Origin of the sequence: Pedobacter polaris (assembly GCF_005116505.1) — a bacterium.
GTDB lineage: Bacteria > Bacteroidota > Bacteroidia > Sphingobacteriales > Sphingobacteriaceae > Pedobacter > Pedobacter polaris.
Genome location: NZ_SWBR01000001.1, coordinates 57,672 through 115,342, shown reverse-complemented (window position 1 = coordinate 115,342; position 57,671 = coordinate 57,672). Strand labels below are relative to the sequence as shown.

Genomic DNA, 57,671 nt, shown 5'->3' with positions numbered 1-57,671 from the left:
TGCCATTTATGAAAACTTGTACAGGAGTTCTACCACCTTGATTATAATCTCTAGAAACGTAGAAATTTTCAACATCAAAGGTCATTCCCGTTGCCATTGTTTTTAAACAATCCAACAGAGAATTACAACCTGCACTAAACCTTTCTGCACTTAATAAATGATCTGGTGTTGCATTTAAACCCGATAATGCACTATGGTCTGAATGACTAGGTTTTTTAATTGCTGCACCTTTAATTTCTACCGTTTTTAACGTACGTAAATAACGATATTGTTTTTGGCTATTGTTTAAGTAAGCAGAAAGTACAGTATCTATATTAGCAACTTCTTCTGCTATATTGATGTTCTTTGCACCAAGAGGGGCAGGAGTTCCATCTAACATGATCATTAAATTGGCTGCATTCGCATTGTATTTTGCACTAACTACCACCTGAGATGAATCTGGGAAATTTAAATTCTGGAAATTAAATAAGCCCATATTACTGGTAATTGTTTCTGCAGAAATTGGCCTACCAGTAACCATCAATCGCATTGAACCTTTTTTAATTGGCATTCCAGTTCTATCTCTTAAAGTTCCGGTTATATTTATGCCCTGCTCTGGTAAATAAGTTACCACTGGATATTTCCCTTCTAAAATTTCTTTGTAAGAGAACCTGCGGTATCCTTGCGTAAGCATTAGTTTATCTAAATCAGCTAATTTTTTATCATCAGTTTTAGTAAAATAGTAATTAGGCTTTTCTATGTATCCCTTTAAATCAGATGAAAGTAATAGTGAACTTAATATGGTAGTCTCGGTGTTTTCTTCAACAGGTACTTTTTGTTCATCAATTACTGAAACAGAAAAATCTCCCGCAACAGGCAATCCAGCACTTTTAGCATCAATTGTCATCTTCACCTTTTGGCGAGGTTTATAGGTCGGTAGATCAGTCTTTATAGCCAAATTCATCGCGTCTGGATGTAGCACAAAAGCTAATCTCTCACTTAAAGGTTCGTTATTGGTATTAAATAAGGTAATTTGAACTATTCCAGATGGGAAATTCTTTTTAGGGATTTTGGTAATGATAATTTGATTTTTTAAACTAGCCTTAGCAGCATAGTAAACAACATTTGTTGTTTGGGCAACTATAAAAAAGGTCTTGTTTTTGTTAGCTTCAAAAAAAGTGTTATTTGCTAAAACCTTAAGATTAATGAACTCTGCATTAGCGTTAGTAATCTGCAAACTTATTCCGGCTGCTGTTGCTTTTGGGAAATCGAAAGATTTAACATTGCCATCTTTAAAAGTAACTTTTGCTTTGTAATTTTTTCCAAGTTCGGGCGTAATAAAAAACGAACCCATACCAGCATGAGAAGAGGTAAATGAAGTAAGTTCATTGTTTTGCTCATCGGTAATTACTCCTTTGGCATCAGCACCCAAGCCCGAAACTTTAATTGCTTTAAACCCAACTTGGTTGGGTATGCCACTTATCAATGTTCCCCCTTCAGGAAAGAATTGAAGATCAATGTCATTTGAGGTTTGCTTTAAATCAAATGTAGCACTTGCACTTTCTTTTTCAGCAATGCTGATGTCTGTTATAATTGCTCCTTTTGTTATGGGTTCGCCATTTTTACTAGTAACAACAACATTTAAAATCCCATTCTGATCTGTTGTTCCCTTCCCTTTGGCATAAACATCATAATTAGAAAGCACTCTCCAATTCACAGTTTTATTTGCATAAGCTTTTTTGGTCAAATCCTTAAATTGAATTTTAGCAGTAGTTTTAATTCCTTTATCACTTTGCTCATTGTTAAATGAGATGTTGGTAATTAATTGTTTGTCAATTGCTTCTCCTAAAAGGATAGGTTTTGTAAAGAAATAAGCATCACTAAAGTTTAACATCCACAATGTGTAAGCTCTTACATAATAATTGCCTTGTTTGTAGTTTTGCATGTTTAACGGAATATTTCCGTAAGCAATACTGTTTTTAAGTGGGAGTTTTACAGTCTGGACCAAAGAATCTTGTGCATTCCAAACTTCTACATAAACTATTTTACTTAATGGAGAAGGCAAATTCTGCTCTATGGTAACATACGCTTTAAACCACATGGTATCGGCAACAGCATAGTAAGGTTTATCAAAATGAAGATATACTTTTTCTACAGGTTGCTCATCAGATAATCTTTTGGTTTTAGTGATGATATTGTTTAGCGCAACGCTGTCTGACTGTTGTGCAGCAGCAGTTAAACTAAGTATAAATATAAAAGTGATTAGTGTTAAAAGAATTCTCGTCAATTTCATCAAGTTGGATTAAGCTTATGGAATGTTTGCTAATATATTGATTATTGCTTTATGCATAGGCATTGTAACTAATCTTTAACATTTTTTTACAATTCAAAAAATGGGCATAAAAAAACGGATGCCTTATAAATAAAGCACCCGTTTTAAGCTTAAATATCAATTATTTATACTCGATAATAAAATCTGAAGCTGGTGTGCGAACTTTTTTAAGACCCGCTAACCAATCGCCACTTTCATCGCGAAAGCCTAAAGGTAAAATGGCTACACTTTTCAGTCCTTTTTCAGTAAGATTTAAAATCTCATCGTATTTTGCATTGTCGAAACCTTCCATAGGTGTAGCATCTACTTTTAAAACAGCAGCCTGTGCAATTGCCATTCCTAAACCAATGTAAGCCTGGCGAGCTGCATGGTTAAAGTTTACGTCTTCCGGTCTTGGCACATAATTGCCAACTAACATTTTTTGATAGTCTGCAGTTGAAGCTTCTGGAGTACCACGTTCTTTATGCGTGTGACTAAAAACAGCATTAATGCGGTCTTCGGTATAGTTATCCCATGCTGCAAAAACCAAAAGATGAGATGAATCTATAATTTGTGCTTGATTATAAGAGTGGGGTAATAGCGTTTGTTTTAGCTCTGGGTTAGTAACCACAATTACTCTAAACGGTTGTAAACCAGAAGAAGTTGGTGCTAAACGAGCAGCTTCTAAAATTTGATCTACTTTATCTTGCGGAACGGCTTGGCCATTCATTTTTTTGGTGGCATATCGCCAGTTAAGTGCTTCTATTAAACTCATGGTATTTTTTATATGATTATTTTAAAATTAGTTATTGATGTTTTTGATAAAACCTTGTACCGCATCTTGTAAAACTCTTTGTTGCATTTCATTTGGTGTGGCCGTCATGTTAACCATGTTTATAGAACTTAAGCCATGTAGGATAGACCAAAATGTGTGAAACTTTAATATGATTTGCTCGTCAATATCAGGCGTTCCACTTAATTTATGAATAGAATCAACCACTATTTTACTAAAGTTTCCTATCTCAGCAATCTGATTTACCCTTTCGCAACTAGGCATTCCCAAACCAAACATCATTTGATAATATTCTCTTTGTTCAAATGCAAATTGAAAATAGGCACTGGCCATTGCGGTTAATTGCGCTGCAGGATTTAATGATTTACTTTTTGTACTATCCATCACTTTACTTAGCATGGCAAAACCTTGTTTAACAAACTCTTCTAAAATAGCATCCTTACTTTCGAAATGATTGTAAACAACAGGTAAGCTGTAACTAATGGCATCGGCAATTTTACGAATAGAAACAGACTGCCAGCCTTCTTTTAGAATGATGGTTTTAGCAGCCTCGAGAATTGAATCTCGTACTTGCTCTTTCTGTTTTAATCTTTTTTCGGTAACAGCCATTTAAATAAGTTAACACTGTTAGCAAAAGTATGTACGATAAAATTAAATTAACTAATCTTTAATTGTTTATGACTAAAGGATGATAAGTAGGGGCACATTCTTAAAACATTTAAAAATTATTAACGTTAATAATACTATGCTAGCATAACATATATGTTAGCTTTATCACTAAAACTTATATTATGAAAAAGCTTATTTTATCTGCATTACTTTTAGCAGGAGCGTCTCTCAGTACATTTGCCCAAGAAGGAAGAGGTTTTTATTTAAAACCTACAGGAAGTTACTTTTTAAAGGTTACACCGGTCGAGTTTCCGAATGTTGGTTCCATACAACCCCGAGATTATGTTTTCTCTATTAATCCAAATACGGGAGCCCAAACCAGAATTTCTGAAGAAACAATTACAGGGTCATTTGGACAAGGGTGGCGAGCAGGTTTAACAGGAGGCTTTAGGTTTAATGATGTAGTAGCGTTAGAAATGGGTGTATACTATTTTAAAAGTGAGGAGCAAACCATGGCAAAACAAACCGGTTATATTGGCAATACACAAGTGCTAAGCCTAAAAGCTGTTGGTCAGGTTACAGCACTAGATTTAACGCCAGCTATAGTTTTTAATTTACCTACCCAGGCGAAATTTAAACCCTATTTAAAAATTGGTGCAGTTGTACCTGTATATGGTTATTTAGCTATTAATACTGCTGTTAATGACCAAACTGGTGCTATTGCTAGGTCCGTTAATCCAAATTTTGTAGCGATAGAACTAACAAGAACAGAAGAAGTTAAGCCCAAACCAACAGTAGGGTTTTTAGGCGCTGCAGGATTTAGTTATCCAATTGGTAAAAACATCAGTTTCTTTAGTGAAATTGAATATAGAAATGTGTCTGTAAATAGCGATAGTAAGAAAGTGACAGCATTTGCCGGTACTGGTACTTTAGCCAATGGCGCTAAAGTAAATGTTGGTTTAAACGATTTGCCAACTGGAGTAAGAGAAACCAATTACCATAAAACTTTAACACCGAGCTCTAATGTTTCTGGTACAACTGGATATGATCAGAATAAACCTAGTGATGATTTAAAATCATACATCAATATTGGTGGATTAGGTTTAAACGTTGGCCTTAAAATAGGAATATAAATTACAAATTAGCTAATTAGCACATTTACTAATTAGCTAATTATTATTATTAATTCTTCAGTTTTGCTTTAAATAACTTCTCCAGTTTTTCCATTTTAGGCAAAATTACCAGCCTACAATAAGGTAGCTCACCGTTTTTCACAAAATAATCCTGATGGTAATTTTCTGCAACGTAAAAAGGTTCTGCTTTTACTATGCTGGTAACTACTGGTTTGTCAAATGCCTTTGTTTTATTTAGTTCAGCCTTATACTTTTCGGCTATTGCTTTCTGTTCCGCTGTATGATAAAAAATAACAGAGCGGTACTGTGTGCCAACATCGGCACCCTGTCTGTTTAAAGTTGTAGGATCATGACTTTTCCAAAAAACCTCTAAAAGCTCATCATAAGTAATCTTGGCAGGATCATAGGTAATTTCAATTACCTCAGCATGGTTTGTTGTGCCGGTACAAACTTCTTCATAAGTAGGGTTAGGAATGTCTCCTCCTTCATAACCAGATTTTACAGTAGCCACACCATTTAAGCGCTGAAATAAAGCTTCCGTACACCAAAAGCAACCCATTCCAAATGTAGCTTTCTGTAATTTAGGCTTTTGGGCGGCTGCATCTTGCACAGCTAGCAGCATTAAAACCATTATTGTAATATATTTCATTTTGTGTGTTTCTATTTGGTAATTATACGTAAAACAAGATACTAAAGTTTGGTAAGTATAAAAAGAGACCTACGCTTGACAATAGGTAGAATTATGATAAATAATTCATTTTGTGAATAACTTAACAAATTGTTTTGTAAATTGTTAGCTAACTAAAAATAGTAGTTATAAGATTTATTAACATATCTTTTCTAAATTTAACTATTCATTAAAATAAAATAATATGTCTACACCTTATATTCCATGCCTTGATTTAGGCAGCTACATTAATGGCAATGAAGAACAGCGTAAAAAGTTTTCTGATGATTTAGGAAGAGCTTTTAACGAATCGGGTTTTGTAACAATTACCAACCATGGCATAAGCCAAGATTTAATAGATAATTTATATAAAAACATCAAAGCAGCCTTTGCTTTACCTGTAGAAACCAAACGTAAATATGAAAAGGTAGAACTAGCTGGTCAGCGTGGTTATACGAGTGCAGGTAAAGAGACTGCAAAAGGTGCTAAAACTGCCGATTTAAAAGAGTTCTGGCAAATAGGTAATGAAGTAAGTGATGGCGATCCCATTAAAAGCGAGTATCCTGACAATGAAGTGCTAGAAGAAATCCCTGAATTTAATCCAGTTACCAGAGAGATCTATCAGAAACTAGAAGAAAATGGAAAGCACTTGTTAAGAGCAATTGCTACTTATTTAGAGTTGCCAATTAATTATTTTGATGAACATGTTCACAATGGAAATTCAATTTTACGTGGTATTCATTACTTCCCAATTGAAGATCCAGATTCTTTACCTGCAGATGCAGTAAGAGCAGGCGCACACGAAGACATTAACTTAATTACTTTGTTAATTGGTGCTAGTGCCGATGGTTTAGAAGTATTAACAGCCAGTAAAGAATGGTTAGCCATTAAAGCAGAACATACTGATATTGTGGTAAACGTAGGCGATATGTTGCAACGTTTAACCAATAATAAATTAAAATCTACAACGCATAGAGTGGTCAACCCACCTCGCGAATTGATGAAAACTTCTCGTTTCTCAGTACCCTTCTTTTTGCATCCACGTAGTGATATGGATTTAACAAGTTTGCCATCTACTATAGATGCTCAACACCCAAAAGTGTATAGCGATATGACGGCTGGAGAGTATTTAGATGAGCGTTTAAGAGAAATCGGGTTAAAAAAATAAGCCCACTAAATCCTCCTCAAAGGGGAGAACTTAGCACATTTAGATGAAAACTGTTAACTTAAAACTGAATTGGGCGTGCCCCAAGCTTCGCAAGGGTCGGGCTATACACTGCAAGTCCTCGCCCATAAAAATGGGCTGTGGGCTTTTCGTTACTATCCCTCACGCAGCCTTAAAGTTTAAAAAAAATAAAGCGCTAAATTTTATAGCGCTTTATTTATATTGTACCAATGGATAGACAACTCTCTATTTTTGCTACTATAAAAGGAATAGGCTCTGCCTCTGGCTTATGGCTTAAACAGAATTTGTTGTACCTTATTGGCGATAATAGTGCTTATTTATATGAATATAATACTGTAAATAAGTCGCTAACTAAAATTCAGATTTTAAAAGATGCAAAGGCTTTAGTAAACATTGCAAAAGCAGATAAGCCAGATTTCGAGGTGCTTTGCCATTACCAAAACACACTTTATATATTGGGTTCTGGTTCTACTGCAAACAGAAATCTAATGATAGCGTATAATTTAGAAACCAAGAAAATTACACCACATCAACTCTCCTCCGTATACGCCGCTATAAAAAAGACCTGTGCCATAGATGATGATAATTTAAATATTGAAGGTGCTGTTTTTGATGGAAACAATTGGTTCTTGTTTAATAGAGGCAATGGAAATGCAACTAAAAATGGAGTAATTAAAATCTATGGTGATAATTTAGCAGCGATAGAAAAAATAGAATTCACTTCCATTGTATTACTCAAAACCAATCAGAAGTTGGCTTCATTTACTGATGCAGTTTTACATCAAAACCAGCTCTATTTTATTGCCGCTGCAGAAGATACTACATCAACCTATCATGATGGGGAGATTTTAGGTAGCTATATTGGTAGTTTAAATGCTGATACCTTAAGCTTAAACTTTACCAAACAAATATCAACTCACCAAAAGTTTGAAGGGATCACTTTCCTTAAACAAAATACCAATGCAATCGAATTCTTACTTTGCGAAGATAGGGATACAGCTATACTAGAAACTGTGATTTATAAATTGGTATTGGCGCAATAGTTTGTTAACCTGCTTATCCTTCGACAGGCTCAGGATGACAGGGATCTAATTGTTGGATTGCTTTATTGTTAAAAGGAATTGTTGTTTCTAAGATAAGGCTGTAAGTTTCAAACTAGTTTGTTTAAGATAAATCTAAGCACCTAGTACCCCATCTGAAGGGTGTTAGAGGAAGGATTAAATATTTACAATATCTAATGCTATTCATCCTTCTATCTACACCCTGCATGTCCCCCTCTGGAGGGGGTAGGGGGAGGAATTAAATGTTTTACAAACACCATGTTATCCGTCTTTCTATCTGCACCTGCATGTCCCCCTCTGGAAAGTTTATCCCGATTCATCGGGAGAGCTGGGGGAGGAATTTGTAATTTAAAGCTTTTAAGAATTCCACCCCCTTTGATTCCCCCGCCAGCGGGGGACACTGATGTATAGCTGAAGGGCTAGGTGACGTTTTAAACTATTGTTCTTCGGCAGGCTACCGATGTAAAATTGGCACACGTCAGGATGACAACATTTTCTACAATAAAAAAGCCCCCAAAGCTTTAACTTTTTGGGGGCATGTAATTTTTGATCTTTATTATGCTTTCTTTAAAAACTCAGTTTTTAAAACCACTCTCATTTTATCTGCTTTGCAATCTACTTCCCCGTCATCATCAGTTAGTTTGATGTTTTTAATCACCATGCCTTTTTTTAAGGTTACTGAAGTTCCTTTTACAGGTAAGCTCTTAATTAAGATTACAGAATCACCATCTTTTAATCTATTTCCGTTGCTGTCTTTTACAATTAACTCGTCTTCCATTTTGTTCGTTTTTACAAAATTAGCTTAATTTTGCTTATTCCCCTTGTCAATAGCTCTGTTAATTGCATCTTGTATCCTGGGGCGGATGTTAAGTCGGCCTAGTTGCTCGCTCACCGTTGGATTTACCCTGTTTGATAAGAAAATGTAAACTAATCCCCTAGAAGGATCTACCCATACACCAATACCTGTATAACCCGTATGCCCAAAAGTTTGTGAAGAAGCCAATTCTGAAGGGTATTTTTTAGTCAAATCTGGATCCCAACGATCAAAGCCTAAACCTCTTCTGCTTATGTTACTTTGTTTGGAGGTAAACATAGCTACAGTTTCTGGTTTAAAATATTGTTCGCCACCATAAGTTCCTTTGTTTAGCATTAACTGATAGTAAATAGCTAAATCATTCGCATTGCCAAATAAACCCGCATGACCAGCAACACCACCTTTTAAAGCAGCACCTTGATCATGAACATAGCCTTCTAATAAAGTTTTTCTAAAAACTTTATCATCTTCTGTTGGTACAATTTGTTCTTTTGTAAAACGATTTCTAGGTAAATACCCAGCAGTATGCATCCCCAATGGCGTATAAAAATTAGTTAAAACATACTGTTCTTCTGGCTTTTCGGTAATGTGCTCTACAATGTCTTGCATTACGTACATGCTAATGTCGCTATATACATAAGTGCCACGCGTTTTAATTGGAGAGTTTAACATTTTAGGCCACATGAAATCACTAAAAAAGCCTTTTTTAATGTAGTAATTATCAGCCACTTTAGTAGGGAAGGCCGCTGATGAATCTCTTGCATAATCGCCTTCTTTAATGTAATTATGAAAAGGAATGTAAGGGATAAAGCCCGCTTGGTGCAACATCACTTCACGCACATTAATGTTGTTCATGGGTGTATTTCTTGCCTTCGGAATGTAATACCCAATATTGGTGTCCAACTTTAATTTTCCTTGCTCAACTAAGTGCATTACAGTTGGTGTTGTAGCTGTAATTTTTGTAACTGATGCCAAATCAAAAATGTCTGTTACTTTATCTGGCAATACATTATCATAAGTATGGTAGCCGAATGCTTTATTGTAAATTACTTTTCCATCTTTTGCAACCAGTACTACAATTCCTGGAGCTGCTTTACCCGCAATCGCCTCTGCAGCAATTTTATCAACCTCTATTAAATTTTCTGTATTTACACCAGCATCTTCAGGAACAGTATATTTTAATCGAGTTACAGTAGTTTTATAACCAGAACCAGCAGTATATTTTGCAGAATATTCTTTGCTTAATACTTGTTGCGCAGCAATACCACCAAAAATAATTTGTGGAACTACCATTGCTGCTTCTTGAGAATTTTGAGGGCTCCACACAATCGGTATATCCAGATTGTTAAATGCGCTTAAGCTTTTGCCTTCGCCAAAAATAGCAAGTATAACATTTTTGTGCTTGGCAACATCACCAATAAAATTTAAGAAACGGCCATTTTTAGCCATGTCATCAGTTAGGCTAATGATAATGGTGTTGTAATATTTCAAATCGTCTGCTAAGTCATTTAAGGTAGCAGAGTCACGGTATTTTTCTGCGCTAAGCGATTTAAAATCTGCGTATTTGTTTAATAAGCTGTCAAATGCAACCTGGTAAGCAAAACCCAGCTGAATAGAAGCAAACTTTTTTTCTGCCAGTTTGGTAACAGGAATAAAGCCATTCTGGTTATTTAATAAAACTGAGCTATTGGAAATGGCTTGGATATTCTTAAGTCTATTTTCATTTTGTTTGTGGTCTTGTGCGCATGCGCTTAGTGTAAAAATAGCGACTAAACAAGTTGTAATTATGCCGGTTAGGCTATTTATTTTCATTGGTTTTATGGTTGTTTTCGGGTGTGATAAAGCGATTATACTTGTGTGGTTACTTTTTTTCATTTGGCTTGGCCATGCTGGTCTCATATACTTTCTCTCCATTAACGTAGGTTTTTATCACTTTGTTTTGCAAAATCTGCTGATCTGTTGCTTTCATAATATCGTGGTCTAAAATCACAAAATCTGCAAATTTCCCAACTTCTAAACTTCCTTTTTCTTTCTCTTCAAAATTGGCTTTCGCCGCCCAAATGGTCATCCCTCTTAAGGCTTGTTCTTTGGTTAAGGCATTTTCCATTTGGTAGCCACCTTGCGGATAATTTTTACTGTCTTTTCTAATTGTTGCAGCAAAAAAGGTAAGCATTGGGTTAATTTGCTCTACCGGGAAATCTGTTCCTAAAGGTATCCAACCGTTTTGTTGCATCAATTGTTTGTAGGCATAGGCACCTTTAACTCTTTCGTTACCTAAACGGTCTGCTGCCCAATACATATCAGAGGTAGCATGAGTGGGTTGCACAGAAGGAATAACACTAGCACTACCAAATAAATTAAAGTCACTTTGTGCTACAACTTGAGCGTGCTCAATTCTCCAACGTTTATCATTTTTACCACCTAAAACTTGGTTGTATATTTTTAAAATACTACGGTTTGCAGAATCGCCAATGGCATGTGTACACATCTGGAAATTGTGTTCATTGATTTTCTTGGCCACTTCTTCAAAATGCTTAAGGTCACTTAACAAGAAGCCAGATTTAGTTGGCATATCACTATAAGGATGCATTAAACACGCTCCTCTAGAGCCCAAAGCACCATCTGCATAAACTTTAAAAGCACGAACATTTAATCTATCTGTTTTGATAGCGCCACGTTTGAACAAATAATCGAAGTTTTTTTCATTGTCTGATAGCATTACGTACAAACGCATTTTTAAACTTTTATCAGCTTGTAGTTTTTCTATAAATTGAACGGCCTCATAATCTAAACCACAATCATCAATAGTAGTTAAGCCAACTGCAAAGCAATTTTTCTGGGCATCTAATAATATTTTTTTTGCTTTTGTTTCATTTACTGGCGGAACTTTATTTGAAACTAATTCTACCGCATTATCAATTAAAAGCCCAGTTAGCTTGCCATCTTTTTCTACAATGTCTCCACCGGTTAAAGTAAAAGATTTTGTAATACCTGCTGCGGTTAAGGCACTTTGATTTGCGATAGAGGCGTGTCCGTCAATTCTTTCTAACAATACTGGTCTGTTCGGAAAAAGTGAATCTAATTTTTCTTTGGTAGGAAACTGTTTATTTGGCCAATCATTTTGGTCCCAGCCCCTGCCAGTTAACCAACCATCTGGGTGAGTTTTTGCGAATGCTGTAACTCTATCAATTACTTCTTCCCAACTTTTGGTTTCTCTTAAATCTGCACTTTGCAAGCTCTCTCCATAGCCAAAAAAGTGGGCATGGGCGTCTATAAAACCTGGATATACAGCTTTGCCATTCGCATCAACCTCTTCGGTGCCGCTAAATTGTTTACGGATATCGGCACTGCTACCAACAGCTAAAATTTTGCCGTCTTTAACGGCCATGGCTTCAGCAATATCAAATTTATTGTTAACCGTGTAAATTTTAGCGTTATAAATAACTAAATCTGCTTTTGGTTTGTTACAGCTGCATAAAATAAACAGCAAAGCAATTAAAGAGAGTAATCGTTTCATATTTTAAAGATATAAAATCAGTTCACAGTTTTCAATTTAGAGATAACAATGTTGCATTTATAGCTATAAATTGATTGTTAGCCTATTAAGCAATTTGACAATTAAACAATCAATATTTATCTCTTAAATAGCTGTATTTTCGCTAAATTAGCAACCTACAAAAAAGAATAATGTCTGATATTATACAACTTTTACCCGATAGTGTTGCCAATCAAATTGCAGCAGGAGAGGTGGTGCAAAGACCTGCATCAGCGGTAAAAGAATTACTAGAAAACGCCATAGATGCAGGGGCTGATAAAATACAATTGATAGTTAAAGACGCCGGAAAAGCGCTTATCCAAGTAATAGACAATGGGTGTGGCATGAGCATAACCGATGCAAGGATGTGCTTTGAACGACATGCAACTTCTAAAGTTCGCAAAGCGGAAGATTTATTTGCCATTAGAACAATGGGCTTTAGGGGAGAGGCAATGGCATCTATTGCGGCAATATCTCAAGTAGAAATGAAAACCAAACGGCATGAAGATGAGGTTGGAACATTGATTGCAATTGATGGCTCAACTTTCATTAAACAAGAGCCAGTTGGTACAGCAAACGGAACGAGTATTTGTATTAAAAATCTTTTTTATAATACACCTGCTCGTCGTAATTTTTTAAAAAGCAATCCTGCAGAAATGCGTCATATTATCGATGAATTTCAAAGAGTAGCAATGGCAAAACCACATATTGCTTTTACTTTACACCACGATGGGGTTGAGGTTTATCGATTACCTGCATCTGCCATGAAACAACGTGTGGTGCATTTGTTTGGCAATAATTACAATGAGCGTTTAATTCCGGTAGAAGAAGAAACTACAATTATTAATTTAAAGGGGTATATCGGCAAGCCCGAGTTTGCAAAGAAAACCAGGGGTGAACAGTTCTTCTTTGTAAATGATAGGTTTATTAAGGATGCCTATTTAAATCACGCAGTAAATAAAGCTTATCAAGAATTATTGCCTGATGATAATTTCCCTTTATATGTGTTGTTTATAGAGATCGATCCTGCAAAGATTGATGTAAATGTGCATCCAACTAAAACAGAAATCAAGTATTTAGATGAAAGATCTATTTATGCAATTATACATTCGGCTGTTAAAAGATCATTAGGTAAGTTTAACATTAGTCCTACCATAGATTTTAACCAAGAAACAGGTTTTAGCAACATGATTAGTCCGTTAGCGCATGAAGATATTGTGCCGCCAACCATTGCTTTTAATCCAGATTTTAACCCTTTTGCACCAACAACACCTGCTTATAGTGGTGGTAGTGTAGCTAGAAGTCAAAATCAAAATATGGCCCCAAGTAAAAATTGGGGTTCGTTATATGAGATTACAAATCATGAATTACCCGAGCAGACCCAAATAGATTTAGGGGAAGCGCAGAAAGATGATCATTTTGAGCCACTGCAAAAGCAATTTATGCAGATACATCATCGTTATATTGTTTCTCAGATTAAATCTGGAGTAATGATTATTGACCAGCAAGCTGCACACGAAAGAATTTTGTACGAAAGATTTTTACTCCATTTAGAAGATAGAAAAGGAGCATCACAACAAAGTTTATTTCCACAAACCGTTACGCTAAGCCCTAACGATTATGAACTGGCCAAAAGTTTGTTAGAAGACATTAAAAGTTTGGGTTTTGAGGTGCGTGAGTTTGGTAAAAACACTTTAGTAATAGAAGGAATTCCTGTAGATTTAGGAAGTACAAATATTAATGAAACACAATTATTTGAACATTTAATTGAGGGCTTTAAAAATTCGCAACAAGAATTAAAATTGGATAAACGCGATGCTTTAGCAAGAAGCATGGCTAAAAATAGTGCAATTAAAGGCGGCACAGCATTAGGTCAGCAAGAAATGAATACACTAATTGAAGAACTTTTTGCTTGTAAAACCCCTAATTTTAGCATTAGTGGAAAACCAGTAATACAAACAATTCCGTTAAGCGAGATTGCTCAAAAATTTGATAGATAAAATTATATGAATAATATAACACCAGTAGTAAAAAATCTACTAATCATAAATGTGATATTTTATTTTGCAACCTGGCTATTGGGGCAACAAGGAATTCCACTTACAAAATACTTAGCCGTCTATTACTTTGATTCTCCTGCTTTTAGTATATGGCAACCAATTACTTATATGTTTATGCATTCAAGCCAAGATATAATGCATATCATTTTCAATATGTTTGCCTTATACTCTTTTGGAAGTATTCTAGAAGCGCATTGGGGAGGTAAGAGATTTATTAATTTCTATTTAATAACAGGCTTAGGGGCTTTAGCTTTGCAATGGGGCGTTCAGGCATTTGAGGTTTATCAAATGACCGGATCTGCAATAAATGATCTTTCAAATATATCTACCACGCTTAGCCCTGAACAAATAGAGACAATGGGTGGTATTTACTTTGGACCAATGGTAGGTGCTTCTGGGGCAATTTTTGGGTTACTAGTGGCATTTGCAATGTTATACCCAAATTTGGAGCTTTATATTATGTTTATTCCTGTTCCGGTAAAAGCAAAATATATTATTCCAGTTTATATTGTACTTGAGTTTTTCTTAGGCGTGGCAAAGTTTCAAGGAGATTCTGTTGCCCACTTTGCCCATTTAGGAGGGGCATTAATTGGCTATATTTTAGTTAAAATCTGGCGTAATAAAAATACATACTTCGATTATTATGACTAACAACTTGTGGAACGATTTAAAGCTTAAATTTTTTAAGTCTGGCAATCCTGTTTTTCTTTATATCGGTATTAACGCTGCAGCTTTTGTGGTTGTTTCTTTATTATCTGTTGTATTTTACTATTCAGGGAGGGATGGATTTATAGATGGATTAGTGAAGGAATATTTAGCTTTTCCATCTGCTCCAGGTTTATGGCTAACTCGTTTTTATACAGTTTTAACTTATCAATTCTTCCACAAAGATTTTTTTCATATCCTTTTCAACATGTTGTGGTTGTATTGGATGGGACAAATATTTTTAGATTTTGTTAAACCTCGCCAGTTCCATTTTGTGTATTTAGCTGGTGGCATCTTAGGAGCGGTTTTTTACGCCCTAATATTTAACCTTGTTCCTGTGTTTATTACTTCAGTAAATGTTCCATTAATTGGTTCTTCAGCAGCGGTAATGGCAGTTTTTGCTGCAGCTGCAACGCTTGTGCCAAATTACAGCCTACGTTTAATGTTTTTGGGAGATGTAAAGATAAAATACCTGTTATTGGTTTACATCCTTTTAGATTTAATTGGTACAACGAAAATGAACGCAGGGGGTAGCTTATCACATTTAGGAGGTGTATTGTTTGGATTTATCTACATAAAATTACTGCAAAGCGGAACAGATTTAAGTAGCTTATTCGAGAGAAAACCTAAACTAAAAGTGGTTAGAAATAATGGAGTTAAAAAACAAACCTCTACAATAAATCAAAAAGAAGTTGATGCAATTTTAGATAAAATATCAAAGTCTGGATATGATCAATTAAGTAAAGAAGAAAAAGATACTTTGTTTAAGGCAAGCAAAAATTAATGGAAAAGAAAAAGCTTACTTTTTTCGATAAATTAATGGTTTTTACAGCCATCTGTGTAGCTATTGGCTTAATATGTGGTATTCTTGCTGGTAAGAATGATCCTAGAGAACATATCATTTTGGCGTTTTTTGGCTTAGCCTATCCATTTTTTCTGTTGGCAAATGTAATTATGCTACTTTGGTGGTTATTGAGGAAGAAATGGGTTTTTTCTTTGGTCACAATCCTTATTGTTTGTAGTGGATGGCATACTTTAATTGCAACTTTTGGGTTTTTTGGCAAGGCTGGTGAAAAGGAGAAAACCGAACAGGGACTGGTAAGAGTAATGACCTACAATGTTCATAATTTTAGGCCTTATGGAGATGCGATTAATCCTGAGGTTAAAGAGAAAATGCTCAAGGTGGTAAGAGACCAAAATCCAGATGTGATCTGCTTTCAAGAGTTTTTTACTAAACCCAAAGGACCATTTGATACTATTGATAGCTTAAAGAAGCTGTTAAATACGAAATATTATTATTTTGTGCCAACTATGAAAAGTGCTTCTGAAGCATTCGGTTTGGCAATTTTTTCTAAATATCCCATCAATAACAAAGACAATATTTTGTTTGAGGTAGATGCTGGAAATGAATGTATATATGTTGATTTAACTATTAAGGAACAGGTTTTAAGAGTTTATAATGTTCACCTTCAATCTATTTCTTTTGAAAAAGAAGACTATAACTATTTAGAAAAAGTAACAAAAGATATGGATGTAGAAAAAGGCTCTTCTAAGCGTATTGTTAGAATGTTAAAAACTGCTTTTTTAAAACGTAGTGCGCAAGTAGATTTAATGAAAGCCCACATGAAAACCTGTACTACTCCTTATGTTGTTGTTGGTGATTTTAACGATACCCCTGCATCTTATGCCGTTACTAAAATGACCGATTCTTTAAATAACGCATTCATTAAAAAAGGTGCTGGATTAGGAAGAACTTATAATGGAAAATTCCCTAATTTTCAGATAGACTATATCGCAACTTCAAAAGATATCGAGGTTACAAATTACCACATCGTGGAAGCTAAATTATCAGATCATTTTCCGGTTAGAAGTGATCTTCGCTTAAAAACTCTTAAACCCTAAGATTAACCCATTTTAGTTACATTTGCTCTATGAAACAAGAAATACAATTATACAATACCATTTCACGAAAAAAGGAACTTTTTAAACCGCTAAATGCACCTAATGTAGGGATGTATGTGTGTGGTCCAACTGTTTATAGTGATGTGCATTTGGGTAATTGCCGTACCTTTCTTTCGTTCGATTTAATCTTTAGGTATTTAAAATATAGTGGATATAAAGTTCGCTATGTAAGAAATATTACAGACGCTGGACACTTAGAAGGTGATAGAGATGAGGGGGATGATAAATTTGCAAAAAGAGCAAAATTGGAGCAACTAGAGCCTATGGAAATTGTTCAGAAGTATACCTTAGGTTTCCATGATGTAATGAGAATGTTTAACGCTTTGCCTCCTAGCATTGAGCCAACAGCAACCGGACACATCATTGAGCAAATTGAAATGATTAAAACCATTATTAACAATGGTTATGCTTATGAGGTAAATGGAACAATTTATTTTGATGTAGAAAAATACAGTAAACAATATAACTATACCATATTAACCAATAGAAATTTGGAAGATATGTTAGCTAATACAAGAGAGCTTGGTGGGCAGGATGATAAACGCGGAAGGTTAGATTTTGCGCTTTGGATTAAAGCTAAACCAGAAACTTTAATGCAATGGGTATCTCCTTGGGGCATGGGCTTTCCGGGCTGGCATATTGAGTGTTCTGCAATGAGTGCCAAATACTTGGGTCAAGAATTTGATATCCATGGTGGCGGAATGGATTTGGCAGCAACACATCATACCAATGAAATTGCACAGTCTGAAGCTTGTAGTCATCAACAGCCTGCTAAATATTGGATGCATACCAATATGTTAACGGTTAATGGCACCCGTATGTCTAAATCTTTGGGCAACGGATTTTTACCTGGAGAACTGTTTACAGGAAATCATCCTTTGTTAAGAAAGGGATATAGCCCGATGACAGTTAAGTTTTTCATGTTACAAGCACACTACCGCAGTACGTTAGATTTTTCTAATGATGCATTGGAGGCCTCTGAAAAAGGATTTAGAAGGTTGATGAATGCAGTTAGCTTATTGCCAAAATTAGTGGCTAGTGAACAAGGAAATATTGAAGTTGATCCCATCCGTACAAGGTGTATCAATGCAATGAATGATGATTTTAATAGCCCGGTTGTAATTGCAGAATTGTTTGAAGCCACAAGGATTATAAATACTGTTTATGATGGTACAGCTAAAATATCAGAAGCAGAGCTTGAAAAATTAAAAACTTTGATGAACGATTTTATATTCACAGTTTTTGGCTTAAAAGATGAAGATACCAGCAATACAGAGCTAAATGAAGTTTTAGATATGGTAATTTCTCTAAGAAAAGACGCTAAAGAGAACAAAGATTACGCTACCTCAGACCAAATTCGTATTGGCTTGCAAAACATAGGTATCCAACTCAAAGACGGCAAAGAAGGAACTACTTGGAGTAAAAATTAAAACAATCATATCATCCCTTTATAAAGTTTAACAATTAACCAAAGCAATAATGGGTAAAGAAGAAGCAATAAAACTTTTTGAGCAAAAACAAGTTCGCTCAATTTGGGATGATGGTGAAGAGAAATGGTACTTTTCTATAGTTGATGTAATTGAAATTTTAACAGGAACTGATAGGTCTAGAAAGTACTGGAATGATTTAAAAACTAAGCTTAAAAAAGAAGGAAGTGAGTTGTCCGAAAATATCGGACAACTGAAAATTAAATCTGCAGATGGTAAATATTATAAAACAGATGTTGCAGATACAGAACAACTCTTTCGTTTAATTCAATCTGTTCCATCTCCAAAAGCTGAGCCATTTAAATTATGGATAGCGAAAGTTGCTAGAGAGAGAATTGATGAAATTGAAGATCCAGAAATAGGAATAGATCGTTTAATGGAAACTTATCTTAAAAAAGGATATAGTAAAGAATGGGTAAACCAAAGGTTAAAAAGTATTGAGGTTCGCAATGACTTAACTAATGAATGGGAAGCTAGAGGTGTAAAAAAGGGACTAGAATATGCAATTCTAACTGATGAAATTACAAAAGCTTGGAGTGGGTTTACTGTAAAAGAATACAAAAAACACAAAGACTTAAAAAAAGAAAATTTAAGAGACAATATGACCAATTTAGAGTTGGTTTTGAATATGTTAGCAGAAGCTACAACTACAGAAATAAGTAAAGAAAAAGCGCCTCAAAATTTTAAAGAAAGCAAAATTATAGCTCAACAAGGTGGAACAATAGCTGGAAATACTAGAAAAGAAATAGAAGATAAAACAGGAAAAAAGATAGTGAGTACTATCTCTGCCAAAAAACTATTAATTGAAAAAAATGAATATCCAAAAATTAAATCAGACAACTAAAAAACTGCTTATAATTTTTTTAGCTGCATTAGGATTATTACACGCATGCAAATCTGATAAGAAGCAAACTGAAGAGGAAACAGTGCAGGTAGTAAAACTAGTTTCTCCAGAATTTAATGCCGATAGTGCTTATGCTTATACAAAAGCACAAGTAGATTTTGGCCCACGTATTCCATCAACAGAGGCACATGCTAAATGCGCTGTTTATTTAGTAAATAAGTTTAAATCATTTGGTGCGGAAGTTTTTGTGCAAGAGGCTCCAGCTAAAACCTATGATGGGAAATCACATCGTTTAAAAAATATTATTGCTGCATTCTATCCTGAGAAAAAAGAAAGAGTTTTAATTACTGCCCATTGGGACGCTCGCCCATTTTCTGATCAAGATCCTGACCCTAAAATGCATAATCAACCTTTCGATGCTGCTAATGATGGGGCGAGTGGAGTTGCGGTGATCTTAGAAATGGCCCGACAAATTCAATTGAAGCAGCCAAATGTTGGGGTAGATTTTATTTTATGGGATATTGAAGACTATGGTAAATCACAAGATGAATCTGAAAATGAAACAACTTGGTGTATTGGATCACAATATTGGTCAAAAAATCCGCCAGTAAAAGGGTACAAACCTTTATATGCCATAAATTTAGACATGGTTGGTGGCAGTAATGCCCAGTTTACTCAAGATGAAATTTCAAGAAAATATGCACCACAGATTGTTAAAAAAGTATGGGATGTTGGAAATGAAATTGGCTATTCGGCATACTTTATCAATGTGCCATCAGGTAATTTAATTGATGATCATTTTTGGGTTAACCAAGCAGGAATTCCTTGCATAGACATTATTCATTTTGCAGATACCTCTGGTTTTTACATGAACTGGCATACGCAGTTAGATAATCTTAATAATATTGATAAAAACACCTTGCTAGCCGTTGGTCAAACAGTGCTAGAAACCATATACAGAGAAAAACCTGTTGCTTAATGTTTAATTGTTAATTACTTTTTGGCAAGCATTATTGTTCAAGTCTTATATTCGTAACACTATTTTAATTTAGATAATGAAGAAATTTATTTATACCCTTTTATTTACCTCTTTAAGTGTTGGGGTTTCCGCACAAAAAGCTGATGGTACCACAAAATCTTTAGTAGCAGCAGAAAGAGCTTTTGCAGCAGATGCAGTGAAAGATGGAGCAAATGCTGCTTTTACCAAATATGCAGCAGATGACGCTTTGGTTTTTAGACCAAACCCAATAAACGCTAAGAAATTTTATGCCACTGCACCAGATATGAAAGATTTAGACTGGACACCTGTTCAGGCAAGAGTTTCTAGAAGTGGAGATTGGGGCTTTACCTCTGGAAGTTATGTAGTTGGTACAGATAAAAAATCTTACGGTCATTACCTTTCAGTTTGGCGGGTAAATGATGGTAAATGGGAATTTATTTTAGATTTAGGAGCAGAAACAAATAAAGCTTTAAGTAAACCAACAACAAATTTTGTTGAACCAAAAGACCATTATATCCCTAAATATGCTAATGGCAAAGATTTGAAAGTAAGTAGAGAAGTAATTAACACTACCGAGAAGACATTAAATACTACTTTAAAATCTTTCGGAGCAAGTGCTTTTGCAGGCTTTTTAAATAATGATGCACGCTTGTTATTTCCTGGTACTGAACCATTAATTGGTAAAGAAAATATTCAGGCTTTTTGCAATAGAATGATTGACAAAATTAACTTGAAAACAACTGCTTTTGATAAAGCTTTAGGTGGAGATTTTGCCTATACTTATGGCGTTGCTACTATTGATTATAAAACAGATTTACGTGAGAGTTTTAACTATATTTTTATCTGGGAACGCCAATCAGATGGAAATTGGAATATCATGACCCAAATATTTACTTTGGCTGAACGTTAACCATCCCGATAACTATCGGAACAACCAAATATAAACCTAAGGGATTTCGGCATAGCTGAAGTCCTTTTTTTGTGCCATTATTTATCATTCAGAATGAAGTGATGGATCTTTTAAAGATTTATCCTGAATTTAAATTCCCGTATCTCGGAATGACAAAAATTGGCGTTATTATTGAAGATCAGCTAATGAATAAAATCATTTCACCCAATCATTACTGGGAACAAATTTATACTATGAAAAAACAGTTATTTTTAATCGCTCTTCTTACTATATCAATTGCTGCTGTTGCACAAAAGAAATTTGATGTGCAGGGGCATAGGGGTGCTAGAGGCATTATGCCAGAAAATACAATTCCTGGAATGCTTAAAGCAATAGATCTTGGTGTTACCACCTTAGAGATGGATATTGTAATTTCTAAAGATAGAAAAGCTGTAGTTTCTCAAGAACCCTATTTTAACCACGAGTTTAGTTTAACTCCGGCAGGTAAACCTATAGCCTTAAAAGATGAAAAGAAATTCAACATTTTTAAAATGGATTATGAGGAGATTAAAAAATTTGATGTTGGAAGTAAAGTGCACTCACGGTTTCCTGGCCAACAAAAAGTTAAAGCATACAAGCCTTTGCTTGGAGAATTAATAGATTCTGTTGAAGCTTATGTAAAATTATATAAACTGGCAAAGCCTGATTATAATATTGAAACTAAGCTTATCCGTAAAGGTGATGGAGAGTTTCAGCCAAGCCCAGAAGAGTATGTAGAAATTATAATGGATATTGTTAAACAAAAGAAATTGGAGAAACGTGTAATTATTCAATCTTTTGATATGAGGACACTCCAATACTTACATCAAAAGTATCCTAAAATTAGAACTTCATTAGGGATTGATGAAAAGGAAGACTTTGAAAATAACATTAAAGATTTAGGATTTAAACCAACAATTTATAGCCCATATGCTGTTTTAGTAGGGAAGAACTTAGTTGATAAATGTCATGCAATGGGCGTAAAAATTATTCCATGGACAGTTAATTCTGTAAAAGATATTGAGTATTTAATGGGCCTCGGAGTTGATGGAATTATAACTGATTACCCAAACCTAATGGGGCAAATAAATAAGGGTAATTGACATTGTCAATTACCCTTGATAGGCGTAAACCATATTTTGATTAGCCTTTTGTTTATCTCCAATCCTTTTTAAGTGATCTTGAAATAAGGTGTGTTCATTTTGAGAAGATGTAGTCAAGCTTGCTTTTTTAAAATGATTTGTAGCTTCTTCCAACTTCTGTTGTTCTTCTGCATACAAACCTAAGCTCTCATAAATTTGAGCTTGATAAACTCCGGCAGTTGCAAGTGCTTTTTCGGCAATTATACTAACCAGTTTATGCATTTTAAGCGTAATTAAAAGCTTTAAATAATGCTCATAAACATCAGGAAATTCTGCTTCGAGCTCGATACATCTTTTGTAATAATATCCAGCCGATTGATAGTTCTTAAACTGATAATGATAAAAGCAGCCTAATTGGTAATATGCTCTAGCATAATCGGGTTCTGCATTTATAATCTCATGAAATAAGTGCAATGCCTTTGGGAGTTCACCATAGTTAAGCTCTTCAATTGCTTGTAAATACTTTTCTTCTACGGTATATAATATGTCCATAAAAATATATGTTGTTATTGTAAAAGCACATCATGTCTTTACAATAGTTATTAAATAATTATAATGTGATAATTTGGCCTTAACCTATTTGGTAAAGGCGTTAATGCTCGGAAAGGAAACTAAAGCCCATACCCAAGCCCATTAGCCAACAAGACTGGCTGATGTGATTTTTTAGGATATGTTGATTTAATAGCATTATTGTTTTTTTTACAAATGTAGCTAAAAATTTAAAAACAGGAATTTTATTTTTTGATGTAAGATTTCGGATCAATCTTAATCTATTAGTGTGATACTGCTTTCAATCCTATAATTGAACCAATAAGGGTAATAATAAAAAACATACGCCAAAAATTGGCTGGATCTTTAAATACAAAAATCCCTATTAAAACAGTGCCAACTGCTCCAATTCCTGTCCATACAGCATATGCAGTGCCAATTGGTAGCGTTTGTGTAGCCTTAATTAATAAAATCATGCTAATGGTTAGAGAAAGTAAAAATCCACCATACCACCAATACGCATCATTTCCTGTTGCTTCTTTAGCCTTTCCCAAGCAAGCAGCAAATGCCACTTCGAATAACCCTGCTATAATTAAAATAATCCAATTCATATCTTATTTTTTGTTTAATTTCTTTGCTATCTTATGTAAGTTGAACCATAAAACAGATGATAGTTAGTTTTAAGAGGAGCCCCATAGTAGGCCCATAGAGTCATCAAATAAGGCTTTAGGGCTTTGATTTAAGTCAATAAATTGCCATTGTTTTAACTTTACTTCAATTCCTGTGTCTTTTGAAATTTCAAGTAACATCAAAGCCTCATTAGAATTAATTTTATAGTATCGATTTTGTACTGTAATGTAATTATTGCGTGGTCTTATCTTAGTAAAAATTCCATTTTGATAATCGCTTTTTTCTATATTTAATATTAGTTGTTGAACTTGGAGTTCAGATATTATTACAGACTTATTAATCATCAAAACGACTACAGTGCTTATTATTCCAATTATAAAGACGGGAACACTAAAAAGTAGCAAATAAAAGGTCAATAATTCAGTTATTGGAGAGTTCAATAACTGAAGGGCAAATACCAGAGACCATATTATTGTTACTAACAAAATGCAAAAATTTATTGTTCTATAAAGCTGTCTAGCCGTATTTGTAATCAGTGTTATGTTCATTAATAATTTAACTAAATCTTTTATTTACCAAAGTCATTCACTTTTAAACGAATATAAATGTTTATTATCCAATATTAAACTTTCTGTTCTTTACAATTTTTCTTATCTAAATCTAATAGCAATAAAGTTCGATTTGTGTTTTACACAACCGACATATAATGTATAACGAGACTAACATTAAAATGAACCCTTCGACAAGGCTGCCGATATAAAATCGGTACACGTCAGGATGACAAGACTAATGGGTGAAGAATTAGTTTAAAACAAATCTTTGATGATTTTTTCTATTGATAAACCCTCAGCTTCTGCTCTATAATTACGCACAATTCTGTGGCGTAAAATAGGTTCGGCAACGGCTTGCACATCTTCAATATCTGGAGCATATTTACCAGAAATAGCAGCATGACATTTTGCTCCTAAAACCAGGAATTGAGAAGCTCTTGGCCCTGCACCCCAGGATACATAATTATTGATCGCCTCTGAAGCATGTTCTGTATGAGGACGAGTTTTAGAAGCCAATTTAACTGCATATTCCAATACATTATCAGTTACTGGAATATTTCTAATCAGTTTCTGAAAGTATTGAATTTCTGATGCGTTGATGATTTTTTCTAATTTAACTTCCCTATTACTTGTTGTATTTTTTACAATTGTTAATTCATCTGCAAATGCTGGATAATTTAATTGAATGTTAAACATAAAACGGTCTAACTGAGCTTCTGGTAAAGGATAAGTTCCTTCTTGCTCAATAGGGTTTTGAGTAGCTAATACAAAAAAGGGTTGGGGCAAACCATGTGTATAACCAGCAGCAGTTACCGCCTTTTCTTGCATGGCCTCTAATAAGGCAGCTTGCGTTTTTGGTGGGGTACGATTGATCTCATCGGCCAAAATGATATTAGAAAATATTGGCCCTTTGATAAATTTAAAATGACGGTCTTCACCTAAAATTTCAGCACCAATAATGTCACTAGGCATTAAATCTGGTGTAAACTGAATGCGACTAAAATTAAGGTCTAAAACACTAGCTACAGTTTGTACCAGAAGTGTTTTAGCTAAACCAGGTACGCCCACTAATAAACAATGTCCGTTGCTAAAAATAGCAATTAAAACAGATTTTATAATTTCATCCTGACCAATTACAACTTTGCCAATTTCGGCTTTAATAGTGTTGAAAGATTGATGCAGGGTGTCTACAGCTTCTACCTCGTTTTTAAATTGCATTTATTATTTCTTGTCTTTAGCCCAAAGTTTTAATTCGTCACAAGTAGTAAACTCATCATCAACCCTAATATAGGTAGTTTCTTTGCGTTTTTCAAACCACTCGCTAATTACGCGTGCTTCTTTTTCTTTTTGTGCTCTGTCTTTAAATTTGGGATAATCTTGGTCTAAGTTGCCTTTGTGAGGAGGGATTTTAGATTTTAACAAGAAAATTTTATAGCCTTCTTTGCCATCTTGTTGGCTACTAAATGCTATTGGCTTAGAAACATTACCAACTTTCATGGTGTCTATTACTAAAAACACAGCTGGATCTACTTTTTCTACTGGAATGAATGTCGTTCTTGCCGTTTGATTGTCTGCATATAACATCATACCACCATTGTACTGTGTTTCTTTATTGTCTGAGTAAGTTGCTGCTGCAGTAAAGAATGGTAGTTTCTTACTTATAATATCATTGTAGATACTATCCGCTTTGAGTTTAACTCTTTCTAAACTTGCAGCTGTAGTTACAGGTCTAATTAATATATGTCTGGCATGTACTTGTTCACCACGACGTTCAATTACTTGTAAAACGTGGTAACCATTTTCAGTTTCAAAAACTGGAGACATTTCACCAGCTTTTAATTTAAATGCCCAAGCAGTAAATTCTTTAACCATTTGGCCTCTATCAAAAAAGCCTAAATCACCACCTTCTGATGCAGAACCTGGATCTTCAGAATATGTTTTGGCTAAGAAAGCAAAATCTTCACCACTTTTAACACGCAACCTAATGGCATCAAGCTTATCATAAAATCTTTGTTTTTCTGCTTTAGTTAGCTTAGGATACAATGCAATTTCACCCACTTCTACTTCGGTACCGATATCTGGTAAACTATCTTTATTATAGGTTTCGAAATATTTTTTAACTTCTTGAGGAGTAACACTAGTGTTTTCGTTAATTTTCTGTTGCATTTTTTGAGCAATTAAACCCTCTTTAATATCAGGTCTCATTTCATCTTTATATTGCAATACAGATTTTTGTAAAAACTGTTCCAAGCGCTCTTGTCCACCCATACGTTGAATTTGGTAACGCATTTTCTTGTCTAACTCATCATCAACTTGATTTTCTTCAACTACAATAGAATCAATTTCTGCTTGTTGTTTCAATAATTTTTGAATTAACATTTGTTGCAAAAAATAACATTTTGCCTTATCATCTTGCGGGTTACCTTGGTTAAGGTAAATAGCATATTGCTGATTTAAATCTGATAATAGAATAATATTGCTTCCTACTACAGCAACCACTTTATCCAAATTTGCTTTTTGTGCTTTTACATTTATAAACAAGCACATCAAACCGCCCGCTATTAATAAAAATTTCTTCATTCTATTTTTGTTCAATTGTATTTCTTTGCAAAGTTAATATTATTCATTTAACAAAGCTGCTACAGCTTTGCCAGCTTCTTTAATTCATCGTCATTTACCTTTACGGTATATTTTGCCCTAAGTGTTTTAATCCACTCGTTTTCTAAATATTGTTGGTAGTCGCCAATAACTCTTCCTCTAGCATCAGAAAAGTCATTTCCATTATACTGATTAATGTTTTTGTTGTAAAATTCAAGCAATTTTTCTTCGTTATCGTGTACTTTACTCCAAATCTTTTTTTCAGATACATTAAACATTAAAACACCTTCTCTGTACTCATTCATAATAAAATTGTACTCAATATTCTTGGGGGAAGTCTTTTTTTGTGCTTTTAATGCGCTTTCATAGCCACTAATTTCTTTTTTATAAGCAGTATCGGCATCTAAATTGTTAGCCCTCGCATCTATAACTTTTAATTTAAAATTAATATAGAGCTCTAAATAATCAGCTAACTCTTGTTGAGAAGCACTGGTTACACCTGCATGATTTTTTTTATAAACCCACATAAATTCTTTACTGCTAATGGATTTACCATTGACAGAGGCTACATTTTGTGCAAATGTAGTGTAGGTTGAAAAACAAAAAATAAAAATGCAACAGACTTTTCTCACAAAAGACAACAGCTATATAATTTATAGGATAAAAGTAACAATTTTAAGGTGCTATAATAAGATATTTAACTAATTTTAACAGAAAATAATTTCATTAAAATAATATGAACAACCAACTTACAAGTAACGCTGAAGCTTTGCGTTTATTTTTTACTGAAGATATTTATTTGGTAAAAAGTAACGAACAAATGCCTTTGGTAGAACCTGTTACATTAAAGGTTGAGCAAGCCACTAATGAAGTAATTTCTTTGCCAAAAGAAATACTGTTGACTGATGTAGCGGATGAAGTGGTAAATCTTATTGTTGAAGAGCCAAAACCAGAGATAAAAAAGGTATTTGATTTTAAATATTTAGGCAAAAACCAAAAGAATATTTTGATTTTGGTTAACGATAAAGAAAATGAAGTGAGTACGGAACAGGGAAGGGAATTGTTAAGGAAATTGGTGAATGCAATTGGATTGACAGCAAAAGATTTTGCGCTGTTAAATTATGCAAATTATACTAATGCCTTGTATGATGATTTGTTTAGTTTCTTTACAAGTGAACTCATTTTAGCTTTTGGTGTTGATGCAAAGCAATTAGGTATTGCAGAAAGCCCTTTACATCAATTAGCGCAACATGGTAAAAGCCGAATAGTTTTCACAACAAACCTGCATGACCTAGATGCAGACCAAGCTAGTAAAAAAGTTTTATGGACTAGCTTACAACAAATTAAATAATGAATAATCAACTGGTTTTTGCTACCAACAATATTTATAAGACTCAAGAAGTTAGCGCAATCTTATCTCCAACATACTCCGTTTTAAACCTTACTGATATTGGTTGTGATGTCGACATACCAGAAACAGGAGATACATTTGCAGCAAATGCAACTTTAAAAAGCAGTTATGTTGTCCAAAACTATCATATTGATTGTTTTGCAGATGATAGTGGTTTAGAGGTGGAGGCATTGAATAATGAACCTGGAATTTATTCTGCAAGATATAGCGGTAAACGAGGAGATTTAGAAAATATGCAATACCTGCTTCAAAAAATGGAAGGTGTAAGCAATAGAAACGCAAGATTTAAAACTGTAATATCACTAATCCAAAACGAAACAAATTATCTTTTTGAAGGGGTAATTTATGGCAAATTGAGAACTGAGCCAATAGGCAATGAAGGTTTTGGCTATGATCCCATATTTGAGCCCATAGGTTATGATATTACTTTTGCCCAAATGGATTTAACAGAAAAGAACCGCATTAGCCATAGAGCCTTGGCTATGCAAAAACTAATCGCATTTTTAAAACAATAATTATTTCTAATTAATTACTTCCAGTTTTTTCTTGGTCGTATCGGGTTTTACAAGAACAGGTGTAACAGGTATTGCTACTGGAGCTATTTTGTTATCAGTTGTTTTCTTTGGTAAAATAGGTTTTATTCCTGTAGGGTCTGTTCCTATAGATTTTGGGTTTGTTTTTGGCGGTGTAACTTTACTTTTAGGCGTAGTTTTCGCTTTTGGTTTGCCTTTGATAATATCAGCTTTACTCGTAGGTCTTAACTCTGGTTTCCATATAAAACCAGTTAAAAGCGTCTCTTTCGGAAGTTTATCTATCGGATCTGTTTTTCCTTCAATCTCTCTAAATAAGGTAACTTTAGCTAATTCTTTATCTTTAAATGTAAACTTAATCCTACTGCTTACAGTCTGATTCATGTTCTTGAAGACATTCTTGTCATCCTTGTCAAAATAAATACTTTCTGCATTACCATCTATGTACATATTTTGCAGTTCTCCATCTTTAAAGAAACCAGTAGTAATTCTTCCTTTTGCCTGGTTAAATTTAGTTGTATCTGTTTCCATATTTGCTGCAAATGAGTTTTGCAAAACTTGGAAGCTGTGCATTTTATCGCCCTTAAAAAATACATGGATGGTATCTCCAGTCTGTTGTGAGCCTTGAGACCATAAAATGGGATTTTTATACCATCGCAATGCAGAATCTGCAGCGGTATAAAACAAGGAATCGGAAATTGCCTGCAAATTAGATTTAAAAACCCTCACATTATGATAAGCTTTAATTACCCTGGCTTTAACGGTGTCTGCTGGATTAAAGGCTACAACACTATCCTTAACTTTACTGTTTGCAACTTTTGGTTTATTTACCGCTCCAGCTTTAATTGCAGCGCTAGGTTTAGCTTTGTTATATAGCTTAACTGAATCCTTCTTTTCTGCGATAATCTTATTTTTTAAGTTTACAGCAGTTAATTTTTTCAAGCTATCGGTCCGCAAACTATCTGTATTTATCTTTAAGCTATCGCTTGCTATTTTTGGTGGAGGATTATTTTTAAGTTCTTTCGCTTTTTCTTCTGCAGCTTTTCTTTCTTTTTTGCTTAACTTTTTTTCTGGTGGTTTATTCGCTAAAAGTTTTTTCTCAGCTTTAGCTGCTTCATCTGCTTCTTTCCTTGCTTCTGCTTTCTCTTTTTCTTTGGCCTCTTTCTCTTTTTCGTCTTCAGCACCAATTTCATTATCTTTAAGTACTACGGGCTTTTTAAGCAATGCCAAACCTTTTTGCAATGCCATTTGTGCTTCTAAAGTATCAGCACTTAACCATAAAGAATCTAACTTCTTTTTGCCATTAACAGTTACCGTATCTTTTGTGCCCATTCCGAAATAAGCATTTTTAGTAACTACCACGCGTTCGTCTATTTTATAATATTCTCCCAATTGCCCATATAAAACGGTTTTATCTAAGGTGTCTTTAAAAACAATATTCTTAACAGCCTTTCCATAGCCTCTTTTACCGTAGTAATATAAACTATCGCCTTTTAGTGATTTTGTGCCTTGGGTATATAGATTCTTTTTTCCGAAATAGGCATTTTCGTTTTTGGTATTGTAGGCGCCATCTTCGGTATATAGGTTGTCATCTTTACCCTTAATATTTGTAGGGCCATAAAAGTATGTCCAATTGGTTAAAGTATTGTAGCGTAAGGTATCTGATTTAATAGTGCTTTGTGGGGTAACTGCTACTACATTATATTTAAAAAAAGCATCTTTTGTATTGGCAAAGTAGTATCCCCTTTTACTTGTTAAGGTTACGTCTTTATTTACAATTTTACCACCATTAAGATAGGTCCCGTATTTAAGTCCCATATCATAATCGAGAATATTTGTAGTTAAAATCGATGTCCGGTCTTCCATTCTCACGTTGCTGCTTAAATGGGCTAACTTTTTATTTCCATCGTAGTTTAAAAAATCACTGTAAATGTTTACAGTATCCCCTTGGTTGATGTGCACATTTTTATAGGCCTCAAAATAATTTCGTTCTTTATAAAAAACTGCACTATCACATGTTAAAGTAGCATTATCTTGCCTAAAAACAGGATTTTTAACATAGTTGATATTTGTTTTAGTATCAACAGTTAAACTAGTAGACCGTTCTAGAATAATTTTTGTTCGCTGTTGTTGGGCAAACAAAATACTCGGAAACAGTAATAAAAGAAAGAAAAAGCGTAATTTCTGCACTTTACAAAGTTAGGTTTTTGCTTAAGAATTTAAATTAAATATTTTTGAACCATGTTACCGCTTCAGCAGTTTAAAGATTATATCAAAAAAAATGCCCTTTTCACTCCGCAACAGAAAATATTGTTGGCCGTAAGTGGTGGAAAGGATTCAGTATTAATGGTTCAGCTATTTAAACTCTGTAACTATAACTTTAGTATTGCGCATTGTAATTTTAATTTACGTGCCGATGAAGCCCAAAGGGATGAAAGCTTTGTAAGGTTATTGGCAAATTCTTTGAATATCCCTTTCCATGTGATTCATTTCGACACCAAAGCCTATGCAAATGCGCATCAAATCTCTACGCAAATGGCCGCTAGAGATTTACGCTATCAATGGTTTGAAAAGATTAGAGTGGAAGAAAATTATGATTATGTGGCAGTGGCGCATCATCAAAATGATTCTATAGAAACCTTATTGTTAAACTTAACTAGAGGCACAGGCATTAGCGGGATGCATGGCATTTTACCTAAAAGAGAAAAACTCATTAGGCCGCTGTTATTTTTATCAAGACTACAAATTGACAATTTAATCGAATCAAATCATATCGACTATGTGGAAGATAGCTCAAATGAGAGTACTAAATATGCTCGTAATAAAATTAGATTGAATGTTATTCCGCAACTACGAGAGATCAATCTAAACCTAGAAGAAACTTTTGCGCAAAATATAATCCGCTTTGCAGAAACTGAAGAACTTTTAGAACAGGCAATTGCAACGAAAAGGGAAGAAATCTCCAGAGAATTAAATGGTGATGTTTATTTTGATATTGATAAAATTAAATTACTAAAGCCTCAAAAATTAATATTATTTGAACTTTTAAAAAGATATCATTTTACAAATTTTGTAGTAGATGAAATTTTAGGAGCTTTAAACAAGCAGAGTGGAACTTCTTTTTACAGTAATACACATAGAGCAACGATTAACAGAGAAGAGTTAATGATATCAGCTTTGCTAAAAGAGCAAACTCACGAACATCATTTTATGCACCCTACAGATGAAAGTGTAGTTATTGAAGGGGAGAAAATTTCACTTTTTTATACCAACTCTAATTATGTTGAAAATAATGCAAATAAAGCTTTTGTAGATCTAGAAAAGCTGATTTTCCCTTTAATTGTACGCTTTAGGCAAGATGGTGATAAGTTTATGCCATTGGGAATGAGGAATTTCAAAAAGCTGAGCGATTTTTTAATTGATAAGAAAGTTCCCCTTCCTCAAAAAGATAAAATTCCTTTACTGATAAATGGCAATGGAGAAATAATTTGGGTGGCGGGCTTAAGACAAGACAATAGATATAAAGTAAAGGCAACAACAAAAAAAGTTGCTATATTCGAACTGTTAAAATAAACGAGCTTGCGAGCTCATTGATGTCACTAAAAAAATATACAAACATCAATTAATGGATCAGAAACATACTTATATCGAAAAACAGTACATCGGACGCGATTACATCCGCATTGCGATAAGGCTAATTATGGCTGCATTCTGTTTTGCTGCATATGTTTATGAGCGTGACCGCGATAATACGGTAGATTTATTTTTAGTAGTGGGCTTTGGGATAATAGCAGTGTCGATCATTCTTTTATTTCTCATTCAATATAAAACCATTATCGAAAACAAAAGTGTAATTATTGATGGTTTATGGACTGCCAAAAGAGTTAAAATAGACTTGAATAGCATTATTAAAGTTCGTAAAGCAACTTATAGTAATTATTTATTCAATAATCCTGTTTACAATCTACATAAAAAGGGGAGTATCCGTTTTTATTCATCTGGTAAAGACGCTGTAGTTTTAACAGATAGGGATGGGCTTGAATATTTTATTGGCACCCAACGTCCCAATGAGATGTACTTGGTTATCCAATCAGAAATGAAGAGCTAATCTACCTAATAATTCTATGTACCATTTTTGTTTTAGCAAGCATCAATTTTATTACTATCAGATAACACAAAATACATAAGATATAGGTTAATTTGTTATTCTAAATTATAGCATTTTAATGAAAATAGGAATTGTTTGTTATCCTACCTTTGGCGGTAGTGGAGTTGTAGCTACTGAATTGGGTAAAGCACTCGCTAACGAAGGTCATCAAGTTCACTTTATTACTTATAGCCAACCGGCACGCTTAGATTTTTTCTCAGCAAATTTATTTTACCATGAAGTTTCCGTAAGAGATTATCCTTTATTTGATTATGCACCTTATGAATCTGCCTTGGCTAGTAAATTGGTAGACGTGGTTAGGTTTGAGAAACTGGATATTTTACATGTGCATTATGCAATTCCACATGCTTCTGCAGCGTTTATGGCCAAGCAAATTTTAGCAACTTATGGTATAAATATCCCTTTTGTAACTACTTTGCATGGTACTGATATTACTTTAGTTGGTAAGGATGCTACTTATAAGCCTGTAGTTACCTTTTCTATTAATCAAAGCGATGGTGTAACTACAGTTTCCCAAGATTTAAAAGAAGATACCTATAAACACTTCGAGATTGAGAAAGATATTAAGGTAATTCCAAATTTTATAGATTTTAATCGTTTTAGGTTACAACCTAAAGGGCATTTCAAAAAAGCAATTGCTCCAAATAATGAACGTATTTTAATTCATACTTCTAATTTCAGAAAAGTAAAACGTACAGAAGATGTAATTAAGATGTTTCAAAAAGTTCAGGAGAAAATCCCTTCTAAATTGCTGATGGTTGGCGATGGACCTGAGCGTACTGCAAATGAGCAACTTTGTAGAGAGTTAAATATTTGCGAAAATGTGAGATTTTTAGGTAAGCAAGATGCTGTGGAAGAGATTTTATCAGTTTCTGATTTGTTTATTATGCCATCTGAATCAGAAAGCTTTGGTTTGGCTGCTTTAGAGGCCATGGCTTGTAAAGTTCCTGTTATTACCTCTAACGCTGGTGGTTTGCCAGAACTTAATATTGATGATTTTTGTGGTTACATGTGTGAAGTTGGAGATATAGATGATATGGCAAATAAGGCAATCACCATTTTAAGCAATGAAGATACATTAAACTATTTTAAAGAGAATGCGCTACTAAGGGCCCAAGATTTCGATTTGAAAAAAATCTTACCGATGTATATTGATTATTATAAAGAAGTGATAGAAAAGTCTTTAAACACCACTGAAATTGATAGCTAGCCCCAGTTAGATTAATTGGATAGTATCTTTTATTTAAACACTAAACAAACTGGCACGCCAACATTAATTCTTTTGCTGCTATCTTTTAACTTTCCTGTTGTTGGATTGCGATTAAAAATTACTACGTCATTGGTGTATTGATGGGCAACTAATAGATGGTTCCCGCTTGGGTCAATTGCAAAATTTCTTGGCCCTTTGCCTAAAGTATTTACAGTTTCAATAAAGGTTAGTATACCATCTTTAGCAATTGCAAATAATGAGATTTCATTGGCATCACCTCGGTTAGTTTCGTATAAAAATTTGCCATCGGGCGAGAGATGTATATCTGCCCCATCTATTTTTCCTTTAAAGTCTTTGAGGGTTGTGCCAATATCTTGAAGCTTATGTAAATTGCCCTTTGTATAGCTGAAAGCAGTAATGCTTCCAGTAAATTCATGTGCTAAATAAGCAAATTTTCCATTTGGAGTAAAAGCTAAATGCCTAGGTCCTGAACCAGGATTGGTTTTAATTACATTTTTTACTGTTAATACCTTAGTTGCGCTTGTAGGATTGTAGGTATAAATATAAATCTGATCTTCACCTAAATCATTAGCAATTAAGAATTTTTTATCTGGACTAAACTGAACCATGTGCACATGAGCACTAGTCTGTCTTTTTGGATCTATACTTTTACCCGTATGTTTAATGATTTGTTTTGCATCCGTTAAAGTGCCATCTGCATTACGGCCAAAAACTGAAATAGTACCTCCACTATAATTAGCTAGGATTACATTTTTATCATCAATAGAGATATAACAAGGGTCAGCTCCCTCAGAAGATTTTTTATTTAAGAAAGTTAGTGCTCCACTTTTTGAGTTAAAACTAAATGCACTTACTGCACTGGTTTTGCCATCCTCATTTACAGTATAAACAAATTTATTGTCTTTGCTTATAGCTAAATAACTTGGATTAACTGCCTTAGTGCTACTTTTCAATTTTGTTTCTGCAGTTTTAGCATTGAAATCATAAACATAAATTCCTTCGCTATTGCCTTTATTGGTATAAGTGCCAACTAATAGGTTGTAGTTTTGGGCATTAATCTTAAAAGCTAAGGAAAGAGCGAATAATAGAAATAATGTTTTTTTCATTTTGCAAGATATTTAACCGCAAAGTACGTAAAGAAAGAAATAATTCAAGAATTCTTTAAAATACAAAAGTCGCTAGTAATGTAATTTACTTAGCGACTTTTGTGAAATCTTGTCTTCTTTTGTGGATGATTATTTTATCAAATGTTTGATTTGAATTAATTCATGCTCTTCTAAAAATCTCCATCTACCTCTTGGCAAATCTTTTTTGGTTAAATTACCATATACTACACGGTCTAGCTTAACCACATCATATCCTAAATGTTCAAATATTCTACGAACAATTCTATTTTTTCCACTATGGATTTGAATTCCAATTTCTTTCTTACTGGCACCTGCAACATAAGAAACGTTATCTGGTTTGATCAACCCATCTTCTAACTCTAAACCGAATTGAATTTTATTAAAATCTCCTTGACTTAAGTTTTTATTTAACTCAACATGGTAAATTTTAGTAATTCCGTTTTTAGGGTGTGATAATTTGTCTGCAAGCTCACCATCATTGGTCATTAAAATTAAGCCTGTAGTATTCCTGTCTAAACGGCCTACTGGATAAATACGTTCGCGACTAGCTTTTTCTACCAATTGCATTACCGTTTTGCGTTCTTGAGGGTCGTCGGTAGTAGTGATATAATCTTTAGGTTTGTTTAATAAAACGTAAACTTTCTTTTCGCGTTTTAATAACTCGCCATTGTAGCGAACCTCGTCTTTGTAAGGATCAACTTTGTGTCCTAATTCGGTAACTGGGATATTATTTACTGAAACAACACCAGCTTCAATTAATTCATCTGCTTTACGGCGAGAACAAATCCCTGAATTAGCGATATAACGGTTTAAACGAATTAAGCCATCATCTTTAGGTTCAGCAGCTTTTCTTGCTCTAGTTGCAGGAGCAACTCTTTCACCACGATCGTCTTTACGCTTGAAATCACCTTCTTCGCGTTTTCTATACGGACGGCTATCTGTACTTCTAGATGCACCACCTTTTTTATCAGCAAACTTAGATTTATCTCCGTCTGTAATGTAATTATCTTTTTTAATGTAGCTGCGTTTGCCTTCTGCATCATCTCTTGAGCTACCTTCTTTGAATGCTCTTGGTTTGTAGTCAGCATTTCCGCTATCTTTCTTTTCCCAAGGTTTAAACCCGCCTTTACTCTCAGTTCTTGGTTTAAAGTCGCCTTCTTTAGCTGTTCTTGGTTTGTAATCTCTAGATTCTCCATCTCTATCAGCGCGAGGTTTGAAATCCTTTCCTGCTGAAGTTCTTGGAGAATAAGGTTTAGAGTCCCCGTCTCTTGTTGTTCTTGGTTTGTAATCTCTAGATTCTCCATCTCTATCAGCACGAGGTTTGAAATCCTTTCCTGCTGAAGTTCTTGGAGTATATGGCTTAGAATCTCCGTCTCTTGTTGTTCTTGGTTTGTAATCTCTTGATGAGTTATCTCTATCAGTTCTTGGTTTAAAATCCTTTCCTGCAGAAGTTCTTGGGGTATATGGCTTAGAATCGCCATCGCGAGCTGCTCTTGGTTTATAAGCAGGTTTATCACCTGTTGCAAAACCAGGTTTGCGTTTGTCTTTATCGTCTTTGTCGGAATAATCTTTTCCGTCCTTGTCACTATATCTTCCTTTGGGTTTATCGGTTGCAGCAGGTCTTCTGCTTTTACTTCCTTCGCCCGCTTTGGACTTGTCATCGCGACTGTTCCTGTTATTGTTTTTTATCATGATACGCTTTTACTCGCATAAAATATGCGGGTGCAAAAATAATAAAAATCTATCAATCTATTTCGTAAATTTTAACCTAAAATCACTAAAATAAAATCTAGGTTTAAATGCATTTAAACCTAGATTTTAGCAGAAAAATTCGTAACTATTTGATAATTAGATAAATGAATTGTATCTTTGCCGAACCAATTATATTTGTTCACAAAAAAAAGGAGGAAGATGCTAAAGAAACACATCATTCCATACACAGTAATTTTATCATTATTGGTTATGGCAAAAGTGTTTGCTTACACACTACCAGAAGAAAAAACAAGTCAAAAAAACAACAATCTCACCCCTATAGTTACAACAGTCGAAGAGCCGGCATTTACAATAGCTCAGTTAGACTTTGCAGAAGAAACATTGCCTTTGGGCGATAAAAGGATTACCGGTAAAATGAAGAAGACTTTAGCTTCATATGGTTATCAAAAGCTGCAAACGAATCGTTTACACCGCAAAGCGGCAGAATGGTTTCCTATTATAGAACCTATTTTGGCTGCTTATGGAATTCCAAACGATTTTAAGTACATGCCTTTAGTAGAATCTGGCTTACAAAGCGGTACATCTCCAAAAGGAGCAGCTGGTTTTTGGCAATTTATGCCTGGAACTGCTAGAATGTATGGTTTAAAAGTAAACAGCAAAATGGATGAACGTAAAAATTTACGTAAGTCTACCATTGCAGCATGTAAGTACATTAAAGAACTGTACGGCATTTTTGATAGCTGGACCTTGGTTGCAGCTGCTTATAATGTTGGCGATGTACACATGAAAAGACAGATCAACAAGCAAAATCAAGACAATTATTTTAAAATGAAATTGAACCGTGAAACAGGGGGGTATGTTTACAAATTGATTTCAATGAAAGAAATTCTTGAAAATCCAACACGTAATGGCTACAAAAATCAGAAAGCTTTGATAGCATATGCTGGAGCCAATACTGTTACCGCTGAATAATTTTTTGACTTAAATTAGCAAAAGCCATTTTAACGAAAGTTGAAATGGCTTTTTTTATGCTGTAATAGTCGTCCTGCAGAATTTATTTCAATTTTTTCCTACAAAGACTCTGAAACAAGTTTACAGTGACGGGATTATTTTATTATTTTAGTCGGCATATGTCCCTGCAAAAACTCCGTGTAATTGCTGTAACCAAACAGCCAGCAGAAGTTATAAAAATTGACTTTGAAACCCTAAATGGAAAAAAATTGAATTATCAGGCAGGGCAATTTTTGTCTTTTGTTTTTCAGGGAAACGGAAAAGAACTCAGGCGTTCCTATTCTTTTTGCAGCTCACCTGATGTAAATGAACCAATTTCAATTGCTGTTAAATTGGTAGAAAATGGTGAGATTTCTAGATTTCTCCATCATCAACTAGCAGTAGGCGATGAGGTAAGTATTGCTGAACCAAATGGCCAGTTCACCTATCAGCCAAATGAGAAAAACAAAACGATTTTCTTATTTGCAGCTGGAGTTGGTATTACACCAATATTATCTATTCTTAAAACAGCCTTAGTTACAGAGATAAGCTCTAAGCTTGTATTAATTTATAGCAGTAGATCTGCTGATGATACTTTGTTCTTAGAAGAAATAGCTAAATGGCAGGTGAAATATCCAGAAAGATTAAAAGTCATTCATCTATTTAGTAATTCTAAAAACTTGATGAGGGCAAGACTTAATGGTTTTCTCATTAACCAATTAGTTAGGGAGAATTTAGCGTTTAATAAGGAAGACGTGCTTTGCTATACTTGCGGTCCGGTAGACTATATGGATGTTTGTAGAATTACGCTATTAGGAGCTGGATTTAAACCGCATCAAGTTAAAAGAGAAACTTTTGTATTGCCAGAAGATGAGGTAGATGAAGATGATGCAACAGAAAAAGTAGTTGATAAAAATACGTATTCAATTATTTTACATTTTAAGGGAAATATTCATCATCTATCTGTTCCCTGGCCCAAAAGAATTTTAGAAGTAGCACTAGAAAATAAAATTGATTTGCCTTACAGTTGCAGCGGTGGTGTTTGTAGCACTTGTACAGCAACTTGCATTACAGGTGGCGTAAGAATGGATTATAATGAAGTTTTAACTGATGATGAAGTTGCAAATGGAAGGGTTTTGGTTTGCACCGGGCATCCAACTGAGAATGAGACTACAATAACTTGGGGATAAAGGATAACCACATAGACAGATAGAAAACATAGGTTTGATGAAATTCTATTGCTTTATATTAAAACTATGTTTAGTAATATCAAAAGCAATTCCGATAGTATCCTTTTTATTTTTGTAAGAAATTAATTTCCCAAGATAAATTCCATTGTTAGCTTTGAAAAGCTTGATAACAGCGAATTCATCATATCTTTTTTCGCTTTCTCGAAAAGTAACATCTTTAAAAAATAATGTGTCTCCTTTTTTATAGTAACTACCTTTTATTTCATCTACACCAAAACAAATACTCTTATCAACAAACTTATTATTTTCCTTAAATTTCAGAACTGAATGACAGTTTGCCGCTCCTTCATGGTCAGCAACCAGTATATCTTTTCCAGAGAGTTTGTCATAATCTATTATGCCTTGTGGCTTAAAATAAGTCAATGTTAAAACTATTAGCGAAGCAATTATAATGATTAATCTTTCTTTGTATATAAATTTCTCTTTTATTGCAAAGATGATTTGCCTAATTATAAGAATAATTAGAATAAGATAATATAAAACCAATATCAAAAATAACGGGAATGCCCATATTCCTAATATTCCTTCCCAATACTTTATCGTATTTATTAAAATGAAAAATATAATAACAGTAATAATTAAACCTTTATGCTTCATGAGTTTTTTGAAGTACAATATTTTCTATGTGCCTATGTGATAAAGTTATAACCGTTGCTCAGGCAATGGTACAAACTCAGTTTCTCCAGGTACAGGTTCAAACTCTTGAATTAGCCATTTCGTTTTCGCAGCTTCAATTAGTTCTTTACTTGTTGCCACAAAATTCCAATAGATAAAACGCTCTTCAGGAAAAGGCTCGCCACCAAAAATGTAGAGGGTTGTATTTTCTAACATTGTAAACTCACATAGTGAATTCTCTTTTGCCACTAATAATTGTTTTGGTCCAAATGTATTTTCTTCACTTTCTATGCCGCCATCTAAAATGTAGATCGCACTCTCTCCGAATAATCGGTCGCCGATTTTTATGTTCGTTTTAGCTGTGCTTTTTAGTTCCAATAAATACAGGGGACTATAAACAGGAATAGGGGACTTATGACCTAAAACTTCTCCGGCAATTAATTTATATTGAATGCCGTTTTCTTCCCAAGATGGGATCTCATCCGCATCTGCATGAAAAAACTCAGGCTCCATTTGTTCTAAATCTTTAGGTAATGCAACCCAAATTTGTAAACCATGTAGCATTTTATTGGTATGACGCAGATATTCTGGAGTTCTTTCTGAATGTGCAATACCTTTTCCAGATGTCATCCAGTTCACTTGTCCAGGCCTAACCTCTACCTGGGTGCCTAAACTATCTTTATGCATAATGCAGCCTTCAAAAAGATAAGTTAGGGTAGATAAACCAATGTGCGGGTGCGGCGGGATGTCTAAATTTTCATAATCACTCATTAGGGTAGGGCCCATGTGGTCAATAAAAGAAAATGGACCTACCATCCTTTTTTCGCGGAAAGGCAATAACCTTCCTACCATAAAATTGCCAATGTTACTTGGCCTTTCTTCTATAATGAGCTTAATATTCGACATCTTCTTTTTTTATTTAAAGATAATAATTTGGTTTGTAAATATCTTTATCGTAATATTGCAATATTAAAATATAAAATAATGGGTGCATCAAAAACAGAACACTTTACTCCTAAACAAAATGAGATTGCATCCATCATGAAAGCACTAGGTCATCCTGCTAGGATAGCTATTATTGATTATCTATTAAAAGTTGATACATGCATTTGTGGGGATATTGTAAATGAATTGCCTTTGGCACAACCAACTGTTTCTCAGCATTTAAAAGAATTAAAAAATGCTGGCTTAATTAAAGGAAACACAGAGGGTAATGCCATCTGTTACTGTATTGATGAAGAAACGTTCTTCAAATTCCAAAACTTCTTGTCTGAAGTATTTGGAAAGATTAAAGCTCAAAAAAATAACTGTTGTTAAACCTAATCTAAAAACAATGAAATTATCAGAGGTTAAAAATATCTTAAATACAGTTGAGGCTGTGAATTTTAAATTAGAAGATGGGAGCATGGTGCCAGAACATTTTCATGTAACCGAAGTTGGGGTGGTAAGTAAACATTTTATTGATTGTGGAGGCGTTGTTCGCAAAGAGCATAAGGCTAATTTTCAATTGTGGGATGCCAATGATTTCGAACACCGCTTAAAACCAGGTAAATTAGCTAATATCATAGGTTTATCTGAGAAGGTTTTAGGAATGGAAGATTTAGAGATCGAAGTGGAGTACCAAAGCAATACCATTGGTAAATACAGCTTAGCATTTGATGGAAAAGATTTCGTGCTAGTGAATATGCAAACCGCTTGTTTGGCTAAAGATGCTTGTGGAATTCCTGGTGAAAAACAAAAAATAAATCTAGTTCAATTGCCAACAGCGAACTCTTGTACGCCGGGCGGAGGTTGTTGTTAAGTGAAGAAAAAAATAATTAAATATAAAAAGCCAATTGTAATTACTGTCTCGGTAATTGTATTGCAGTTAATTTTTGGTTGGGATGCAAAATTTTGTATCATTAACCTCATTTGGCTTTTTGTTTAAAATTTTAATAATAATGAAGAAAATATTAGTTTTATGTACGGGCAATAGTTGTCGTAGTCAAATTGCAGAAGGATATTTAAGGTATTTTGCAAATGGTAATGCAGAAATTTTTAGTGCAGGCATTGAAACTCATGGTGTAAATCCAAGAGCTATTGCTACAATGAAGGCAGATGGAATTGATATCTCAAAGCACACCTCAAACAACATCGATGAATACTTTGCTATAGATTTCGACTATGTGATTACGGTTTGCGATAATGCTAAAGAAAATTGCCCATTTTTTCCGAGCAAAGCAAAAAAGTTTCATTACAATTTTCCAGATCCAGCAAAAGCAAATGGAACTGAAGAAGAAATTGTGAAAGAATTTAATAAAGTAAGAGACCTTATAAAATCTTATTGTAAGGAGTTTATAAAAGAAAACCTCATTCAAAATTAATTGAATGAGGTTTTAAATATTATTTAATTATCGATTATCCTTCTTTTGGCTCAACCAGTCCTGGTACATCAACCATTTCATTTGCATCTGCTTGATAATCTACACCACTCACGTCAAATCCAAAAAGGTTTAAGAAATCAGTTTTGTAACCAGCTAAATCACCAATAGATGGTAAGCTTTCTGTTGTAGCCTCTTTCCATAAAGTTGCTACACGTTCCTGTACATCTGCTCTCATCTCCCAATCATCAATTCTAATTCTGCCTTTTTCATCTACAGGAACAACATCTCCTACATACAATCTTTGCTGAAATAAACGTTGAATTTGTTCTATACAGCCTTCATGAATGCCTTCTTCTTTCATTATCTTATATAATAAAGAAATATACAAAGGAATAACCGGAATTGCAGAACTAGCCTGTGTAACTAAAGCTTTATTTACAGAAACATAACCTTTTCCGTTAAGATCAGCTAGTTTATCAGTAATTGTAAAAGCAGTAGCTTCTAAATGATCTTTAGCTCTACCAATTGTTCCTTTACGGTAAACCGCTTCTGTAACAGCAGGGCCTATGTAAGAATAAGCAACCGTTGTAAAACCATCCGCCAATAAATTTTCAGCTTTTAAAGCATCAATCCACATAGCCCAGTCTTCGCCACCCATTACGGCAACCGTATTTTCAATTTCTTCTTCGTTTGCAGGTTCGATAGATACTTCAGAAACTATTCCAGTATGAAAATCTACTGTTTTATCGCTAAAAGATCCACCAATAGGTTTTAGAACAGAACGATGTGTAATCCCAGTATTTGGATTAGTTCTTACAGGTGATGCCAAACTATAAATGATTAAATCTATTTGACCTAGATCTGCTTTTATCAAATCTTTGGTTTGTTGCTTCACTACAGTAGAGAAAGCATCGCCATTAATACTTTTTGCATATAAACCAGCTTTATTTGCTTCAGTTTCAAAAGCTGCAGTATTGTACCAGCCTGGTGATGCAGTTTTGCCTTCTTTTGGTGGTTTCTCGAAATAAATGCCAATTGTTGAAGCATCAGAGCCAAAGGCACTTGTAATTCTTGATGCTAAACCAAAGCCTGTTGATGCACCAATTACCAATACTTTTTTCGGACCATCAATCGGTCCTTTAGATTTGATATAGTTAATTTGATTAATTACGTTTTGCTCACAGCCTTTTGGGTGTGCAGTTAAACATATAAATCCTCGCATTCTAGGTTCAATAATCATAATTTTCTTGCTAGTTCTTAAATATACGTGGTTTTATGAGCCACGTTTTCTACTTTCAAAACTATCCTTAATTTCTTTCCATTCCAAATATATAGTTCATTTGTTTGTTCAATAGTATCATTGGTTCATTAGTTCAGTGGTGAATTGTTCATAGGATAAATCAGTCCCGCCGTTTGAAGGTTACATGATTTACAGAATGAAGCTCATTTATTGCCGTTGATTTCAGTCAATGTTCAAATAATTGTTCTCTGATTTTTATATATAATGAAAGCTTGATAAATCAATTTTTGGGTCAGTTAAGAATGACAAGAAAACAACATTTTAACTATTGAACATCAGTAGTTTTTATCCTTTAAAATCATTATTTTTGCAGGCTGTTTTAATACCGAGAACTAAGAAATTTATGAGCGAAAAGAACATTGACCTAGGCGAACAAAAAGATGTAGAGGTGTACGGTGCCAGGGTGCATAATCTTAAGAATATTGATGTTAGTTTCCCTCGAAACCAACTTGTTGTAATTACAGGTTTAAGTGGTAGCGGTAAATCATCTCTGGCTTTTGATACCATTTACGCTGAAGGACAAAGACGTTATATGGAAACATTTAGCGCTTATTCTCGTCAGTTTATGGGTGGAATGGAGCGTCCTGATGTTGATAAGGTTTCTGGGCTTAGTCCGGTGATCGCTATCGAGCAAAAAACAACGAGTAAAAATCCTCGATCTACAGTTGGTACCATTACAGAAATTTATGATTTCATGCGTTTGCTTTACGCCCGTGTTGCTGATGCTTTCTCTTACAATACCGGAGAGAAAATGGAACGGATGAGCGAAGATCAGATCCTTAAAAATATCTATAATAAATTTGACACAATGCCAGTGAATATCCTGGCACCTGTGGTAAAAGGTCGTAAGGGCCATTACCGTGAATTATTTGAGCAAATTCGTAAACAAGGCTATGTTAAGGTTCGGGTAGATGGAGAGATTAAAGACCTTACTGCAAAAATGCAGGTAGACCGTTATAAAATCCATGATATCGAAATTGTTGTTGACCGTTTAATTATAGATCAAAAAGACAATAAGCGTTTACTAGATAGTATTCAAACTGCTATGCGTTTAGGTAAAGGCATTATTAAAATTAGCGATAAGGATAATAATGTATCGCATTTTAGTAAATTTTTAATGTGTCCAACAACAGGTATTTCTTATGATGAACCTCAGCCAAATAGTTTTTCTTTCAATTCACCTTATGGCGCATGTGAACGTTGTGATGGTTTAGGCTATATCTTTGTTGTTGATAAAGAATCGGTAATGCCAAACATGAAGTTGAGCATTATTAATGGTGGTTTAGCTCCATTGGGCGAGTACCGAGATGTTTGGATGTTCCAGGTGTTGAAGGCTTTAGCTAAAAAGTATAATTTTTCTCTTTCCACTCCACTAGAAAAATTAGGAGATGAAAATATAGACATCATTTTAAATGGTACACATGAATTGTTGAGTGTTGCTGTTGAATATAATAAATGGAATGTTCAGAACTACCAAATTACTTTTGATGGGATTATCAAATTGTTAGAAGAACAACAAGATAAAAGAAGTGATACGGCTAATGCTGATGATATGGATACTTTCCGTAAATTAAAAACCTGCCCTGAATGTAATGGTGCTCGTTTAAAAAAGGAAAGTTTGCATTTTAAAGTAGATGGTAAAAATATCTTCGAACTTTCTGAAATGGATATTCTTTCGTTAAAAACTTGGTTTACCAATGTAGAGGAGCGACTGAACGAACGACAGAATACCATTGCCAAAGAGATTTTAAAAGAGATTAGAGCTCGTATTGGTTTCTTAACCGATGTTGGATTGACTTATTTAGCTTTAGATCGTACTGCGAGGACACTCTCTGGAGGTGAGGCTCAACGGATTAGGTTAGCAACCCAAATTGGTTCTCAACTAATGAATGTAATGTACATTTTAGATGAGCCAAGTATCGGTTTGCACCAAAGAGATAATGAACGATTAATAGGTGCGTTAAAAAATCTGCGTGATTTAGGTAATACCGTTTTGGTGGTTGAACATGATAAAGACATGATTTTAGAAGCTGACCATGTAATTGATATTGGTCCAGCAGCAGGTGTACATGGTGGAGAAGTTGTAGCGCAGGGAACACCAGCGCAAATATTAAAATCAGGTACTTTAACAGCGGCTTATCTTAACGGTGAAAAGGGAATTATCGTTCCGAAAAAACGTAGAAAAGGAAATGGTCATAAATTGTCTATTATTAAGGCAAGTGGACATAACCTGAAAGAGGTTTCAGTTGAATTTCCTTTAGGTAAATTTATAGCAGTAACAGGTGTTTCAGGTAGTGGCAAGTCTAGTTTAATTACAGAGACTTTATACCCAATCTTAAACCATCATTTCTTTAGGGCTAAAAAACATCCACTTCCTTATGAGAAAATTAATGGCTTAAAAGAAATTGATAAGGTAATAGAAATAGATCAAGCACCAATTGGTCGTACTCCAAGGTCAAATCCTTCAACTTATACAGGCGTTTTCTCAGACATTAGAAACCTTTATGTAATGTTGCCAGAGGCAAAAATTAGAGGTTATAAACCTGGTCGTTTTTCTTTTAATGTAAAAGGAGGTCGTTGTGAAACTTGTCAAGGTGCTGGAATGAAGGTTATAGAAATGAATTTTTTGCCAGATGTTGCTGTTCCTTGTGAAGAATGTGGTGGAAGAAGATATAATCGTGAGACTTTAGAAGTTCGTTACCGTGGGAAGTCTATTAGCGATGTATTAGACATGAGTATTGAAGAAGCTTGCGATTTCTTTGAAAATATGCCTGCTATTTATCGTAAAATTAAAACTCTAAATGATGTTGGTTTAGGTTATATCCGTTTAGGTCAATCTTCTACAACACTATCTGGTGGCGAAGCACAACGTGTAAAATTGGCTACTGAGCTTTCTAAAAAAGATACAGGAAAAACCTTCTACATTTTAGACGAGCCAACAACAGGTTTGCATTTTGAAGACATTAACGTTTTATTGGGTGTATTAAATGAATTGGTAGAAAAAGGAAATACTGTTTTGGTAATTGAGCACAATTTAGATGTTGTAAAGGTTGCAGATTGGGTAATTGATTTGGGAGAAGAAGGTGGTGCTGGTGGAGGTAGAATTATCTTCGAAGGAACACCAGAAGGCTTAATTCAAAATCCAATAAGCTTAACTGGTAAATTCTTGAAAAAAGAAATGGAGACTGCTATTTATTCAAAATAAGAGGGTCTGTTTTCTTTACTATTTTCCTTCCTTCAATCCTAGTCCTTTTAAATATCCATCATTTGTAGTACAATTTTTAAATTTACACTGTTCTAATAGATTGTTCAATGCAGTTTCAATTATAGCTCTATCAACGGATGCATATTTTCTTAAATCTGCAAAACTGTTTTTGGGCTGGTCAGCATATTTTATCACCAAATTATAATATTCAGGTATTGGAAAAGTAACTATCCCAGCTTTTGCATCCATCTTTTTATATGGCCAAAAATGCCAACTAATGTTATGCTTTTCCATTAAAGTTCTAAACTCTAAAATCCATTGATCTTTATTTTCGCCAGTTTCGCCTACATAAATTGGAACATTGTATTTGTCTCTAAAATCTAGGTAATCCTGAATAACATCTTGGGTGGTTGCAGTCCAGTACTTATGAAAAGTATAAACCAATTTGCTGTCAAAAGGTTGATTGAAAACCTTAAAATTAGAATCCCATTGTGCGCCTCCCAAAAATATCAAATGGTTTTTATCTACTTTTCTAATTTCACTCGTAATTGCTTTGTAAAGAGGCTCTAGATAAGGGTTTAGTTTTTTGGTATCGAAATAATGAGCAATTGGTTCATTTAATAAATCATAGCCAATTACTGTTGGTTCATTTTTATAATGGGCTGCAATTTTTTTCCAAATGGATACTGTTAATTGCTTACTCGTTTCATTCTCGAATAAAAAAGGATAACCATCGCTATCATCAATATTGTCTCCAGTTTGCCCGCCAGGTGCACAATGCATATCTAAAATAACTGGTAAATTTTCTTCCTTGCACCATTTAATCACTCTGTCTATTAATTCAAAGCCTCTATTAGGATTGTTTGAGCCTAAGTAGCTTTCTATTGTAAACATTTTATAATGAAATGGAATTCGAATAGAATTCATCCCTGTGCCCTTTAAATAATGTATATCTTCTTTAGTAACATAATTGTCTAAATACTTTTGCCAAAATGCTGCGGTTTTATCAGGACCAATTAACTCTGTAAAAACCTGATTGATTAACCTAGGTGAGCTAGCATCTTTAAATTTAAACATATATCCCTCCGGAATTAACCAGTTACCTAAATTTGTTCCAGTTAATACTATTGTTTTACCATTAGGTGCGATAATGTCCTTGCCTTTTACATCAAAAAACCTAATTGATTGTGCATTTAGCAATAAAGGAAATAAAAGCGCAAGTAGAAGATAGGAATGTTTCATTTTGGTTTGGTTTGAAATTCTAAGATAAACACATTTAATCAAATGCTTGGTCACAATTTTATGCATTCAAAATGAAATGTTTAGCCAATAAAAAAACCATTCCGGTTTTAAATGGAATGGTTCAATAGAATTAGAAATGAGTTAGTTTAGGTTTGGTTATTGGCCGAAAGCTTACTATCTCTTGTGTTTTTTTGTACGGTAATTGCTCCGAAGAGAGCGAGTAAAAAAGCAAAGGCATAAAAACCTTTTTCACTTGGCAAGAGTTCTGCATTCCATAGTCAATAATTAATAAAGTAATGGTTAAAATGGTAGAGAACCAGCTAATGCCATAATAAATTTCAGTTACCGGAATGCCTTCTAATTTATCTCTTACTGCTTTTTGTAAAGATATTACAGCAAAAAGGCCAAACATCAATACGGTAAAATAATATCCTTTTTCGTTAAGTTCCATATCAGAGCGCCAAAGCCCAATAATATAGCCAATCATGCCAATTCCTAATGCAATCCATGCGGCTGCTATGAATGCGTTTGATGGTTTATAAATCATCGTTTTAAAATTTGGTTAGTGATTTGTTAATTAATATTGAGATGCAACAACGATAAAAATGTTACTAAATAAAACAAAAGCAGCCTTATAGGTATTTAATTAACAGATTAATATAACTTAGTAAATGCAAACGTTATTAACTTCTTCTCAAATGCAAACCGTTGATGCTTATACAATTAAGCAACAATCAATTTCTTCTGTAAATTTAATGGAAAGTGCGGCAAAGGCATTTGTTAAGGCCTTTAAGAAAGAAGTTTTAGATAAAGATGCAAGAATTTCCATTTTATGCGGACAGGGGAATAATGGGGGTGATGGTTTGGCAATAGCTAGACTCTTAAATAAGGAAAAGTATAAAAATAGCACTGTGTTTTTAATCAATTTTTCTGCAAAACTGAGTGATGATTATACAAAAAATTTAAAGAGGTTATCAAAAGCCAAAATTCCAATTGTAGAAATTAAAGAACCTGGGGAGTTCAATGAAATAAAAGTTGATGTGGTTATTGATGCTATACTTGGATCTGGGTTAAATAAACCATTGTCTGGTAAGTATACAAGTTTGGCATCTATTATTAACGGATTAAAAAAGCAAGTTATCGCTGTAGATGTACCAACTGGCTTTAATGGAGATGATTTAATTCCAGAAAATTACAATGGCATAAAAGCGGATGTAGTAATCAGTTTTCAAAGGCCAAAAATTAATTTTTTCTTTCCAGAATCCGTTGTTGCTATGAATAGATTTAAAGTAGTAAATATTGGTTTGGATGAGAATTTTATTGAGAGACAACAAAGTAATTGGAAATTAACAACAAGAGCTGATGTACAGAAAATAATTAGACCTAGAGCAGGTTTTAGTCACAAAGGTACTTATGGCCATGCTTTAATTGTAGCAGGGAACAATACAACAATGGGCGCCGGATTATTGGCTGCTAGTGCTAGTTTGCATAGTGGATCAGGCTTAACTACAGTATGTTTACCACAAAGTGGATTAATAGCTTTAAATACAATGCTCCCTGAAGTAATGGCGTTGCCTAGAAATGAGCATTTGGCTATAGAGGCGTTTGAAAAATTTAATGCTATTGCAATTGGTCCAGGTTTGGGGTTTGATGAGGAGAATGAAGAATTACTGGAAAAACTAATTGACTTAAAAAAGCAATTTGTAATAGATGCAGATGGATTAACAATTTTAAGTAAACGAGAAGATTTGCTTGTAAAATTACCAGCTAAAACTATTTTAACCCCACACATGAAAGAGTTTGATCGCCTCTTTGGGAAACATGAAAGTTGGTGGCAAAGAGTAGCAACAGCGAGAGAAAAAGCACAGCAGTTAGACTTAATTATCATTCTTAAAAATCAATATACATTTATTTGTTTGCCAACTGGTGATGTTCATATAAACGCCACCGGTAATCCTGCAATGGCAAGTGGCGGAATGGGAGATGTTTTAACAGGGACGATCACAGCATTTCTTGCTCAATGCTATTCACCTGCTGATGCTGCAATTTTAGCAGTCTACCTACATGGAAAGGCTGGTGATGATTTGGCAAAGGAAAGTTTTACTGTTAACGCTTTACAGTTAGCGTTACAAATCCCGAAAACAATTAAAAAGCTTTTGAAATCATAATTACTGATTTTATAGTTCTGATAGGAGCGGAATCCTCTTGTGCTGTCATCCTAAGCTTTGTCCGAAGGAAGCACAAAAGATATAACAAGCAACAAGCTAACAAGCATAACAGCATCAATTTACTGCTTCAAAAAATATATTAAAAAAAAGATTTTTCCTTCGTCAGAAGGACAAGAGCTAGATAGCTACTTCACCCATTACTACCATTTTCTCCATTGTTGGGTTTACACTACCGCCTACTGGTTCAATAGTAACAGCAAAAGCTTGCGCCTTTTCGATTGTAACCATTTGTTGTACTGCTTCTTTAGCATTTTCGCCAAAAACACCTAGGCTTACTGGTTTCCCATTAACCAAAGCCCATAATTGATATTCGTGAGTTTTATCTGTTTTGGGCAATTCCATTGCAGAATGGTTAATTAAGATGCTTTTATTATTCTTATTCCAATAAACAAGCATTTTAGCTTTAGGCGAGTTGGCAACGCCAGCTAATTTTACAGTCATCCATTCATCAGTCTCTGTCATGGCAATTCTATTTTCCATTCCAGCTTTATCAAATTCTAATTTATTAACTGTTCTAGCAAATTGATCATTACTTGTACTTAATGATGCAATTTGTTCATTAGCTGTATTTAGTTGGGTATAAACTGAGAAAAGAGCAGCAGCACATATTGCTAACAAAGCAACACAAGCAACAAGAGCGAGACGAAGTGCTTTTATTTTGCTGTAATTTGCATCTTGATATAAAGGAATAATTCGAGGATCTGAAATTATTTCCTCACCGCTTATTTCTTTTAGAATTTTATCGCCCAATTTTGCAGAAGGTGTTATCGCATTCTCAAGTGCATAAGCCTCCATAGCAAGCTCAATAGCAGTAATTTCTGTCCTTACTTCTGGATGTTTTGCTGCCATAGCTTCAACTTCATCACACTCTGGAGCAGATAATTGCCCTAAAACGTAAAGTTCAAGTATGCCTGATTCGATATATGCTTTTACTTCTTCCACCTCAATTAAATTTTTTCCTTAACTCTAAAATGGCCATTCTAACACGAGTTTTAACAGTGCCTAAAGGTAAGTTTAGCTCTTCTGCTGTTTCAACGTGCGTATAGCCTTTAAAGTATACCATATCTAACACATCTTTAAAGTCGGGTTTAAGACCGGTAACAAGATCTTTTAAGCCTAAAACATCAGCATTAAAATTAATCTTTTTTTGTTCATCAATGAAATCTACGTTGTTTTCTATATCTTGGTTTTTATTTGCATTTTTAAAATCCTTAGATCGTAGCTTGTCTATAGATAAATTACGTGCAATATTCATCATCCAAGTAAATAAACGACCTTTTGATGAGTCGTAGCTACCTGCAGAATTCCAAATTTTTAAAAAAGTTTCTTGTAAAAGATCTTCGGCAACTTCAGTTTGAAGTATAATGCGTGAAATAACACCAAGCAAAGCTCCAGAATACATGTCATACAATGCTTTAATTGCTACAGTATCTTGTCTTTTAAGGGCGCTAACCAATTCTTCTTCAGATAGGGATATTTTTTTTGTTGGTGCCAAGGTTGCTAATATACATACTAAAACAAGTATAATGAAACTTTTGTTTTAGGATAAGCGTAGTTTAAAAATCAAATAAATGTTTTTCAGCGTGATACGAAGAACGTACCAAAGGGCCACTCTCTACATATCTTAAACCTTTTGCCAAACCTATTTCTTTATACTTCGCAAATTGGTCTGGATGTATCCAATCTATTACAGGGTGATGGTTTTTTGTGGGTTGTAAATATTGTCCTAAAGTTAAGATATGAACTCCATTAGCCACTAAGTCATCCATTGCTTCTAAAACATCTTCTTCAGTTTCACCTAGACCTAGCATAATGCCAGTTTTAGTTCTTAAACCAAATTCAGAAATCCTTTTTAATGCTTCTAAGCTTCTATCATATTTAGCTTGGATACGAACTTGTTTGGTTAAACGTCTTACTGTTTCCACATTATGGCTCATCACCTCTGGTCGTTCTTCTAAAACGCGGTATAAATTATCCCATTGGCCTTTAAAATCTGGAATTAAAGTTTCTAAAGTTGTTTGTGGACTTTCGCGTCTAATTGCCTGTAATGTTTCTGCCCAAATAATAGAACCGCCATCTTTTAAATCATCACGATCTACCGAAGTAATTACGCAGTGTTTAACGTTCATTAATTTTACTGAATTGGCAATTCTATTTGGTTCATCAGTATCAACTGCTAATGGCCTTCCTGTTGCAACCGCACAAAAAGAGCATGAACGTGTACAAATGTTTCCTAAAATCATGAAAGTCGCTGTGCCTGCACCCCAACATTCGCCCATATTAGGACAATTTCCACTTTCGCAAATGGTATGTAATTTATGGGTGTCTACCAGACTTCTCACTTGAGCGTACTCTTTACCAACGGGTAATTTAACTCTTAACCAGTCTGGTTTGCGGGGCTTGTCTGTAACAGCAGCTACTACAGGAAGTTCAATCATGTTACAAAGTTAAGCAATAGGATTGAAATGTTGTAATGCTGAAATGTTTGAACGTTGTAATGTTTTTGATTTAAGCAAAGTTGTGTTACAAAACTGAGTTTATGTGTTCATTTCAAAAACTAACTGCTGCTTGTTTTGAGTAAAGCCTATTTTTTTATAAAAATGATGACTTTCTGCCCTAATTACATTACACCTCACTTTTATTTTTTTAATATCTCTTGCATCAGCCCAGTCTTTTACGGCATTGATCAAATCTTTACCAATTCCCATTTTATAATATTCATGATCTACTACTAGGCCCGCAATTTCTAAAAATATACCAGACTCAATTCTAAGTGTCATAAAAGCATGAATCCAGCCAACAATTTGGCCCTCAATTTTAACCACAAATACGCAATCTGTGTTGCTTTTAACAATTTCACTAGTTCGGTTATAAACTTCATCCGCATCATTTTCATAACCTAGTTGAATGGAAAGTGCTGTAATTTGTTTTGCATCAGTTTTATTTATAGATAAAAGCTGAAAAATCATCCTGTTCATCCTCTAAATTTAGGAAATTGATTTGTAGAAATAATTTTATAAAATCATCAACTTCTTTACTTGCCTATTTTTCTTTGTTTTACTAATTAATTCAACAGTTTTTCTAATTTTGTGTCTTAAAATTATCATTGTGCTGAGTAATTTTGTATAAAAGCTATTTTTTTGCTTAAAAAAGTGGAGTAGAAATCCTTATTTTATATAAAAACACTAAATTTGCAAAGGTTTAATATTAGGATGTTTTCACTTCTCAAGGAAGTTATAGGGCATTAATTATGCTTTGAAAATGACTACGATTTATAGGTTTACTTTTTAGGGAAATGGCTAGGAAAAAAAAGACGGTTGTTGAAACCGACGCTGATGTGATTTTAATAGGTGCGGGCATTATGAGCGCTACGCTTGGTTTGATTTTAAAGGAGCTTGAACCAGATTTAAGTATTGAAATTTACGAACGTTTAGATATCGCCGCTGCAGAAAGCTCAGATGCTTGGAATAATGCTGGTACAGGACACTCTGCTTTTTGTGAATTAAATTATACACCACAAAAAAAAGATGGCGCTGTAGATATTAATAAAGCAGTACAAATTGCAGAATCATTTGAAGTTTCGAAACAATTTTGGGCCTACCTAGTTGAAAAAGAAATTCTTTCTGATCCAAATCTATTTATCAAAAATATACCTCATTTAAGTTTTGTATGGGGCAAAAAAAATGTAGAATTTCTAAAGACAAGATTTAGCTCATTAACAAAATGCAATCTTTTCGAAGACATGGAGTATACGGAAGACCCAGATACAATTCGAAACTGGACTCCATTAGTGATGGAAGGAAGAGCTAAAAAAGACAAAGTTGCAGCTACCAAAATGGATTTAGGTACTGATGTAAACTTTGGTTCACTTACCCGAGAAATGTTTAGCTATTTAAGTAAGCAATCCAATGTAAACTTGCATTTTCATCATGAAATTCGTGAATTAGACAAATTGGAAACGGGTGAGTGGGAAGTGAAGGTTAAAAACCTAGAGACAGGTAAAAAAAATAGACGCATTGCTAAATTTGTATTCATTGGCGCAGGTGGTGGCTCTTTACCCTTGCTAGAAAAATCAGACATTCCAGAAGGCAAGGGTTTTGGTGGTTTTCCAGTTAGTGGGCAATGGCTAAAATGTACAAATGAAGAGGTAATTTCTCGCCACCATGCAAAAGTATATGGTAAAGCTGCAGTTGGTGCACCACCAATGTCTGTGCCGCACTTAGATACCCGCATTATCAATGGTAAACAAGCATTGCTATTTGGTCCTTATGCTGGCTTTTCTACTAAATTCTTGAAAAATGGTTCATTCTTGGATTTACCATTATCGATTAAGTTCAATAACATCCGCCCAATGGTTTCTGCAGGGCTAAAAAATATTGATTTAACAAAATATCTAATTGAACAAATCCGTCAATCTCCAGAAGATAGGTTTGAGGCGTTAAAAGAATACCTGCCAAATGCAGAATTTAAGGATTGGGAATTAGAATATGCTGGTCAAAGGGTGCAAGTAATTAAAAAGAAAGCTAGTGGTGGTGGTATTTTAGAGTTCGGAACAGAGGTAGTTAGTGCTGCTGATGGTTCTATAGCTGCTTTACTTGGTGCTTCTCCAGGTGCCTCAACGGCAGTTTCTATTATGCTCGATTTGCTTGACAGATGTTTTAAAACAAAATTGCAAACTGCAGAATGGCAAACAAAAATTAGAACAATGATCCCTACTTATGGAGAAAATTTAGCCAATAATGATGAACTATGTAAAGAAACTAGACGCCATACTACTAGTGTGCTAAAATTAAATAGTTTGGTAGAAAGTTAGGCCTCTAAAAAGCCTTATGCTAATTTTATTTGCTCTTTTGATATGCCTTCAAAAGAGCTTCGCTGTTTATTTCAGTATTTATTACTCGATAAACCCCTTAATCATACTCGTAGCTTTCCGCTACAGGTAATGGTGGCTATTTCTAAAAGGAATGAATAATTAAGCAGAAATAGATTCTGCAATTTCTTCTGCAGATATATCGCTATGCGAAGAATCTAAAATGCATTCACCGTCTTTAATTAACAATACTTGCGGAGATTCGTGATGTACTTGAAATGTTTCGGCTATATAAGCAGAAATATCTCTATGGCTAATTAAATCTAAAAAATATAATGGTGTATTTTCTGGAATTACTTCCCAATCTAATTCGAAGTTTCTTTTAGTCATTAAACTGATAGAACAACGAGTGCTGTGTTTAAAAATAACACTATAACCACTAGCGTTTTTAATAGTGTCAACCTGTTCAAGGTTATTGATATTAATCCATTGCATTTTATCTTCTTCTTTTTCCCTCAGGGTAAGAGCTATAAGCAGGGCAAAGGCGAGAAGAGCACGATTCTAATACTGCGATAGCGCAGAACATAAATAATAAAAGAATAGCTACTTTTTTCATCGTTTTGTTTTTGATTAAAGCTCTAAAGTACAAATTTTTACTAATAACAAGTAGGGTTATTAAATTGTTGCAGAAAAATGAACCATTTTTAAAGCAGTAATTGCAGCTTCATCTCCTTTATTGCCATGTTTTCCACCTGCCCTATCAATTGCTTGTTGTTCATCATTGGTTGTTAAAACACCAAAAATAACAGGTTTGCTATATTTAATGCCAACATTAGTAATTCCATTGGCTACTGCTTCACATATAAAATCAAAATGTTTAGTATCTCCCTGAATTACGCAGCCCAAGCAAATTACAGCATCAACAGCAGGTTTTTTATTTAAAATTAGCTCTGCTGCACCAGGCAATTCAAAACTTCCAGGTACAGGGAAAGAACTAATGTTTTCTTCTTTAACGCCATACTTAATTAAAGTATCATAAGCACCTTGATAAAGTGCGCCAGTAATTTTTGCATTCCACTCTGCAACTGCAATAGCAATTTTGTAATCTGCACCATTTGGTATAGTAGTGTGCGAAAAATCTGATAGGTTTTTTAGATGTGAAGCCATGATGCAAAAGTAAACTTTATGTTTAAATAATGGAGTAGGTTTTTGTCGTAATTTCGTCATTGCGAGCTGCTGTTCTTGCTAGCAATGGCGGTAATGATAATCCAAAAAAAAGACCCTGCGTTAACAGAGCCTTTCAAATCCTACTAAAAGGAAATTATTTAACTTGAGCTTGCACTCTAGCGATATATTCATCAATCATTGCAGCTTCTTGGCTATCAGGATATTGAGTTTTTAATGTAGTATAAGCTTCTTCTGCAGCTTTAAAGTCTTTTAAGTTTTCGTTAACTAAACCTAATTTTTTAAGGAACATTGGAGAAGTAAATTTGTTACTAGCTTTATCTGCTGCTTTTTTGTAATAAGTAGCAGCTTGCTTGTAATCTTTTAGTTCGCTATAAGCATCGCCTAACAAACCTAAAGCTAACGGATCAGCAACTGGGCTTCCTGTAGCTGTATATTTACCTAAAGCTTCTGTAGCTTTTTTGTATTCGCCTTTGCGTAAATAAATACCACCTAAATACAAGTTAGCTAAATTAGCAGATTTTGTATTTTCATATTCTTCAGCAATTTTTTCAAGACCAGGATAGCCACCTTCACCGTTAATAGCTTTATTAGCTAAAGAATCTACGCCTACAAATTGCTCTGCTTTATACATTGCTGCAGCAGCATCATTACTGCGGCTTGGTAGGTATGAGTAGAAATAATAAACTGCTATAGCTGCTAATGCAAGTATAGCTACGCCTATAAATAACAAGCTCTTACCATTCTCTTCTAAAAAACCACCTTTTCTAACTGGTTGCGTTATTGTTTTATCTGTTGTAGACATTTATTTAATCTATTTGTTTTTAAATACTCTTCAATTGATAGATTGAGCTCTACGTATTAAAATAGTTGTATTTTTTTATTATTGCTATTTTAATACGGTCGGTTTAAAAATTGAGATTGCAAAAATACATTTTTCATTCAAAGTATCAACCCCTTTTTAACTATTTAATTAAACTTTAGTCGATTAGCATTGGTAAAAACGGTTAACTTTGTTGTATAAACTATGTGGTTAAAAAATATTACTCTCCTTAACTTTAAAAACTACTCATCTGCCGAGCTTCGTTTTGCTAAAACCGTGAATGCTTTTGTTGGCAATAATGGTGCTGGGAAGACCAATTTGCTAGATGCAATCCATTATTTGTGCCTTTGTAAAAGCTATTTTAATCCAATAGATAGTCAGCAAATTAAAACCAATGAAGATCTTTTTTTAATACAGGGTGATTTTGATCGCAAAGAAAAAAACGAAAAAATAACTTGTGGATTAAAACGAAATCAGAAAAAGCAGTTTAAAAGAAATAAAAAGGAATATGATAAATTAGCCAATCACATCGGACTTTTTCCGTTAGTAATGATTTCTCCTTATGATGTTAACCTGATTATGGATGGAAGTGAAGAGCGCCGTAGGTTTGTTGATAATGTTATTTCTCAAACCGACTCTAATTATTTAGATGAACTTATAGTTTACAATAAACATTTGTTAAATCGTAATTCACTATTAAAGCAAGTAGCAATTACCAGAAAGCTTGATGTTACGTTGTTGCAAATATTAGATGAACAGCTGATTTTTTCTGGAAACAAGATTTTTGAGAAACGTAAACAGTTCTTATTAGATTTTATTCCCTTATTTAATAAACATTATAGTTATATAACTGATGATGCAGAACAAGTTTCTTTAAGTTATCAATCACAATTAAATGAACAGTCTTTTGAAGACTTGCTAACCCAATCAATAGAAAAGGATAGAATTTTAGAAAGAACAACAACTGGTATTCATAAAGATGAATTGTTATTTGCC

The 57,671-nt window shown here is 34.2% G+C and carries 54 protein-coding genes (2 of these 54 cut by a window edge); 26 read left to right on the top strand and 28 right to left on the bottom strand.

The window, feature by feature from the left end; genetic code table 11:
- The 3 genes from FA048_RS00535 to FA048_RS00525 all read right to left on the bottom strand — a co-directional run.
- A protein-coding gene (locus tag FA048_RS00535) for a carboxypeptidase regulatory-like domain-containing protein (RefSeq protein WP_136838052.1) crosses the window boundary here: on the bottom strand, positions 1-2,272 show its 5' portion. Its footprint begins 455 nt before the window's first position; 2,272 of the gene's 2,727 nt are visible here — the first part of the coding sequence; the start codon lies at positions 2,270-2,272; its stop codon lies beyond the left edge, outside the window.
- A gap of 160 nt (positions 2,273-2,432) precedes the next feature.
- On the bottom strand, positions 2,433-3,065 hold the full coding sequence (locus FA048_RS00530; protein WP_136838051.1) for an NAD(P)H-dependent oxidoreductase: 633 nt from the start codon (positions 3,063-3,065) through the stop codon (positions 2,433-2,435).
- A 27-nt stretch (positions 3,066-3,092) separates the two neighbouring features.
- Positions 3,093-3,692 (bottom strand): TetR/AcrR family transcriptional regulator, encoded by a 600-nt coding sequence (locus tag FA048_RS00525; RefSeq protein ID WP_136838050.1) that lies wholly within the window; start codon positions 3,690-3,692, stop codon positions 3,093-3,095.
- 182 nt (positions 3,693-3,874) lie between these two features.
- Here FA048_RS00525 and FA048_RS00520 point away from each other — a divergent pair, with 182 nt between their 5' ends.
- On the top strand, positions 3,875-4,825 hold the full coding sequence (locus FA048_RS00520) for an outer membrane beta-barrel protein (protein ID WP_136838049.1): 951 nt from the start codon (positions 3,875-3,877) through the stop codon (positions 4,823-4,825).
- Positions 4,826-4,874: 49 nt separating this feature from the next.
- On the opposite strand, the gene msrA is transcribed toward FA048_RS00520, so the two are convergent.
- A complete protein-coding gene (msrA, locus tag FA048_RS00515) occupies positions 4,875-5,474 on the bottom strand; it encodes a peptide-methionine (S)-S-oxide reductase MsrA (protein WP_136838048.1) in 600 nt (199 codons plus the stop codon).
- A gap of 223 nt (positions 5,475-5,697) precedes the next feature.
- Between msrA and FA048_RS00510 the strand changes: the two genes are divergently transcribed.
- The gene (locus FA048_RS00510) at positions 5,698-6,660 is read left to right on the top strand and encodes an isopenicillin N synthase family dioxygenase (protein ID WP_136838047.1); all 963 of its coding nucleotides are present in this window, start codon (positions 5,698-5,700) and stop codon (positions 6,658-6,660) included.
- 227 nt (positions 6,661-6,887) lie between these two features.
- Complete coding sequence (locus FA048_RS00505; protein ID WP_136838046.1) at positions 6,888-7,721, top strand: DUF6929 family protein; 834 nt, start codon at positions 6,888-6,890, stop codon at positions 7,719-7,721.
- 574 nt (positions 7,722-8,295) lie between these two features.
- On the opposite strand, the gene FA048_RS00500 is transcribed toward FA048_RS00505, so the two are convergent.
- From FA048_RS00500 to FA048_RS00490, 3 genes are read right to left on the bottom strand one after another with little or no spacing between them, the layout of a single operon-like run.
- Complete coding sequence (locus tag FA048_RS00500) at positions 8,296-8,517, bottom strand: zinc ribbon domain-containing protein YjdM (protein WP_136838045.1); 222 nt, start codon at positions 8,515-8,517, stop codon at positions 8,296-8,298.
- Positions 8,518-8,541: 24 nt separating this feature from the next.
- Positions 8,542-10,467 (bottom strand): serine hydrolase domain-containing protein, encoded by a 1,926-nt coding sequence (locus tag FA048_RS00495; RefSeq protein ID WP_317130509.1) that lies wholly within the window; start codon positions 10,465-10,467, stop codon positions 8,542-8,544.
- Positions 10,415-12,070 (bottom strand): amidohydrolase, encoded by a 1,656-nt coding sequence (locus FA048_RS00490; RefSeq protein ID WP_136838043.1) that lies wholly within the window; start codon positions 12,068-12,070, stop codon positions 10,415-10,417. Before FA048_RS00490 ends, FA048_RS00495 begins: the two co-directional genes overlap by 53 nt.
- Before the next feature lie 170 nt (positions 12,071-12,240).
- Between FA048_RS00490 and mutL the strand changes: the two genes are divergently transcribed.
- The 9 genes from mutL to FA048_RS00445 all read left to right on the top strand — a co-directional run bounded on the left by mutL (position 12,241) and on the right by FA048_RS00445 (position 22,177).
- Positions 12,241-14,088 carry a DNA mismatch repair endonuclease MutL gene (mutL, locus tag FA048_RS00485; RefSeq protein ID WP_136838042.1) on the top strand — a complete coding sequence of 616 codons (1,848 nt, stop codon included), beginning with the start codon at positions 12,241-12,243 and terminating at the stop codon, positions 14,086-14,088.
- A 6-nt stretch (positions 14,089-14,094) separates the two neighbouring features.
- Positions 14,095-14,799, top strand: a complete 705-nt coding sequence (locus tag FA048_RS00480; protein WP_136838041.1) for a rhomboid family intramembrane serine protease — start codon at positions 14,095-14,097, stop codon at positions 14,797-14,799.
- The gene (locus FA048_RS00475; RefSeq protein WP_136838040.1) at positions 14,792-15,637 is read left to right on the top strand and encodes a rhomboid family intramembrane serine protease; all 846 of its coding nucleotides are present in this window, start codon (positions 14,792-14,794) and stop codon (positions 15,635-15,637) included. The genes FA048_RS00480 and FA048_RS00475 overlap by 8 nt, the downstream gene beginning before the upstream one ends.
- Positions 15,637-16,755: an endonuclease/exonuclease/phosphatase family protein gene (locus FA048_RS00470; RefSeq protein ID WP_136838039.1), complete on the top strand. Its 1,119-nt coding sequence runs from the start codon at positions 15,637-15,639 to the stop codon at positions 16,753-16,755. The genes FA048_RS00475 and FA048_RS00470 overlap by 1 nt, the downstream gene beginning before the upstream one ends.
- 29 nt (positions 16,756-16,784) lie before the next feature.
- The gene (gene cysS / locus FA048_RS00465; protein ID WP_136838038.1) at positions 16,785-18,245 is read left to right on the top strand and encodes a cysteine--tRNA ligase; all 1,461 of its coding nucleotides are present in this window, start codon (positions 16,785-16,787) and stop codon (positions 18,243-18,245) included.
- Positions 18,246-18,294: 49 nt separating this feature from the next.
- On the top strand, positions 18,295-19,146 hold the full coding sequence (locus FA048_RS00460; protein WP_136838037.1) for a BRO-N domain-containing protein: 852 nt from the start codon (positions 18,295-18,297) through the stop codon (positions 19,144-19,146).
- Positions 19,115-20,125, top strand: coding sequence for a M28 family peptidase (locus tag FA048_RS00455; protein ID WP_136838036.1), 1,011 nt, complete (start codon positions 19,115-19,117; stop codon positions 20,123-20,125). Before FA048_RS00460 ends, FA048_RS00455 begins: the two co-directional genes overlap by 32 nt.
- Before the next feature lie 76 nt (positions 20,126-20,201).
- Positions 20,202-21,056, top strand: a complete 855-nt coding sequence (locus FA048_RS00450; protein WP_136838035.1) for a nuclear transport factor 2 family protein — start codon at positions 20,202-20,204, stop codon at positions 21,054-21,056.
- A 149-nt stretch (positions 21,057-21,205) separates the two neighbouring features.
- Positions 21,206-22,177: a glycerophosphodiester phosphodiesterase family protein gene (locus tag FA048_RS00445; protein ID WP_317130508.1), complete on the top strand. Its 972-nt coding sequence runs from the start codon at positions 21,206-21,208 to the stop codon at positions 22,175-22,177.
- A 9-nt stretch (positions 22,178-22,186) separates the two neighbouring features.
- Here FA048_RS00445 and FA048_RS00440 read toward each other — a convergent pair whose 3' ends face one another.
- The 6 genes from FA048_RS00440 to FA048_RS00415 form a co-directional block, all read right to left on the bottom strand.
- The gene (locus FA048_RS00440; protein ID WP_136838034.1) at positions 22,187-22,708 is read right to left on the bottom strand and encodes a hypothetical protein; all 522 of its coding nucleotides are present in this window, start codon (positions 22,706-22,708) and stop codon (positions 22,187-22,189) included.
- Between the two features lie 281 nt (positions 22,709-22,989).
- The gene (locus FA048_RS00435) at positions 22,990-23,316 is read right to left on the bottom strand and encodes a DMT family transporter (RefSeq protein ID WP_136838033.1); all 327 of its coding nucleotides are present in this window, start codon (positions 23,314-23,316) and stop codon (positions 22,990-22,992) included.
- A 69-nt stretch (positions 23,317-23,385) separates the two neighbouring features.
- Complete coding sequence (locus FA048_RS00430; protein ID WP_136838032.1) at positions 23,386-23,883, bottom strand: hypothetical protein; 498 nt, start codon at positions 23,881-23,883, stop codon at positions 23,386-23,388.
- A gap of 258 nt (positions 23,884-24,141) precedes the next feature.
- Complete coding sequence (locus FA048_RS00425; RefSeq protein WP_136838031.1) at positions 24,142-25,104, bottom strand: AAA family ATPase; 963 nt, start codon at positions 25,102-25,104, stop codon at positions 24,142-24,144.
- 3 nt (positions 25,105-25,107) lie between these two features.
- Complete coding sequence (locus FA048_RS00420) at positions 25,108-26,466, bottom strand: peptidylprolyl isomerase (protein WP_136838030.1); 1,359 nt, start codon at positions 26,464-26,466, stop codon at positions 25,108-25,110.
- A gap of 59 nt (positions 26,467-26,525) precedes the next feature.
- Positions 26,526-27,011 (bottom strand): hypothetical protein, encoded by a 486-nt coding sequence (locus tag FA048_RS00415; RefSeq protein ID WP_225872438.1) that lies wholly within the window; start codon positions 27,009-27,011, stop codon positions 26,526-26,528.
- Between the two features lie 209 nt (positions 27,012-27,220).
- On the opposite strand from FA048_RS00415, the gene FA048_RS00410 reads away from it, so the two are divergent.
- Both FA048_RS00410 and rdgB read left to right on the top strand, forming a co-directional pair.
- Positions 27,221-27,835 carry a hypothetical protein gene (locus tag FA048_RS00410; RefSeq protein WP_136838028.1) on the top strand — a complete coding sequence of 205 codons (615 nt, stop codon included), beginning with the start codon at positions 27,221-27,223 and terminating at the stop codon, positions 27,833-27,835.
- Positions 27,835-28,410 carry an RdgB/HAM1 family non-canonical purine NTP pyrophosphatase gene (gene rdgB, locus FA048_RS00405; RefSeq protein WP_205943404.1) on the top strand — a complete coding sequence of 192 codons (576 nt, stop codon included), beginning with the start codon at positions 27,835-27,837 and terminating at the stop codon, positions 28,408-28,410. The genes FA048_RS00410 and rdgB overlap by 1 nt, the downstream gene beginning before the upstream one ends.
- Before the next feature lie 6 nt (positions 28,411-28,416).
- Here rdgB and FA048_RS00400 read toward each other — a convergent pair whose 3' ends face one another.
- Complete coding sequence (locus FA048_RS00400; protein ID WP_136838026.1) at positions 28,417-30,615, bottom strand: OstA-like protein; 2,199 nt, start codon at positions 30,613-30,615, stop codon at positions 28,417-28,419.
- A 51-nt stretch (positions 30,616-30,666) separates the two neighbouring features.
- Here FA048_RS00400 and tilS point away from each other — a divergent pair, with 51 nt between their 5' ends.
- The 3 genes from tilS to bshA all read left to right on the top strand — a co-directional run bounded on the left by tilS (position 30,667) and on the right by bshA (position 33,803).
- Positions 30,667-31,998, top strand: coding sequence for a tRNA lysidine(34) synthetase TilS (gene tilS / locus FA048_RS00395; RefSeq protein ID WP_136838025.1), 1,332 nt, complete (start codon positions 30,667-30,669; stop codon positions 31,996-31,998).
- Between the two features lie 52 nt (positions 31,999-32,050).
- Positions 32,051-32,533, top strand: coding sequence for a hypothetical protein (locus FA048_RS00390; RefSeq protein WP_136838024.1), 483 nt, complete (start codon positions 32,051-32,053; stop codon positions 32,531-32,533).
- A 118-nt stretch (positions 32,534-32,651) separates the two neighbouring features.
- Positions 32,652-33,803, top strand: a complete 1,152-nt coding sequence (gene bshA, locus FA048_RS00385; RefSeq protein WP_136838023.1) for an N-acetyl-alpha-D-glucosaminyl L-malate synthase BshA — start codon at positions 32,652-32,654, stop codon at positions 33,801-33,803.
- Between the two features lie 29 nt (positions 33,804-33,832).
- Here bshA and FA048_RS00380 read toward each other — a convergent pair whose 3' ends face one another.
- Both FA048_RS00380 and FA048_RS00375 read right to left on the bottom strand, forming a co-directional pair.
- On the bottom strand, positions 33,833-34,930 hold the full coding sequence (locus FA048_RS00380) for a lactonase family protein (protein WP_136838022.1): 1,098 nt from the start codon (positions 34,928-34,930) through the stop codon (positions 33,833-33,835).
- A 129-nt stretch (positions 34,931-35,059) separates the two neighbouring features.
- Positions 35,060-36,643: a pseudouridine synthase gene (locus FA048_RS00375; RefSeq protein ID WP_136838021.1), complete on the bottom strand. Its 1,584-nt coding sequence runs from the start codon at positions 36,641-36,643 to the stop codon at positions 35,060-35,062.
- Positions 36,644-36,862: 219 nt separating this feature from the next.
- Between FA048_RS00375 and FA048_RS00370 the strand changes: the two genes are divergently transcribed.
- Together FA048_RS00370 and FA048_RS00365 are read left to right on the top strand one after the other, a co-directional pair.
- Entirely contained in the window at positions 36,863-37,636 is a 774-nt protein-coding gene (locus FA048_RS00370; protein ID WP_136838020.1) for a lytic transglycosylase domain-containing protein, read from the top strand.
- Positions 37,637-37,794: 158 nt separating this feature from the next.
- Entirely contained in the window at positions 37,795-38,844 is a 1,050-nt protein-coding gene (locus tag FA048_RS00365) for a ferredoxin--NADP reductase (RefSeq protein ID WP_136838019.1), read from the top strand.
- Positions 38,845-38,889: 45 nt separating this feature from the next.
- Here FA048_RS00365 and FA048_RS00360 read toward each other — a convergent pair whose 3' ends face one another.
- Positions 38,890-39,501, bottom strand: coding sequence for a hypothetical protein (locus FA048_RS00360; protein WP_136838018.1), 612 nt, complete (start codon positions 39,499-39,501; stop codon positions 38,890-38,892).
- A gap of 45 nt (positions 39,502-39,546) precedes the next feature.
- Positions 39,547-40,425, bottom strand: coding sequence for a pirin family protein (locus FA048_RS00355; RefSeq protein ID WP_136838017.1), 879 nt, complete (start codon positions 40,423-40,425; stop codon positions 39,547-39,549).
- 78 nt (positions 40,426-40,503) lie between these two features.
- On the opposite strand from FA048_RS00355, the gene FA048_RS00350 reads away from it, so the two are divergent.
- The 3 genes from FA048_RS00350 to FA048_RS00340 all read left to right on the top strand — a co-directional run bounded on the left by FA048_RS00350 (position 40,504) and on the right by FA048_RS00340 (position 41,882).
- The gene (locus FA048_RS00350; RefSeq protein ID WP_136838016.1) at positions 40,504-40,836 is read left to right on the top strand and encodes an ArsR/SmtB family transcription factor; all 333 of its coding nucleotides are present in this window, start codon (positions 40,504-40,506) and stop codon (positions 40,834-40,836) included.
- A gap of 16 nt (positions 40,837-40,852) precedes the next feature.
- A complete protein-coding gene (locus FA048_RS00345) occupies positions 40,853-41,320 on the top strand; it encodes a DUF6428 family protein (RefSeq protein ID WP_136838015.1) in 468 nt (155 codons plus the stop codon).
- A gap of 139 nt (positions 41,321-41,459) precedes the next feature.
- Positions 41,460-41,882 carry an arsenate reductase ArsC gene (locus FA048_RS00340; RefSeq protein WP_136838014.1) on the top strand — a complete coding sequence of 141 codons (423 nt, stop codon included), beginning with the start codon at positions 41,460-41,462 and terminating at the stop codon, positions 41,880-41,882.
- 34 nt (positions 41,883-41,916) lie between these two features.
- Here FA048_RS00340 and fabV read toward each other — a convergent pair whose 3' ends face one another.
- Complete coding sequence (gene fabV / locus FA048_RS00335; protein ID WP_136838013.1) at positions 41,917-43,122, bottom strand: enoyl-ACP reductase FabV; 1,206 nt, start codon at positions 43,120-43,122, stop codon at positions 41,917-41,919.
- Positions 43,123-43,525: 403 nt separating this feature from the next.
- On the opposite strand from fabV, the gene uvrA reads away from it, so the two are divergent.
- Positions 43,526-46,387 (top strand): excinuclease ABC subunit UvrA, encoded by a 2,862-nt coding sequence (uvrA, locus tag FA048_RS00330; protein WP_136838012.1) that lies wholly within the window; start codon positions 43,526-43,528, stop codon positions 46,385-46,387.
- A gap of 18 nt (positions 46,388-46,405) precedes the next feature.
- Here uvrA and FA048_RS00325 read toward each other — a convergent pair whose 3' ends face one another.
- Together FA048_RS00325 and FA048_RS20160 are read right to left on the bottom strand one after the other, a co-directional pair.
- Entirely contained in the window at positions 46,406-47,629 is a 1,224-nt protein-coding gene (locus tag FA048_RS00325; protein WP_136838011.1) for a glycoside hydrolase family 5 protein, read from the bottom strand.
- Positions 47,630-47,759: 130 nt separating this feature from the next.
- Positions 47,760-48,176: a YiaA/YiaB family inner membrane protein gene (locus tag FA048_RS20160; RefSeq protein ID WP_449421246.1), complete on the bottom strand. Its 417-nt coding sequence runs from the start codon at positions 48,174-48,176 to the stop codon at positions 47,760-47,762.
- 124 nt (positions 48,177-48,300) lie between these two features.
- On the opposite strand from FA048_RS20160, the gene FA048_RS00315 reads away from it, so the two are divergent.
- The gene (locus FA048_RS00315; protein ID WP_136838010.1) at positions 48,301-49,797 is read left to right on the top strand and encodes an NAD(P)H-hydrate dehydratase; all 1,497 of its coding nucleotides are present in this window, start codon (positions 48,301-48,303) and stop codon (positions 49,795-49,797) included.
- A gap of 177 nt (positions 49,798-49,974) precedes the next feature.
- On the opposite strand, the gene FA048_RS00310 is transcribed toward FA048_RS00315, so the two are convergent.
- From FA048_RS00310 to FA048_RS00295, 4 genes are all read right to left on the bottom strand, one after another.
- The gene (locus FA048_RS00310; protein ID WP_136838009.1) at positions 49,975-50,799 is read right to left on the bottom strand and encodes an anti-sigma factor; all 825 of its coding nucleotides are present in this window, start codon (positions 50,797-50,799) and stop codon (positions 49,975-49,977) included.
- Between the two features lies 1 nt (position 50,800).
- On the bottom strand, positions 50,801-51,352 hold the full coding sequence (locus FA048_RS00305) for an RNA polymerase sigma factor (RefSeq protein ID WP_136838008.1): 552 nt from the start codon (positions 51,350-51,352) through the stop codon (positions 50,801-50,803).
- 61 nt (positions 51,353-51,413) lie between these two features.
- On the bottom strand, positions 51,414-52,295 hold the full coding sequence (lipA, locus tag FA048_RS00300) for a lipoyl synthase (protein WP_136838007.1): 882 nt from the start codon (positions 52,293-52,295) through the stop codon (positions 51,414-51,416).
- Positions 52,296-52,394: 99 nt separating this feature from the next.
- Positions 52,395-52,835, bottom strand: a complete 441-nt coding sequence (locus FA048_RS00295) for a GNAT family N-acetyltransferase (protein ID WP_136838006.1) — start codon at positions 52,833-52,835, stop codon at positions 52,395-52,397.
- 296 nt (positions 52,836-53,131) lie between these two features.
- Here FA048_RS00295 and FA048_RS00290 point away from each other — a divergent pair, with 296 nt between their 5' ends.
- Positions 53,132-54,670: a malate:quinone oxidoreductase gene (locus FA048_RS00290; RefSeq protein WP_225872489.1), complete on the top strand. Its 1,539-nt coding sequence runs from the start codon at positions 53,132-53,134 to the stop codon at positions 54,668-54,670.
- Between the two features lie 159 nt (positions 54,671-54,829).
- Here the strand turns inward: FA048_RS00290 and ytxJ are convergent, their stop codons facing one another.
- From ytxJ to FA048_RS00275, 3 genes are all read right to left on the bottom strand, one after another.
- Positions 54,830-55,162, bottom strand: a complete 333-nt coding sequence (ytxJ, locus tag FA048_RS00285; protein ID WP_136838004.1) for a bacillithiol system redox-active protein YtxJ — start codon at positions 55,160-55,162, stop codon at positions 54,830-54,832.
- 180 nt (positions 55,163-55,342) lie between these two features.
- Complete coding sequence (gene ribH, locus FA048_RS00280; protein WP_136838003.1) at positions 55,343-55,834, bottom strand: 6,7-dimethyl-8-ribityllumazine synthase; 492 nt, start codon at positions 55,832-55,834, stop codon at positions 55,343-55,345.
- A gap of 154 nt (positions 55,835-55,988) precedes the next feature.
- The gene (locus FA048_RS00275; RefSeq protein ID WP_136838002.1) at positions 55,989-56,657 is read right to left on the bottom strand and encodes a tetratricopeptide repeat protein; all 669 of its coding nucleotides are present in this window, start codon (positions 56,655-56,657) and stop codon (positions 55,989-55,991) included.
- 222 nt (positions 56,658-56,879) lie between these two features.
- Here FA048_RS00275 and recF point away from each other — a divergent pair, with 222 nt between their 5' ends.
- Positions 56,880-57,671 carry the 5' portion of a DNA replication/repair protein RecF gene (gene recF, locus FA048_RS00270; RefSeq protein WP_136838001.1) on the top strand. The gene runs 312 nt beyond the window's last position, so the window shows 792 of its 1,104 coding nt (coding positions 1-792); its start codon is at positions 56,880-56,882; its stop codon lies beyond the right edge, outside the window.

What these genes read in the sequence shown, in the direction of transcription:
- FA048_RS00530 (WP_136838051.1), bottom strand. Translation starts at nt 3,065, where the DNA reads ATGAGTTTAATAGAAGCACTTAACTGGCGATATGCCACCAAAAAAATG.
- FA048_RS00525 (WP_136838050.1), bottom strand. Translation starts at nt 3,692, where the DNA reads ATGGCTGTTACCGAAAAAAGATTAAAACAGAAAGAGCAAGTACGAGAT.
- FA048_RS00520 (WP_136838049.1), top strand. Translation starts at nt 3,875, where the DNA reads ATGAAAAAGCTTATTTTATCTGCATTACTTTTAGCAGGAGCGTCTCTC.
- msrA (WP_136838048.1), bottom strand. Translation starts at nt 5,474, where the DNA reads ATGAAATATATTACAATAATGGTTTTAATGCTGCTAGCTGTGCAAGAT.
- FA048_RS00510 (WP_136838047.1), top strand. Translation starts at nt 5,698, where the DNA reads ATGTCTACACCTTATATTCCATGCCTTGATTTAGGCAGCTACATTAAT.
- FA048_RS00505 (WP_136838046.1), top strand. Translation starts at nt 6,888, where the DNA reads ATGGATAGACAACTCTCTATTTTTGCTACTATAAAAGGAATAGGCTCT.
- FA048_RS00500 (WP_136838045.1), bottom strand. Translation starts at nt 8,517, where the DNA reads ATGGAAGACGAGTTAATTGTAAAAGACAGCAACGGAAATAGATTAAAA.
- FA048_RS00495 (WP_317130509.1), bottom strand. Translation starts at nt 10,467, where the DNA reads ATGGAGAGAAAGTATATGAGACCAGCATGGCCAAGCCAAATGAAAAAA.
- FA048_RS00490 (WP_136838043.1), bottom strand. Translation starts at nt 12,070, where the DNA reads ATGAAACGATTACTCTCTTTAATTGCTTTGCTGTTTATTTTATGCAGC.
- mutL (WP_136838042.1), top strand. Translation starts at nt 12,241, where the DNA reads ATGTCTGATATTATACAACTTTTACCCGATAGTGTTGCCAATCAAATT.
- FA048_RS00480 (WP_136838041.1), top strand. Translation starts at nt 14,095, where the DNA reads ATGAATAATATAACACCAGTAGTAAAAAATCTACTAATCATAAATGTG.
- FA048_RS00475 (WP_136838040.1), top strand. Translation starts at nt 14,792, where the DNA reads ATGACTAACAACTTGTGGAACGATTTAAAGCTTAAATTTTTTAAGTCT.
- FA048_RS00470 (WP_136838039.1), top strand. Translation starts at nt 15,637, where the DNA reads ATGGAAAAGAAAAAGCTTACTTTTTTCGATAAATTAATGGTTTTTACA.
- cysS (WP_136838038.1), top strand. Translation starts at nt 16,785, where the DNA reads ATGAAACAAGAAATACAATTATACAATACCATTTCACGAAAAAAGGAA.
- FA048_RS00460 (WP_136838037.1), top strand. Translation starts at nt 18,295, where the DNA reads ATGGGTAAAGAAGAAGCAATAAAACTTTTTGAGCAAAAACAAGTTCGC.
- FA048_RS00455 (WP_136838036.1), top strand. Translation starts at nt 19,115, where the DNA reads ATGAATATCCAAAAATTAAATCAGACAACTAAAAAACTGCTTATAATT.
- FA048_RS00450 (WP_136838035.1), top strand. Translation starts at nt 20,202, where the DNA reads ATGAAGAAATTTATTTATACCCTTTTATTTACCTCTTTAAGTGTTGGG.
- FA048_RS00445 (WP_317130508.1), top strand. Translation starts at nt 21,206, where the DNA reads ATGACAAAAATTGGCGTTATTATTGAAGATCAGCTAATGAATAAAATC.
- FA048_RS00440 (WP_136838034.1), bottom strand. Translation starts at nt 22,708, where the DNA reads ATGGACATATTATATACCGTAGAAGAAAAGTATTTACAAGCAATTGAA.
- FA048_RS00435 (WP_136838033.1), bottom strand. Translation starts at nt 23,316, where the DNA reads ATGAATTGGATTATTTTAATTATAGCAGGGTTATTCGAAGTGGCATTT.
- FA048_RS00430 (WP_136838032.1), bottom strand. Translation starts at nt 23,883, where the DNA reads ATGAACATAACACTGATTACAAATACGGCTAGACAGCTTTATAGAACA.
- FA048_RS00425 (WP_136838031.1), bottom strand. Translation starts at nt 25,104, where the DNA reads ATGCAATTTAAAAACGAGGTAGAAGCTGTAGACACCCTGCATCAATCT.
- FA048_RS00420 (WP_136838030.1), bottom strand. Translation starts at nt 26,466, where the DNA reads ATGAAGAAATTTTTATTAATAGCGGGCGGTTTGATGTGCTTGTTTATA.
- FA048_RS00415 (WP_225872438.1), bottom strand. Translation starts at nt 27,011, where the DNA reads ATGTGGGTTTATAAAAAAAATCATGCAGGTGTAACCAGTGCTTCTCAA.
- FA048_RS00410 (WP_136838028.1), top strand. Translation starts at nt 27,221, where the DNA reads ATGAACAACCAACTTACAAGTAACGCTGAAGCTTTGCGTTTATTTTTT.
- rdgB (WP_205943404.1), top strand. Translation starts at nt 27,835, where the DNA reads ATGAATAATCAACTGGTTTTTGCTACCAACAATATTTATAAGACTCAA.
- tilS (WP_136838025.1), top strand. Translation starts at nt 30,667, where the DNA reads ATGTTACCGCTTCAGCAGTTTAAAGATTATATCAAAAAAAATGCCCTT.
- FA048_RS00390 (WP_136838024.1), top strand. Translation starts at nt 32,051, where the DNA reads ATGGATCAGAAACATACTTATATCGAAAAACAGTACATCGGACGCGAT.
- bshA (WP_136838023.1), top strand. Translation starts at nt 32,652, where the DNA reads ATGAAAATAGGAATTGTTTGTTATCCTACCTTTGGCGGTAGTGGAGTT.
- FA048_RS00380 (WP_136838022.1), bottom strand. Translation starts at nt 34,930, where the DNA reads ATGAAAAAAACATTATTTCTATTATTCGCTCTTTCCTTAGCTTTTAAG.
- FA048_RS00375 (WP_136838021.1), bottom strand. Translation starts at nt 36,643, where the DNA reads ATGATAAAAAACAATAACAGGAACAGTCGCGATGACAAGTCCAAAGCG.
- FA048_RS00370 (WP_136838020.1), top strand. Translation starts at nt 36,863, where the DNA reads ATGCTAAAGAAACACATCATTCCATACACAGTAATTTTATCATTATTG.
- FA048_RS00365 (WP_136838019.1), top strand. Translation starts at nt 37,795, where the DNA reads ATGTCCCTGCAAAAACTCCGTGTAATTGCTGTAACCAAACAGCCAGCA.
- FA048_RS00360 (WP_136838018.1), bottom strand. Translation starts at nt 39,501, where the DNA reads ATGAAGCATAAAGGTTTAATTATTACTGTTATTATATTTTTCATTTTA.
- FA048_RS00355 (WP_136838017.1), bottom strand. Translation starts at nt 40,425, where the DNA reads ATGTCGAATATTAAGCTCATTATAGAAGAAAGGCCAAGTAACATTGGC.
- FA048_RS00350 (WP_136838016.1), top strand. Translation starts at nt 40,504, where the DNA reads ATGGGTGCATCAAAAACAGAACACTTTACTCCTAAACAAAATGAGATT.
- FA048_RS00345 (WP_136838015.1), top strand. Translation starts at nt 40,853, where the DNA reads ATGAAATTATCAGAGGTTAAAAATATCTTAAATACAGTTGAGGCTGTG.
- FA048_RS00340 (WP_136838014.1), top strand. Translation starts at nt 41,460, where the DNA reads ATGAAGAAAATATTAGTTTTATGTACGGGCAATAGTTGTCGTAGTCAA.
- fabV (WP_136838013.1), bottom strand. Translation starts at nt 43,122, where the DNA reads ATGATTATTGAACCTAGAATGCGAGGATTTATATGTTTAACTGCACAC.
- uvrA (WP_136838012.1), top strand. Translation starts at nt 43,526, where the DNA reads ATGAGCGAAAAGAACATTGACCTAGGCGAACAAAAAGATGTAGAGGTG.
- FA048_RS00325 (WP_136838011.1), bottom strand. Translation starts at nt 47,629, where the DNA reads ATGAAACATTCCTATCTTCTACTTGCGCTTTTATTTCCTTTATTGCTA.
- FA048_RS20160 (WP_449421246.1), bottom strand. Translation starts at nt 48,176, where the DNA reads ATGATTTATAAACCATCAAACGCATTCATAGCAGCCGCATGGATTGCA.
- FA048_RS00315 (WP_136838010.1), top strand. Translation starts at nt 48,301, where the DNA reads ATGCAAACGTTATTAACTTCTTCTCAAATGCAAACCGTTGATGCTTAT.
- lipA (WP_136838007.1), bottom strand. Translation starts at nt 52,295, where the DNA reads ATGATTGAACTTCCTGTAGTAGCTGCTGTTACAGACAAGCCCCGCAAA.
- FA048_RS00295 (WP_136838006.1), bottom strand. Translation starts at nt 52,835, where the DNA reads ATGAACAGGATGATTTTTCAGCTTTTATCTATAAATAAAACTGATGCA.
- ytxJ (WP_136838004.1), bottom strand. Translation starts at nt 55,162, where the DNA reads ATGCAATGGATTAATATCAATAACCTTGAACAGGTTGACACTATTAAA.
- ribH (WP_136838003.1), bottom strand. Translation starts at nt 55,834, where the DNA reads ATGGCTTCACATCTAAAAAACCTATCAGATTTTTCGCACACTACTATA.
- FA048_RS00275 (WP_136838002.1), bottom strand. Translation starts at nt 56,657, where the DNA reads ATGTCTACAACAGATAAAACAATAACGCAACCAGTTAGAAAAGGTGGT.